The organism is Sodalis sp. RH16 (assembly GCF_047324245.1).
In the GTDB taxonomy this organism is placed as follows: domain Bacteria; phylum Pseudomonadota; class Gammaproteobacteria; order Enterobacterales; family Enterobacteriaceae; genus Acerihabitans; species Acerihabitans ligni.
The window spans coordinates 173,014-229,645 of the sequence record NZ_CP178737.1 but is presented as its reverse complement, the minus strand read 5'-3'; the positions used below and the strand labels follow the sequence as shown (position 1 = coordinate 229,645).

Here is a 56,632-nt window from a genome sequence, read left to right as displayed (position 1 = left end):
GGTATCGTACATCGGCTGGATAAAGATACCACCGGTCTGATGGTGGTGGCAAAAACCGTACCGGCGCAAACCCGGCTGGTGGAATCATTGCAGGCGCGGGAAATCACCCGTGAATACGAAGCGGTGGCCATGGGGACCATGACCGCCGGCGGCACGGTGGAGCAGCCCATTTCCCGCCATCCCACCAAGCGTACCCATATGGCGGTGCATCCCATGGGCAAACCGGCGGTGACCCATTACCGCATCATGGAGCATTTCCGCGCCCATACCCGGCTGCGGCTGCGGCTGGAAACCGGACGTACCCACCAGATACGCGTTCATATGGCGTTTATCAACCATCCGCTGGTGGGGGATCCGCTCTATGGCGGCCGCCCCCGTCCCCCTAAAGGCGCCTCGGAAGAGTTTGTGAATATGCTGCGCGGCTTTGATCGCCAGGCGCTGCATGCAACCAGGCTGCGGCTGTACCATCCCGTCACCGGCATTGAAATGGAATGGTTCGCCCCGCTGCCGCAGGATATGGTGGAATTAATCGCCGTCATGAAGGCGGATAGCGAAACCTTCGCGGATCAGATGGATTAACCATGGATTCCCTGCTGATTCCCCACTGGCCCGCTCCGGCCAACGTTCGGGCTTATTCCACCACGCGTCTGGGGGGTATCAGCCCGGCGCCCTATGCCTCGCTGAACCTCGGTCTGCATGTCGGGGACAGCCCGGCGGCGGTAGCGCAAAACCGCCGGCGCCTGGAGGTAATGGCACAGTTGCCCGCCTCGCCGAACTGGCTGGAGCAGGTACATGGCACCGATGTGGCGGTCATCAACGAAAGCTGCGGTAACGGCGATACGCCGCCGCGGGCCGACGCCGCCTACACGCGCGCCGCCGGTCAGGTTTGCGCCGTCATGACCGCCGATTGCCTGCCGGTACTGTTTTGCGATCGCGCAGGCACCGAGGTGGCGGCGGCCCATGCCGGCTGGCGCGGATTATGCGCCGGTATTCTCGAGCAAACGCTGGCCCGTTTTCAGTCGGATCCCGCCGATATCATGGCCTGGCTGGGACCGGCCATCGGTCCGCGGTCATTTGAAGTCGGTCCTGAAGTCCGCGAAGCGTTCGTTTCACAAGATCCCCGAGCCGGCGAGGCATTTGTTCCCCACGGCGAAAAATACCTTGCCGATATCTACCACCTGGCCCGTTTGCGGTTATCGGGCGTCGGTATCGGTCAAATTTCCGGCGGCGACCACTGCACTGTGTTCGAAGCATCAACATTTTTCTCCTATCGGCGCGATGGAATCACCGGACGTATGGCAAGTTTGGTCTGGCTGATATAATCTCTCTTACCAAGACGATCCATGGTGGATAACAAAGATTTTCCCAATGTTTGGCGAAATATCCTTGAATTTTAAATAAACGACCTTATTTAATCTCCAGTAGCAATTTTGACCAATATGGGAGGAGTTATGCGTCTGGATCGTCTTACCAATAAATTCCAGCTTGCCCTCGCCGATGCCCAGTCCCTTGCGCTTGGGCGCGACAATCAATTCATCGAACCTTTACACGTCATGCAGGCGCTGCTCAACCAGGAAGGCGGCACGGTACGTCCGCTGCTGCAATCCGCCGGCGTCAATCCCGTGCCGCTGCGCACCGCCATTGAGCAGGCGATTGAACGGTTGCCCCAGGTTGAGGGCACCGGCGGCGACGTCCAGCCCTCCGCCGATCTGGTCAGGGTGTTGAATCTGTGCGACAAGCTGGCGCAAAAACGCTCAGACACTTTCATCGCCTCCGAACTGTTCGTGCCGGCGGCCCTCGAGTCCCGCGGTACGCTGGCGGATTTGCTGAAATCAGCCGGCGCCACGCCGGAAAAAATCACCCAGGCTATCGAACAAATGCGCAGCGGAGACAACGTGAACGATCAGGGCGCCGAGGATCAGCGGCAGGCATTGAAGAAATACACCATCGATCTCACCGAGCGGGCGGAGCAGGGCAAACTCGACCCGGTCATCGGCCGTGATGAGGAAATCCGCCGCACCATCCAGGTACTGCAGCGGCGCACCAAAAACAATCCGGTATTGATAGGCGAACCCGGCGTAGGTAAAACCGCCATCGTCGAGGGCCTGGCGCAGCGTATCGTGAACGGCGAGGTCCCGGAAGGGATGAAGCACAGCCGGGTTTTGTCGCTGGATATGGGTTCGCTGGTGGCCGGCGCCAAATATCGCGGCGAATTCGAAGAGCGGCTGAAAGGCGTGCTTAACGATCTGTCCAAGCAGGAAGGGCATATCATCCTGTTTATCGACGAACTGCATACCATGGTGGGCGCCGGCAAAGCCGACGGCGCGATGGATGCCGGCAATATGCTCAAACCCGCCCTGGCGCGCGGTGAGCTGCATTGCGTCGGCGCCACCACCCTGAACGAATACCGTCAGTACATCGAAAAGGATGCCGCGCTGGAACGGCGGTTCCAGAAGGTATTTGTCGCCGAGCCCAGCGTGGAAGATACCATCGCCATTCTGCGCGGCCTGAAAGAGCGTTATGAACTGCATCACCATGTGCAAATAACCGACCCGGCCATCGTCGCCGCGGCGACGCTGTCGCACCGGTATATTTCGGATCGGCAGTTGCCAGATAAAGCCATCGACCTGATTGACGAGGCGGCTTCCAGCATCCGTATCCAGATAGATTCCAAGCCGGAGCCGCTGGACAGGCTGGAACGGCGCATCATCCAGTTAAAGCTGGAACAGCAGGCGCTGAAGAAAGAATCAGACGATGCCAGTATTAAACGGCTGGAAATGCTCAACGAGGAGCTGTCGCAAAAAGAGCGGGAGTATTCCGAACTTGAAGAAGAGTGGAAAGCGGAAAAAGCCTCGCTATCCGGCACGCAAAATCTGAAGGCCGAACTTGAACAGGCGAAGATATCCATTGAACAGGCCCGGCGGGTCGGGGATTTGGCGCGCATGTCCGAATTGCAGTACGGCAAAATTCCGGAACTGGAAAAGCAGCTGGCGGCGGCATCCCAGGCCGAGGGTAAAACCATGCGCCTGCTGCGTAACCGCGTCACCGACGCTGAAATAGCCGAAGTGCTGGCGCGCTGGACCGGCATACCGGTATCGCGCATGCTGGAAAGCGAGCGGGATAAACTGGTGCGGATGGAAGAAGAACTCCATCAGCGGGTCATCGGCCAGAACGAAGCGGTGGAAGCCGTTGCCAATGCCATCAGGCGCAGCCGCGCCGGCCTGGCGGATCCCAATCGGCCCATCGGGTCGTTCATGTTCCTCGGCCCCACCGGCGTCGGCAAGACGGAGTTATGCAAGGCGCTGGCGACGTTCCTGTTCAACAGCGATGACGCCATGGTGCGTATCGACATGTCCGAGTTTATGGAAAAACATTCGGTGTCCCGTTTAGTTGGCGCGCCTCCGGGATATGTCGGCTACGAAGAGGGCGGCTATCTGACGGAAGCCGTTCGTCGGCGTCCCTATTCGGTGATCCTGCTGGACGAAATTGAAAAGGCGCACCCGGATGTCTTCAATATCCTGCTGCAGGTATTGGATGACGGACGCCTTACCGACGGACAAGGCCGAACGGTGGATTTTCGTAATACCGTGGTCATCATGACCTCCAACCTGGGCTCGGATGTTATCCAGGAACGCTTCGGCCAAATGAATTACCAGGAAATGAAAGAAATGGTGCTGGGCGTGGTCAGTCATCATTTCCGGCCGGAGTTTATCAACCGGGTTGATGAGGTGGTGGTATTCCATCCGCTGGCGCGGGAACATATCACCCGCATTGCGCAGATTCAGCTGCAGCGGCTGTACAAACGCCTGGACGATCGCGGCTATAGCATGACGCTGACGCCCGCGGCCTTGGAATTGCTGGGCCAGACCGGGTTCGATCCGGTTTACGGCGCACGGCCGCTGAAGCGGGCTATCCAACAGGAAATTGAAAACCCGCTGGCGCAGCAGATGCTGTCCGGCAAGCTGATACCCGGCAAGCCTATCACCATGGATGTAAAAGACGGCCATATCGTCGCCGTGCAATAAAACGTCCGCCGGCTTTTATCATTGCGCCGGCTTGATGCCTTCAAAAGCCCCGTGGGTTTAACTCCGGGGCTTTTTTATCGGGATAAGGATAAACGCCAATAAACGCTGCCGTGAAAGCATCCCCGCTGCTTTAGAGCGTTACCGAGAAACTATCCGGTTTAATAATGAGCAACTAAACTTTATTTTGAAAATAGTGCTTGTCTCGCCTCGGGAAGTCCCTATAATGCGCCTCCACTGACCGGGATTAACCGCTGCGACGGACCGGGTCGGAAAGGGAAAAGCGCTTCGCTAAAGCAAATAAAAGCTTGACTCTTCAGCGGGAAAACGTAATATACGCAACCCGCGCCAGGTGAGATTTTAGACCTCCCCGGCCATGCTCTTTAACAATTTATCAGACAATCTGTGTGGGCACTCACAAGACCGTATCGAAACACAACAATACAAGTCTTAGAGTGTTTACCAGTTAATTCAGTAATGAATGAAACAGTAGATTCTTGAGCATCAAGCTTTTAATTGAAGAGTTTGATCATGGCTCAGATTGAACGCTGGCGGCAGGCCTAACACATGCAAGTCGAGCGGCAGCGGAAAGTAGCTTGCTACTTTGCCGGCGAGCGGCGGACGGGTGAGTAATGTCTGGGGATCTGCCCGATGGAGGGGGATAACTACTGGAAACGGTAGCTAATACCGCATAACGTCGCAAGACCAAAGTGGGGGACCTTAGGGCCTCACACCATCGGATGAACCCAGATGGGATTAGCTAGTAGGTGGGGTAACGGCTCACCTAGGCGACGATCCCTAGCTGGTCTGAGAGGATGACCAGCCACACTGGAACTGAGACACGGTCCAGACTCCTACGGGAGGCAGCAGTGGGGAATATTGCACAATGGGCGCAAGCCTGATGCAGCCATGCCGCGTGTGTGAAGAAGGCCTTCGGGTTGTAAAGCACTTTCAGCGGGGAGGAAGGGGTTGAGTTTAATAGATTCAATCATTGACGTTACCCGCAGAAGAAGCACCGGCTAACTCCGTGCCAGCAGCCGCGGTAATACGGAGGGTGCAAGCGTTAATCGGAATTACTGGGCGTAAAGCGTACGCAGGCGGTTTGTTAAGTCAGATGTGAAATCCCCGAGCTTAACTCGGGAACTGCATTTGAAACTGGCAGGCTAGAGTCTCGTAGAGGGGGGTAGAATTCCAGGTGTAGCGGTGAAATGCGTAGAGATCTGGAGGAATACCGGTGGCGAAGGCGGCCCCCTGGACGAAGACTGACGCTCAGGTACGAAAGCGTGGGGAGCAAACAGGATTAGATACCCTGGTAGTCCACGCTGTAAACGATGTCGATTTGAAGGTTGTGGCCTTGAGCCGTGGCTTTCGGAGCTAACGCGTTAAATCGACCGCCTGGGGAGTACGGCCGCAAGGTTAAAACTCAAATGAATTGACGGGGGCCCGCACAAGCGGTGGAGCATGTGGTTTAATTCGATGCAACGCGAAGAACCTTACCTACTCTTGACATCCAGAGAAGACTTCAGAGATGGAGTTGTGCCTTCGGGAGCTCTGAGACAGGTGCTGCATGGCTGTCGTCAGCTCGTGTTGTGAAATGTTGGGTTAAGTCCCGCAACGAGCGCAACCCTTATCCTTTGTTGCCAGCACGTCATGGTGGGAACTCAAAGGAGACTGCCGGTGACAAACCGGAGGAAGGTGGGGATGACGTCAAGTCATCATGGCCCTTACGAGTAGGGCTACACACGTGCTACAATGGCGCATACAAAGAGAAGCGAACTCGCGAGGGTAAGCGGACCTCACAAAGTGCGTCGTAGTCCGGATTGGAGTCTGCAACTCGACTCCATGAAGTCGGAATCGCTAGTAATCGTGGATCAGAATGCCACGGTGAATACGTTCCCGGGCCTTGTACACACCGCCCGTCACACCATGGGAGTGGGTTGCAAAAGAAGTAGGTAGCTTAACCTTCGGGAGGGCGCTTACCACTTTGTGATTCATGACTGGGGTGAAGTCGTAACAAGGTAACCGTAGGGGAACCTGCGGTTGGATCACCTCCTTACCGAAAGATACGCGTCAAGTGACGTGTCCACACAGATTGTCTGATAACAGTATTGAGCAAGAAAAACCTTCTATAGGCTTGTAGCTCAGGTGGTTAGAGCGCACCCCTGATAAGGGTGAGGTCGGTGGTTCGAGTCCACTCAGGCCTACCATTCCTTCCCATGCTGCGTTGCGGCGCCACTCGTTTATTATTATAAACTTCGTGACCCCACGCCTTGCCTGGAAACGAATGGGCTATCGTGTTGTTTCTCTCCCAAAAGAATATTGCTACTGGCGTTGATAACCAATGCAAGTTTGCGGTGCCGGGAAAAAGACGACAGGATGATAAAAGGTTAGAAACGACTTGGGGCTATAGCTCAGCTGGGAGAGCACCTGCTTTGCACGCAGGGGGTCAGCGGTTCGATCCCGCTTAGCTCCACCATTTCGCACCGCGAAATGAGAGATTGTCTGGTTTTTCTTTAATTATTTCAGAGCACACTGATATGGCGACGCCTGCGGGTGAATGCGTGTTAAGTATGCTGCGAAATACTGCTCTTTAACAATCCGGAACAAGCTGAAAATTTGAAAAAACATGCTGAGCAAAATCAGTATGCGAGTCTCTCAAAGCAAGCAAACCTGAGACATCTTAGGGTTGTGAGGTTAAGTGACTAAGCGTACACGGTGGATGCCTAGGCAGTCAGAGGCGATGAAGGACGTGCTAATCTGCGAAAAGCGTCGGTAAGCTGATATGAAGCGTTATTAGCCGGCGATGTCCGAATGGGGAAACCCAGTGCAATTCGTTGCACTATCATTGCGTGAATCCATAGCGCAATGAGGCGAACCGGGGGAACTGAAACATCTCAGTACCCCGAGGAAAAGAAATCAACCGAGATTCCCCCAGTAGCGGCGAGCGAACGGGGAACAGCCCAGAACCATCATCAGCTTTTGCATCAGGAGAACGGTCTGGAAAGTCCGGCGACAGAGGGTGATAGCCCCGTATCCGAAGGTGCAGGAGTTGTGGGTTCGATGAGTAGGGCGGGACACGTGATATCCTGTCTGAAGATGGGGGGACCATCCTCCAAGGCTAAATACTCCTGACTGACCGATAGTGAACCAGTACCGTGAGGGAAAGGCGAAAAGAACCCCGGCGAGGGGAGTGAAACAGAACCTGAAACCGTGTACGTACAAGCAGTGGGAGCCCCATCACTAAGCCAGTGGTGAAGCTGCATATGCATCCTTTGCTAAAGGTGCGGTAGGCGGAGCGAAAGTGACGCCCAACCGACAAAATAAGCAGAGGGGGCTTAGTGATGGGGTGACTGCGTACCTTTTGTATAATGGGTCAGCGACTTATATTCTGTAGCAAGGTTAACCGAATAGGGGAGCCGTAGGGAAACCGAGTCTTAACTGGGCGTGTAGTTGCAGGGTATAGACCCGAAACCCGGTGATCTAGCCATGGGCAGGTTGAAGGTTGGGTAACACTAACTGGAGGACCGAACCGACTAATGTTGAAAAATTAGCGGATGACTTGTGGCTGGGGGTGAAAGGCCAATCAAACCGGGAGATAGCTGGTTCTCCCCGAAAGCTATTTAGGTAGCGCCTCGTGAATTCATCTTCGGGGGTAGAGCACTGTTTCGGCTAGGGGTCCACCCCGGATTACCAACCCGATGCAAACTGCGAATACCGAAGAATGTTATCACGGGAGACACACGGCGGGTGCTAACGTCCGTCGTGAAGAGGGAAACAACCCAGACCGCCGGCTAAGGTCCCAAAGTCATGGTTAAGTGGGAAACGATGTGGGAAGGCATAGACAGCCAGGATGTTGGCTTAGAAGCAGCCATCATTTAAAGAAAGCGTAATAGCTCACTGGTCGAGTCGGCCTGCGCGGAAGATGTAACGGGGCTAAACCATGCACCGAAGCCGCGGCAGCGGGCGTATCACTTAAGACAATTGTGCGGTAAAGACGATTGACGGAGCGCAGCGACGTCAATGCGTTCATGACGTTGAGTTGACTTAAGGATACGCCCGTTGGGTAGGGGAGCGTTCTGTAAGCCTGAGAAGGTGGCCTGTGAGGGTTGCTGGAGGTATCAGAAGTGCGAATGCTGACATAAGTAACGATAAAGCGGGTGAAAAGCCCGCTCGCCGGAAGACCAAGGGTTCCTGTTCAACGTTAATCGGAGCAGGGTGAGTCGACCCCTAAGGCGAGGCCGAAAGGCGTAGTCGATGGGAAACAGGTTAATATTCCTGTACTGGGTGTGACTGCGAAGGGGGGACGGAGAAAGCTAGACCGGCCGGGCGACGGTTGTCCCGGTTCAAGCGTGCAGGTGGAGAGGACAGGAAAATCCGTTCTCTTATAACACTGAGGCGTGATGACGAGCCACTACGGTGGTGAAGGGGTTGATGCTACGCTTCCAGGAAAAGCCTCTAAGCACCAGGTCACATCGAATCGTACCCCAAACCGACACAGGTGGTCAGGTAGAGAATACCGAGGCGCTTGAGAGAACTCGGGTGAAGGAACTAGGCAAAATGGTGCCGTAACTTCGGGAGAAGGCACGCTGGCATTAGGTGGAGGAACTTGCTTCCCGAGCCGAAGCCAGTCGCAGATACCAGCTGGCTGCAACTGTTTATTAAAAACACAGCACTGTGCAAACACGAAAGTGGACGTATACGGTGTGACGCCTGCCCGGTGCCGGAAGGTTAATTGATGGGGTTATCCGCAAGGAGAAGCTCTTGATCGAAGCCCCGGTAAACGGCGGCCGTAACTATAACGGTCCTAAGGTAGCGAAATTCCTTGTCGGGTAAGTTCCGACCTGCACGAATGGCGTAATGATGGCCAGGCTGTCTCCACCCGAGACTCAGTGAAATTGAACTCGCTGTGAAGATGCAGTGTACCCGCGGCAAGACGGAAAGACCCCGTGAACCTTTACTATAGCTTGACACTGAACATTGAGCCTTGATGTGTAGGATAGGTGGGAGGCTTAGAAGTAGGGACGCCAGTCCTTATGGAGCCAACCTTGAAATACCACCCTTTAATGTTTGATGTTCTAACTCCGGCCCGTAATCCGGGTCGAGGACAGTGTCTGGTGGGTAGTTTGACTGGGGCGGTCTCCTCCTAAAGAGTAACGGAGGAGCACGAAGGTTAGCTAATCACGGTCGGACATCGTGAGGTTAGTGCAAAGGCATAAGCTAGCTTGACTGCGAGAGTGACGGCTCGAGCAGGTGCGAAAGCAGGTCTTAGTGATCCGGTGGTTCTGAATGGAAGGGCCATCGCTCAACGGATAAAAGGTACTCCGGGGATAACAGGCTGATACCGCCCAAGAGTTCATATCGACGGCGGTGTTTGGCACCTCGATGTCGGCTCATCACATCCTGGGGCTGAAGTAGGTCCCAAGGGTATGGCTGTTCGCCATTTAAAGTGGTACGCGAGCTGGGTTTAGAACGTCGTGAGACAGTTCGGTCCCTATCTGCCGTGGGCGTTGGAAGATTGAGAGGGGCTGCTCCTAGTACGAGAGGACCGGAGTGGACGCACCACTGGTGTTCGGGTTGTCATGCCAATGGCATTGCCCGGTAGCTACGTGCGGAAGAGATAACCGCTGAAAGCATCTAAGCGGGAAACTTGCCTCGAGATGAGTCTTCCCTGTGGCTTTAAGCCACCTGAAGGGACGTTAAAGACGATGACGTTGATAGGTCGGGTGTGTAAGCGCAGCGATGCGTTGAGCTAACCGATACTAATGACCCGTGAGACTTAACCTTACAACACCTAAGGTGTTTGGGCGATGAGAGCGTTGTCCGCAAGGGCGATGAGATAATTTTCAGCGACGTTCCGGATAAAGGCCAATGGTCATCAGTAAAAGATGACAGTTGGATAGCGAATTTGCCTGGCGGCACTAGCGCGGTGGTCCCACCTGATCCCATGCCGAACTCAGTAGTGAAACGCCGTAGCGCCGATGGTAGTGTGGGGTCTCCCCATGCGAGAGTAGGGAACTGCCAGGCATCCATTAAGGCCGATACCTCGAGTGTAACGAGAGGCGTCGTGAAGTAAACCCTGGCAGTTCGCTACTCGAGTAAGAGAGTAGGACAACCGGCTTTGCCGGTTGAACGAAGCCGAAGGCGCCGGCCCGCAGGGTGACCGCCGCAGGCGGGCATCAACTGCCAGGCATCCATTAAGGCCGATACCTCGAGTGTAACGAGAGGCGTTGGTGAAGCACCACAAACGGTTTTATGACATGCGTTGACCCCGCAAATGTTAAGTTTGGGTGTAGTACCGAATCGTGGTGCGGTAGTTCAGTCGGTTAGAATACCGGCCTGTCACGCCGGGGGTCGCGGGTTCGAGTCCCGTCCGCACCGCCACTGCAATAAGAAGCCCCGAACATCTGTTCGGGGTTTTTTTTTCGTATGCCAAGCATGGCGAGAGCGTCTTGATGGACACGGTCTCACTGTGGCGCACTCCCTGATGCTAAACGGTGCGTACATTGCTGTGAGAGGACAGCGATCGGAAGACCGCCTCCTGCAGGATAATCAAATTGCGCCTCAGGGGGGCAGGCTGATTCGATCAATTTCCGAAAATGCCTGTTCCACGGATAAATAGGGCTGCGAGCTGGAAAATGTTTTCATCACCTGCCAGCTGTACAGCGGCATACCGGGGTCGTTGTGCGTTTCGCTAAGCTGGTAGACACTGAATGAAACCGGTTGCGTATCCGACAGGTCGTCGCCGGTCTTATGGGCGCTCACCAGATAGTAGTGTGAACCGGCGCGATAAAGCCGCGTATCGGCAATGGCGATGGCCGATGCGGATAACCAGTAGTCAAACCAGATAAAATAATCATTATTTGCCACCGGGACGATACTAAACCCTCCGTCAGGCTTGCGGATAAAAAAACTCATGCCGCGATTGGGATATGCGGTATTGTTGTCGAATTGCCCCAGCATAATATAATCATCACAACCATCGTTATTGATGTCAATGATATTGGCGCCCGGGGTTAAGTCCACCGGGATCAAGGGAGCGGCGTAAATAGGGAAGGGGAAAAACAGTAATCCCGCCAGAAAGCTATTTTTCATCGGCATTCCTCTACTAAATAATTACCGATTAGAGACGCGGATAATAAATAATCAGCCCTGACTGCAATGAAAATTGTATAAATTAATAGTGCCTGTATATATCCTTTCAGCATTATCCATCCAGTTAAAAGTGAAGACGATTGGTTTGGGTGAGGCGTTTATCCTTTTACTATCAATGGCCTTCGCGGCAAACCTATAATTTTACCTGACCGGCATTCGGTTCAAGTTTATCAAGATAAAACTAACCCGACTCACAACAAAATATTAAAATATTCTGGCTGTGCGCTATAATAATTATTGATATGGTGTATTTTCAAATTATAGTGTGATAATCAGTGCTTAGATTTGTAGAAAGAAGATAGTGGTTTCATATAATATAAATAATTGTTTAACGCTTTGAGTAGAAGATAAAACCGCTGTTTTGTTGTGAATTTAGATAATGTGTAGGCGATATTATACAGAAGCTGAGACATTGTTTATCGGGATCTGCGGTTCAGTTTTATCATAAAAAAGTGTTGCTGTGGTATAGGGTAGATTTTCTTGATGGGCCTATCTCATCGGTAATCTGATGATATCGATACAAGACAGCAATAGTCTTGTTTGATAAAACGAGATCGCATTGCCATACATAGCAAAGGCTATAGATCGTTAGTTTAATTTTACGTTAAATTCAGGCTGGATTTCTGCGTGCCATGCTTATTGGCATGGGAAGCGAAAAATTTTTTTTGCAATAATTTTGATTCCTGCCCCGATCGCTCAAGCGTCTGGATAAAGGGTTTGTTCATGGCGCGCTTGGTATGGCTGAATACAGCTCTTGGGTATGCCGCTAGTAAATTTGCATGGCCGATAGCGGCACTCACCAGCAATTCACGCTCGGTGATTTGATTGATAAGGCGATAGTCCAGACAGCGTCGCGCATTCATTTCGCCACAGCGATAAATGATCTCTTGCATAGTGGTGTAGCCATGTGTGAAATGCAAAATAGCCGCGCCTAACGAACAGCAGATGCCTTGCTTAAGTTCCGGCATGACGAAACAGGCGTCTGCCGACATGATACGCCGGTCAAACATCATGGCGAACTGGAAGCCTATACCAATGGCATAGCCATCCACTGCGGCCACTGTGGGCTTGTTCACCTCCAATACTGTGCGGTAAAGCTCAACCAGCCTGTCAATCCAGCGTTCAGCGGCTTCTCCTCTCAGTTTTTTAATCTCGTTATAGTTGCCCCCGGCTGAAAAAGAGCGGTTTTCGCCACCGTATACCACCAATGATTTGACAGCCTCGTCATGCTCGGCGGCCATGAGCGCCTTGATAATGGCAATCTCGAGATCCTCATTAATAATATTATATTTAGAAAAATTATTTAAAGTAATCAAACGGACTGAACCTATATTTTCTTCTAGAATCATAGTCATTTTCCTTGGTCAGAAACAGCCGGTTTAATGGGCTGATGATACGTTTTCTTTTGTCATAAAGTCGCTATTCAACACGCTATGATAGATTATATGAAAGTTATAAATATTCATTTAATACAATTTGCGGATGAGAACGAAATAGGAAAATATATATTTACTTATCGTTTAAGTGACAATATAAGTAGGATTTTTTTAAAAATATACTGAACCAAAGTATAGCCAGTAAGCGGAAAACAGGAAGAGCCGTTAAACCTGAGACTTATTTTCTTAAGAAAATGTGTCTCATTCACTACCGGTCATCGCGGGAAAATAGCCGGCCCAATGGGATGGGACCCGCTCAATGACCGGTTAGGGACAAAATTGCTATAGGTGGGCATCACCTGGCTTATGGCGATGATACAACAACTATTTAACGCTTCGGGCCCGCCGCAACCCATTCTATGGTACACTCTATAAAGTTATTCTTAAGTTTTCAGGTTAACGTTGAAATTAGCCGGTAAACGCCTTATAAAGTTCAGTAGCTGGATAAAAGTCTGTGGGTAAAAAAACAGCTATGCAGATGACCCAATTATTCTTCACAGGCGCGAAAGAAACAGTTGATAGGCGGTAACCGTGCCAAAAAAAACATATTCAGTCAGGTATGTTGCGGGCCAGCCAGTTGAGCGTATTTTCCCTCCACTTGCCTTTAGTCGTCTTGGCCAAGCGCTTCCCCCGGGGGAACCGCTGCCGGGTTCCAAGCTGTTACGGGTGATGGTATGGAATATCTTCAAGCAGCAGCGTGCGGATTGGCTTTCAGTGCTCAAGGGTTTCGGCAAGGATGCCCAGCTGATGTTGCTGCAAGAAGCGCAAACCACCCCGGAACTCATCAGATTTGCCACGTCAAACTACATGGCTGCCGATCAGGTGCCGGCGCTGGTGTTTCCGCAGCATCCATCGGGCGTAATGACGCTGTCGGCAGCCCATCCGGTGTATTGTTGCCCATTGCGTGAGCGCGAACCGCTGCTGCGTTTGGCGAAATCCGCCCTGGTGACGGTCTACCCCTTGTTCGATGGGCAGTTGATGATGGTGGTGAACATCCATGCGGTGAATTTCAGTCTGGGGGTGGATGTTTACAGTAAACAGCTCGGACCCATCGGCGAGCAGATACTTAATCACCAGGGACCGGTGATTATGGCGGGCGATTTCAACGCGTGGAGCCGGCAGCGCATTCTGGCGCTGTATCGCTTTGCCGATCGCATGATGCTCCAGGAAGTGAGATTTCTGGACGACCAGCGGCGACGCGCGTTCGGTCGGCCGTTGGATTTTGTCTTCTATCGGGAGCTAAAAGTAACCGAAGCATCGGTGCTGGTGACGCAGGCTTCTGATCATAATCCGCTGCTGGTTGAATTTGAGCCCCATAAGCGAAAGGATTCCTCGGTACCCCAACAGCAGATTGTCGGAATAAAGCCGCGCTAACGGCGAGATGGCGGCAGGCTGCCTTTTCTGAAGACAAAAAAAACAAGCAACGAATTGCTTGTTTTTTTTATATCGGCGCTTTATATCTGAACCAGTTCGGCACCTGATATGGACACCCTTCAGGAATCCGTGGCTTTACCGTTTACGAACAGGGTCAATTTAAGACCGGGTTGTAACGTGCTGGCACTGTCCAGCGCATTGTTCCAACGCATCACATCTTTTATATCCACCCCATGCCGCCTGGCAATACTGGCCAATGAATCACCTTTACGCACCTGATAGGTGATACTGCCGCCATTGCCGACGATACCGGTATTGCTGGCCACCTGTAGTGTCTGGCCGATCTTGAGATTGCTGCTGCTGCGTAAATTATTCCATTTAAGCAAATCAGCGGTTTTAACGTCCAGACGCTTGGCTATGCTCGACAAGGTATCGCCGGAGCGGACCTTGTATTGCGCTTTCGCACCGCCTACGGCTTTGTTATCCGCAAGCTGGGTGGATTGCACCGCGGCAATATCCCCTACCGCCAACGAGTCCCTGAACTGCGAAGCGTGGGCTTTGGGCAGCATCAGGTAATGCGGACCGTTCGGCGCGGTAACGTTAAGTTTATAGCCGGTGTTATAGCTTTTTAACTTGGTTAAAGATAACCCGGACATTTCTGCCGCTTGCGTCAATTCTATTTGCTGGCCCACTTCAACCCGAGCCAGCGCACGATCGTCATCACCTTTCGGCAACACAACGCCATATTGTTTGCTATTCTTAATAATAGCGCTCAGGGCAAGCATTTTAGGAACGTAGATTGTTGTCTCGCGCGGCAAGGATAAAGACCAAAAGTCAGTGGGTTTGCCCCTGGCTTTATTGGATTTGATCGCTTGCATAATACGTCCTTCACCACTGTTATAAGCAGCAATGGTTAATAACCAATCGCCATCAAACATGCGGTTCAGGCGTTGCATCATATCCAACGCGGCGGTTGTAGACGCGACAACATCGCGACGTCCGTCATACCACTGGTTTTGCTTTAAACCATAATTCCTTCCTGTAGTAGGCACAATCTGCCAAAGGCCAGCCGCTTTAGAGGCGGATGTTGCCTTGGGGTCAAAAGCGCTCTCCACTATGGGTAGCAGTACTAGTTCCATCGGCATTTTGCGTTGCTTTATCTGCTCGACTATCCAGTACATGTACGGCTCTGCCCGTAATGTTACATCGTGGAGATAGCTCTTGTTATGTAAATAACGCTTTTTTTGTTCGCGGATCCGGGCGTTTTCCGGTACCTGCATCTTCAGCTCGTCGCTAATGAAGTTCCACAGATCGGGTTGCGCGAGACTTGAATTATCCAGCCATCGCGCCGAGGTCGCTCGCTCATCTGTGTACTTTCCTGCTTCACCTTGACCTGCCGAAGAAACACTCTGTGCATGCTGTTCGGGTGCGTTATCGTCCTGCCTGGACGTCTGGCAACCCACTAGCAAGACCGAGGCGATTAATATCGCATGAGTCTTCATCGTGTATGTCAATAGTTGCTTAAAAGACAAGCAATAATACTTTGAACACCCCGACAATACAACTAAAACCTTTAGAAATGATCCTTCTTCTCCCGTAATAACGCAAAAATACGCCATTCTTCATCCAGGGTGTGATGTGGGTCTAACTTCCTTTGTAAATCAATGTCATGACAACGTAAGAAAAGGTTAATTTTGTCCTCAATTTGCAGTGTGGAGGGCAGGCTTGCTTGGTTTTTTGACCGTAACTGCCTAATTTTACGTTCATAAGCGGCGATCGGCTCATCTTCGGGAAGAATCGAACGGGCAAAGGCAAGATTAGCCAGGGTATACTCATGGGCGGCGCAGATGAGCGTATCCGGCGGAAGTCGCTTAACTTTCTGAAATGACTCATACATTTGCCGGGGAGTGCCTTCAAAAAGACGGCCGCAACCGGCGGAAAAGACCGTGTCGCCGCAAAACAGGTACGGGGCGCTGTAAAATCCGATATGTCCTAGCGTGTGGCCCGGGAAAGCCAGTATCTGAAAGTCCAGGTCCAGCAGATTTACCTGGTCTCCCTCGCCGACGATATGGTCGGCACCTTTACTGGCTGTTTCCTGCGGGCCGTATACCGGGACGTGATAGCGGGCGACCAGATCGGCCACGCCGCCTACGTGATCCTGATGATGATGGGTTAATAATATCCCTTTAAGGGTAAGCCGGCGTTCGGTGAGGGCAGCCACCGCCGGTGCGGCTTCGCCGGGGTCGACGATGATGCTTTCCTGCTGGTTATTATACAAAAGCCAAATGTAATTATCCTGGAACGCGGGAATACTGATAAGATTCATCGTTAACCTCTGTTTATTTTTCTTAAGGTATCTAGAAGATAGTCAAACATGAAACCAGCGCAAATTACGCAGCCTATTGTCGCGCCAACCTCATGGGATGACCTCCCATATGGAGATAACTATCGCCGGGCTTTAGAGACCAGTCTGCAGCCCTGGTGGCCGAAATTGTTTGGGTTTCATTTATTGAAGATCGGTGCGTTAAGCGCCGAGCTGGACACTGAAAGCTGCGCGGTATCGCACCAGGTGAATGTGGGCGTTGAAGGGGGAACGCTGCACGTGGTGGCGGATCCCTATCAACTGCCCTTTGCGAATAAATCCACCGATGCCTGCCTGTTGGCGCATACGCTGTCTTATACCTCGGATCCGCATCGTCTGCTCAGGGAGGTGGATCGGGTATTAATCGATGACGGCTGGTTGATTATTACCACATTTAATCCGGTGAGTCTGCTGGGTCTGGGCAAAATCTGCCCGATTCTGCAAAGTCGCCAGCCGTACCGGAGCCGGATGTATACCCAGATGCGGCTGATGGACTGGCTGAGCGTGCTTAATTTTGAGGTTCTGCACCGTTCACGTTTTCAGGTGCTCCCCTGGCGCCGGCGCGGCGGACGTCTGCTGAGCGAACATCTGCCCGCCATCGGCTGCCTGAGCGTGATAGTCGCTCGAAAACGCACCTTTCCGTTAACGCTTAACCCGTTGAAAAGCAAATCGCTGGCGGCCTCCCTGCGCCGTACGGTAGGGGCCGCCAGCCGCAGCAGTTAGTTGCCGCCGGCTCTAGGCTTGCGCCCGGTAGCCGATATCCTCGAAGGCGGGATTCAGCGCGGCGCTGCGGGCCAGTTCATCGCAACGCTCGTTTTCGGGATGGCCGGCATGGCCCTTGACCCAATCCCAGCGCAGCACGTGAGTCTGTATGGCTAAATCCAGCCGCTGCCACAGGTCGACGTTTTTCACCGGTTTTTTCTCCGCCGTTTGCCAGCCGCGTTTTTTCCAGTTATGAATCCATTGGGTAATGCCTTGGCGCACGTACTGGCTGTCGGTGCTGATGACCACTTCGCAGGGGCCCTTCAGCGCTTCCAGCGCCACAATCGCCGCCATAAGCTCCATGCGGTTATTGGTGGTAAGCCGGTAGCCGGCGCTGAAGGTCTTTTCATAGTCTTTATAGCGTAAAATCGCCCCGTAGCCCCCCGGGCCGGGATTACCGAGGCAAGAACCATCGGTGAAAATTTCTACCTGCTTCTGCATATCTGGTAGACTACCTGTCTGTTAAAAAAACCAAGTCTGACATAAATGAGCGCTACGGGCACTGGAATTACGCGGCAGATTGTTCTTGATACCGAAACCACCGGTATGAACAAGCTGGGGGTACATTACGAAGGCCATCGCATTATTGAAATCGGCGCGGTTGAAGTGATTAACCGCCGCCTGACCGGCCGGCATTTTCACGTTTATCTGAAACCGGATCGGCTGGTTGACCCCGAGGCCTATAACATCCACGGTATCAGCGATGAGTTTCTGGCGGACAAACCCACGTTCGCCGACGTCGCCGATGAGTTTATGGAGTTCATCCGGGGCGGTGAGCTGGTTATCCATAATGCGCCGTTCGATATCGGCTTTATGGATTACGAGTTCGGCAAGCTCAATCGCGGTATCGGCAAGACTGAAACCTTTTGTACGGTCACCGACAGCCTGGTGCTGGCCCGAAAGCTTTTCCCCGGCAAACGGAACAGCCTCGATGCGCTGTGCGATCGCTATCTCATAGACAACTCCAAGCGCACGCTGCACGGCGCGCTGCTGGACTCCGAAATTTTGGCGGATGTCTATCTGGCCATGACCGGCGGCCAAACCGCGATGCGTTTTTCCATGGAAGGGGAGAGCGGGCGGACCAATGCGGACGGCGGCGAGCATATCCAGCGCGTGCAGCGCTCCCAGTCGGCGCTGCGGGTGATATATGCCAGCGAGGAGGAATTGGCCGCCCATGAGCATCGCCTGGATCTGGTGAAAAAGAAAGGCGGCAGCTGCCTGTGGCGCCCGGCGGAAGAGTCCCAAACCCATTAGATTTTTTTCATACGGCTGGAAAAACAGCGTTATGTTGAAATTATCGCCAAACGATGTCGGCCGGCGTAAAAAGCATTGACGGCATCCGGCGCTGACCGTACTATTCGCCTCGCTTTCCCGACAAAGCACAAGTGCGGTGCGGTAGTTCAGTCGGTTAGAATACCGGCCTGTCACGCCGGGGGTCGCGGGTTCGAGTCCCGTCCGCACCGCCAACAAGATTCAAGATGGGCCACGGTTATGCCGCGGCCCGTTTTTTTTTGTCTGTCCATACCTACGAGACCCGTTGAGCGCGGCGGCTGGAATGTGTTCAGCTCCCCGTTGAAACGTGCTGAAACCAATCTCACAACATACTGCTTTAAAAGCTATTTCCGAATATAAGCCGTTGTGCCATCATTCTGCCGGTAACGTTATATACACTAAATAATTCGAGTTGCAGGAAGGCGGCAATACAGCGACAAATCTGTCTGGAACAGATTTGAACGCGCCTTGTCGCGGTCCCGTCAGGGGCGAGGCCCAGGGATGGGTCGAGTATTGCCAACGAACCTGCAACTTGAAGTATGACGGGTATATCAGGAGATCAGATGTCCCTAACACCTCATCCCGGCAACGCGTCGGCGGGTATGTTGGCCTTTATCATCATACTGACCGGCGTCGGCGCCGGTGTAGCGGGCATGTTCCTTGCGCTGCTGCTGCATACCGTCCAGCATATGGCTTATGGCTATAGCCTGGACAGCATTATCAGTCCGGAGAGTTTTCTGACCGGCGTCAGCGCGTCTTCCCCACAGCGCCGGGTCGCTGTTCTATGCCTGTGCGGCCTGGTGGCCGGCATCGGCTGGTGGCTGGTGTATCGCTATGGCCGCAAGCTGGTGAGCATCAAGCGAGCCATCAGCGCCGAGGCGCCGCTGATGCCGCCGGCCGCCACGCTGTCGCATATTCTCCTGCAGATCGTTACCGTTGCATTGGGCTCGCCCCTGGGACGGGAGGTGGCGCCACGGGAGGCAGGAGCCTTGCTGGGCGGCTGGCTATCCCATTACGCCCGCCTGAGCCATGAACAGCGGCGCCTGGTGGTGGCCTGCGGCGCGGGGGCCGGTCTGGCGGCGGTGTACAACGTGCCGCTGGGGGGCGGGGTGTTTGTATTGGAAGTTTTATTGCAAACGTTCAACTGGCAGACCGCCATTGCTGCTCTGGTTTCTTCCGCTATCGCCGCGTCCGTTGCCTGGCTGGGACTGGGCGCCGAACCGTCGTATATAGTAGACCATTTCCCGCTGACCCTGCCCCTTATCGCCTGGGCGGTGGTCACCGGGCCGCTGTTCGGGCTGGCGGCCTACGGTTTTGTCCGCTTGACCGCGGCGGCCCGCAAACGCGTGGTCCGCAATAACCAGCTGCCGGTGCTGTCGTTTGTGAATTTTGCCATCATCGGCGTACTGGCCGTCTGGTTGCCGGCGCTGCTGGGAAACGGCAAAAGCGCGGCACAGCTCGGATTTGCCAGCGAGGTGACCATGAGCGCGGCGGCGGTGCTTTTGGTCATTAAGGTAGCTATTACCGCCAGCAGCATCCGGGCCGGTGCCGAGGGCGGATTGTTAACCCCCGGACTCTCCAATGGGGCGCTGCTGGCGGTGGTGCTGGGTGGCCTGTGGAGCTTGATATGGCCAGGCGTGCCGGTCGGCGCCTATGCCGTTATCGGCGCCGCCGCGTTCCTTGGCGCCTCCATGAGCATGCCGCTGACGGCCATTGTGCTTATCACCGAATTCACCCGCATCGACCATGATTTTCTGGTGCCGATTATTCTGGGCGTGGCGGGCTCGGTCTGCGCCTGCCGGCTATGCGGCAAATGGCTGGGCCGGTCCTGAACGCCTACTCCTTCGGCGCTGAAACCATGCCTGCGTAATGCACGGCGGTGTCGGCGACCCGTTCGCGGCGGGCCAGGTAGCGGTAGCAGCCGCCCCCCAGGAATACGCCGATAAACCAGCTGAAATTCGCCACCTGATGCAGGCTCGGCGTGAAGCTGATGGCCAGGCCGATAACCACCGCCGGCACCAATGCCATTATCGCTTTCGGATTAAATCCGTTCCGATACCAGTAGCGCCCGCCGGGCGTGGCGTTAAACAGGTCGTCCACCGAGATTTTACCTCGCTTGATAAGATAAAAATCCGCCACCAGGATACCGAACAGCGGACCGATAAAAGCCCCCAGCACATCCAGGGTGTAGTGAATCAATTCCGGGGACTGGAACAGGTTCCAGGGTGTCAACAGCACCGAACCTATGGCCGCTATCATGCCGCCGGTGCGAAAGCTGATTTTTTGCGGCGCGCAGTTGGAAAAGTCGAAGGCCGGCGAGACAAAATTGGCCACGATATTGATACCGATGGTGGCGATGATCATGGTGAGCAGGCCCAGGGCCACCGCCACGCTGCTGCCGACCCGGCTGACGGTTTCAATGGGGTCGGTGATCATTTGCCCGAACAGGCTCTGGGTTCCGGAAACAATGACCACGGTCACGATGGAAAACAGTAAAAAGTTGAACGGCAGCCCCCAGCGGTTGCCCCGGCGGATTTCGTCCATGCTTTTACCGTAGCGGGAGAAGTCGCCGAAATTCAGCAGCGGCCCTGAAAAATAGGAAACAACCAACGCAATGGCGGTCACCATTTGCCAGGCCTGCTGGCCGTTGGACAGCGACTTGCTGCTGAGAGTAAAGGAAATATTGCTCAGACCGGTTTGATAGAGGATCCAGCCGGCCAAGGCCAGCATGACCACATAGACCGCCGGACCGGCAAAATCGATAAAACGCTTGATGGCCGACATGCCGTGCCAGAACACCATCGCCTGTAAAAACCACATCAGGCCGAAGCACATCCAGCCCAGGGAGGAGAGGCCCAGCCAGCGGCTTTGCGTCAACGGCGTCAGGGTGGGGAAGAATTTCAACAGCACCAGCATCAGGGCGTTGGCCGCCAGGAAGGTTTGGATGCCGTACCAGGCAAAGGCGATGAGCCCGCGGATGACCGCCGGGATATTGGCGCCGAAGACGCCGAACGCCTGGCGGCAAATAACCGCATAGGGCACACCCGCCATCTGGCTCGGTTTCGCCACCAGATTGGCGCAGATCTGCACAATGCAAATCCCGCAGAGCAGACAGATTAACACTTGCCAGCTGGCCAGACCCAGAGTGAAGAAGCTGGCCGCCACCACGTAACCGCCCATGCTGTGCACATCGGACATCCAGAAAGAAAATATATTGTACCAGCTCCAGTTTTGTTGACGGGTAGGAGCGAGATCATCATTTGTGAGCTTGGGACTGTAATGGCTGTGATCGATGGATCCGGTTTTCGGGGTCATACTGTTACTGTTTGGCATGGAAACTGCTCCTCTGAATACTCACCCGTGAATGGAAGATGATAGCTATCGACAGGGGAAGGTTTTGCAGGATTCAGGCCAAGTGTTGAAAAGCTTGTATACAAAATAATTATTTTACGTATACGATAATCTATCGGTACGTATACAGGAGTGTGGCATGTCCAGTTGGTACGGGCTAAAAACCGTCATTTTTTCGCAAGATAAAGACGATGAAATCTACCATGCAATCGTTAAAGCCATTGTTGAGCACCAACTGCCGCCGGGCAGCAAATTGCCGGAAGAGTCGCTGGCTGCGGTGTTCGGCGTGAGCCGCACCGGCATCAGAAAAGTGCTGCAGCGCCTCGGGGCGGTGCAATTGATTACGCTTACGCCCAAACGCGGTGCGCAGGTGGCGACGCCCGGCGTGGATGAAGCCCGCAATGTGCTCGCCACCCGCTGCATGCTGGAGTGCGCGAATCTGCCGGCGGTGGTGGAACGATGCGAAGCGGCGCATATCACTGCCCTCAAGACCATCATGGATGAGGAGCAACAGGCTCATGAGGCCCGGGACGGCGCGACGGCAATCCGCCTGTCGGCCCTGTTCCACGTGCAGCTGCAGGCCATCTCCGGCAATGATGTCCTGACCCAGATGGTATCGCAGCTTACGCTGCGCTCGTCGCTGGTGATTGCCGCTTATGGCGCTCCCTGGCAGCAGGGTTGCCGTTGCCACGATCATCAGGAGCTGCTTGACCTGTTGAAAGACGGCCGCTCCGGGGCATTGGCGGAGCGGATGAAGCGCCATTTCGACGAAATTCTGGCAAATTTGCGGTTTGAACGCAGCGGTGAAACCGCGCCGGACTTCGCCCGCCTGTTCGGTATCGCCGCCAAGGGAGAATCGGTATGACGTCGTGCTGTATACAATTAATCAATCCCAACACCAGCCTTTCCATGACCGAACGGATACTTACGGCGGCCCGTGACGTGGCCGCGCCGGGCACGGACATCTTTGCGGTGTGTCCCGAGGCGGGGGCCCCCTCCATCGAGGGTCACTTTGACGAAGCCATCGCCGCCATTGGCGTGCTGCAGCGGATTAAGGAAGGGCGTGAGCAAGGGGTAGACGGCCATGTTATCGCCTGTTTCGGCGACCCGGGGCTGCTGGCGGCGCGTGAACTGGCATCGGCGCCGGTTATCGGCATCGCCGAAGCGGCGATGCATATGGCGACGCTGGTGGCCACCCGCTTTACGGTGGTGACTACCCTGCCGCGCACCCTGATCATCGCGCGCCATTTGCTGCAGCAATATGGATTTGAGCGGCACTGCGCCAGGCTGCGCGCCATCGATTTGCCGGTGCTGTCCCTGGAGGACGGTTCCGGCCTGGCCCGGCGTAAAGTGCGTGAACAATGCCTGAACGCCAAACGGGAAGACGGCGTGGGGGCCATCGTGCTGGGCTGCGCCGGCATGGCGGATTTAGCCCTGGAACTGTCCGCTGAACTTGAGATGCCGGTGATTGACGGCGTGAGCGCGGCGGTGAAATTGATAGAGTCGCTGCACGGTATGAAATTGTCCACCAGTAAACAGGGGGATCTTGATTTTCCCGTTCAAAAAGAACTTTCCGGGTATTTTAAGGGACTAAACTGAAATATCAGCGCTCAAAAAGGAACAGCCCATGACTGAAACCACCGAAAAGAAGAGCTTTTCCTTCAATAAGAACTATCCCCGCGATCTTATCGGTTATGCCGGGAAACCGCCTGATGCCGCCTGGCCCGGCAACGCCCGCATTGCCGTCCAGTTTGTCCTGAATTATGAAGAGGGTTCGGAAAACAGCGTACTGCACGGCGATACCGGCTCCGAGCAGTTTCTCTCCGACATCATCGGCGCAGCCAGCTATTCGGAGCGCCATATGTCTATGGAATCATTGTATGAGTATGGTTCCCGTGCCGGATTTTGGCGTATTCATCAGGAATTTCAGCGCCGCGGCCTGCCGCTGACCCTCTTTGGCGTGGCGATGGCCCTGGCGCGCAATCCGCCGGTGGTGGAGGCCGTCAAACAGGCGAAATACGATGTGGTGAGCCACGGCTGGCGCTGGCTGCACTATCAGGGCATGGACGCCAAAACCGAACGCCAGCATATGCATCAGGCGGTGGACGCGCTGACCGAACTATTTGGCAAGATCCCACTGGGATGGTACACCGGTCGCGATAGCCCCAATACCCGGCGGCTGGTGGTGGAGCACGGCGGGTTTCTCTATGACAGTGATTATTACGGCGACGACCTGCCTTTCTGGACTCAGGTAGCCTGCACGGACGGATCCGTTAAGCCGCATCTTATCATTCCCTACACCCTGGAAACGAATGATATGCGTTTTGCTACGCCCCAGGGGTTCAACAGCGGCGATCAGTTCTATTCCTATCTCAAGGACAGCTTTGACGTTTTGTACGACGAAGGGGAGACCTCGCCGAAAATGATGTCGGTGGGCATGCACTGCCGCATCCTCGGGCGGCCAGGACGCTTTCGGGCGCTGCAGCGGTTTCTGGATTACATCCAGCAGCATGAGCGGGTATGGATTTGCCGCCGGCAGGACATCGCCGAGCATTGGATTTCCCATCACCCTTTTAAGCCGCCGCGGCCGGAGCATGAATAAACCCGCGCGCCGGGTTATCCCATCAGGCTGATATGAGCGGCGACAATGCGCCAGCCGCAGGCCAGTTTTACCCAGGTCTGGGTTTGTCGGCCGATACGGTCGGTGCTTGGGCGGGTAAATTCGGTATTTGCCACCGCCATATCGTCGCCAAATGTAGTGATGACGGTATTTTGCAATACCCGGTCCAGCCCGTTGGCCGGCCGCGTTGCCCGAAAGGCCTGGATAGCCTCGATACCGTAAAGATTTTCGCCGGCGCCGTAGCGGATAGTGCGCGGGTCGTGCCAGAACAATTCATCCAGTACGGCGACATCGTTGGTGATAAGCGCCTGTTCGTAGCGGTAAAAGGCGGCGTTGACTTCCGCCAGTATCGCGGGGCGATCGATAAATTCACTTTTCATGCGGCGTGCACTCTTGCTGGGTCGTTTAAATACTATCCGTTTAAAATAATATCTGACCGCCTATGTAAAAAGGGCTGCGCCAGAATGCCCGTATTGGCGTTTTCCGGCAAGCACTGAACGTCAATTTCGATAGATTTCTGACTGTTTTGCATAGCGCGTTCAAAAACCGGCGGCGCTGCCGTTGCTGCGGGGATCAAACGCCCCTTCCAGCATGCCGTTGTTATGGCGGATAACCGCTCCCGCGTGGCCTACCGCTTCGCTGAATTCTGGCAGCATCTCCACCTGGTGGCCAAGGGCGCGCAAGGACGCCACCGTCGCGGCGGAGAAACGCCCCTCCAGTTTCAGCGTATCCGTGGCCTGTCCCCAGGTGCGCCCCAGCAGCCAGCGCGGCGCGCTGATGGCCCGCTGCAGCGGCATTCCTTGCATTACATGGCGGATAAACAACGCCGCCTGGGTTTGCGGCTGGCCGTCGCCGCCCATGGAACCGTAAATCATCGTTCGTCCGTCATGGAGCTTCGCCGCGGCGGGATTCAGGGTATGAAAAGGATATTTGCCAGGGGCCAGGGCCCGCAGATGCGCGGGGTCCAGGCTGAAGGACGCGCCGCGGTTTTGCCACAGTACGCCGCTTTTCGGCAGCAGCACGCCGCTGCCGAACTCATGGTAAAGGCTTTGGATAAAGGATACCGCCAGCCCGCTGCTGTCAATGATGCCCATCCAAACCGTATCCCCCGGCGACAGGACACTGCCCCAGGGGGCCGCCTGCCCGCTGTTTATCCGTTCCGACAGCCCGTCCAGCACCGGCGCCGCCAGCAGGCTTTGGGCATCCAGCGTCATATGGCCCGGATCGGTTATACAGTTGTCCCGCATGGCAAAAGCCAGTTTGGTGGCCTCGACAATGGCGTGAATGCAGTGGCTTTCCGACTCATTGGCCCAGGGGAGACGATCCGTCAGCCCCAGGATCATCAGGGATACTAAACCCTGGGTGGGGGGCGCCAGATTAAACAGTTCTCCCATGCTGTGCGACAAACGCAGCGGAATGCTTCGCCGGGCATGAAACGCCGCTAAATCGTCGGCGGTGACGGGCATGCCCAGCAGGGCCATCTCTTGGGCCATATCAGCCGCCAGCGGTCCGCGATAAAAGCTGTTCAGTCCTTCCACCGTCAGGCGGGTGAGGGTATCCGCCAATTGCGGCTGAATAAACCGGCTGCCGGCGTCGGGGGGCTTGCCTTGAGGCAGAAACTGCCGGGCAAAGCTTGCCTGCTTCGCCAGCTCATCGAATTTTTCCGCGGATGCCCGTGCCTGGGATAATGACACCGGCATACCGTCGGCGGCATAACGAATGGCATCCCCCAGCAGTTGCGAAAGCGGCAGCAACGGATTGCCCATTTCCCGGGACAGCGTCAGCGCCTCCGCCCATCCCGCCACCGTCCCGGCAACGGTCAGGGCCGATTTCGGGCCGCGATGGGGGATAGCCTTCAGCCCGTCATACAGCGATATGGCGGCAAGGGAACCCGCCGGTCCGCCGGCGTCGATAGCAACGGGATCCCCCTGCGGCGGCACGATCAGCCAAAAACCATCGCCGCCAAGCCCGGTCATATGCGGGTAGACCACCGAGATGGTGGCGGCCGCGGCAACCATGGCGTCGATGGCGTTACCGCCGGCGCGCAGAATAGAAAGGGCGCTTTCACTGGCCAGATGATGGGGCGTTACCGCCATTCCCATCGGCGCGATATTACTGTGGTTCATCGGGGGCATGGTCCTGTCGCCAAGGATGGATAAGGTGAGTTAAGCAAGAGGCGTTCCAACGTGCGGACCGCTATTGACATAGGTGACATAAGGCACGCGATACCCAATAGCTTTCGAGTTACAGCCAGCACAGCTGCAACTTGAAAGATGGAGGGTATATGCTAGGGTAGGTTGAAACGAAAGTAACAGGGAATCAGGGAACATGACGCCTTTTGATGAGCGGCTGCGTGACGCTTATGCCCGTTTGTCGCCGCAGGAACAGCGCATAGCCGGGTTCATTGCCGATCATTTTGACGATATGACCAGCTATAACAGCGCCGAACTGGCGAGGCTGAGCGGGGTGTCCAAGGCGACGGTAAGCAGACTGTTCCGGCGTTTGGGATATGAGAATTACCGCCAGGTCCGCGATGAGCTGCGCACGCTGCGCCAAAGCGGCATGCCCTTGGCGGATCGCCGCGACGCGGTGCTGGGCAATACGCTGCTGGAGCGGCATTACAAACAGGAAATGGCTAATCTGACCCACTGGGTCAACCAAATGGACGGCCCGCAGTTTTCCGCGGTGATCCAGGCCATGAGCCACGCACGGCGACTGTGCCTGGTGGGGTTGCGCAACAGTTATCCGGTGGCGATGCACCTGCGTCAGCAGCTGTTGCAAGTGCGCAGCCAGGTTAACCTGCTGCCCCAGCCGGGACAAACCCTGGCGGAAGAGGTCATTGATCTCACCGGCGATGATATGGTGGTGGTGGTGGCGTTTCGCCGGCGTACCCCGCAAATCCGCCCGTTCTTGGCAAAACTTCAACACAATAATGTGCCGGTGCTGCTGATAAGCGAGCCCCAGGCGCAGGCCCTGATCCCGCTGGCGCGTTGGCATTTGGCCACGCCGCTGGATAGCGTATCGGCGTTTGATTCCTATTCGTCGGCCATGAGCCTGGTGAATTTAATCAGCAATGCGCTGTTGCACGACACCCTGGCCCAGGGGCGGCAGCGCATCCATAACATTGCGGACTGGTACGGCTCCCTGGAAGAGCTTGAGCAGCGCCGCACGTAATAAAACGGCGCGCCGGAGTGGTGCGTTTGCCCACTGGCGGTGCATACGGCCTTCGCTGAAAAAGCACATCCTCAGCCCGCGAAAACCCCCGAATACCCCGACTGACCGCGTTTAATAATAGGTTACGCCGTGCCCGTGCGCGGGGAAAATGTCCGGCTTCATTTGGCACATTAGTTGCAGATTGACTGATTGTAGAATCATTAGTTTCATCATTTCACCTGGGAAACCGAGAATGACCATCAGAAAACAGCTTATTGCCCTGGCGGGCGCGGTCCTGTTGCTGACCCAAGCCGGCGCGGCCATGGCCGATCAGTGGCAGCAAATCCAGCAGCGCGGCGTGTTGCGCGTTGCCATCCCGCAGGATTTCCCGCCTTTTGGTTCCATCGGCACAGACATGCAGGCCGAGGGCTACGATATCGATATGGCGCATTATCTGGCCGACAAGATGAAGCTCAAACTGCAACTGGTGCCGGTGACCAGCGCCAATCGGGTGCCTTACCTGCAAACGGATAAGGTGGATCTGGTGATATCCAGTTTGGGCAAAAACGCCGAACGTGAAAAAACCATCGATTTCAGCCGGGCCTACGCCCCGTTTTTCCTCGGCGTATTTGGGCCGAAGGACGATGGGCTCAAAGCGCCGGCCGAGCTTAGCGGCAAGACCATAGCGGTGACCCGCGGCGCGGTGGAGGATATGGTGCTGACCGACCTGGCGCCGAAAGATGCGCAGATCAAACGTTACGAAGACAATAACACCACGCTGTCGGCTTATATGTCCGGCCAGGTGCAGTATGTGGCCACCGGCAATCTGGTGGTGAGCGCCATTGCCCGCCAGAACCCCGCCAAAGCGCCGGTGCCGAAATTCATGCTGAAGGATTCCCCCTGCTTTATCGGCCTGCGCAAGGATGAACCGGCGCTGAAGGAGAAGGTTAACGCGCTTATCACCGAAGCGTTAAAGGACAATACCCTGAACAGCCTGTCCGAAAAATGGATGAAAGCGCCGCTGCCGGCGGATTTGGGCGCCTGAGGATGCCACTCCCATGACCTATCAGCTCAACTTCCCGGCGCTTTGGCCCTACCTGCCGCAACTGCTGTCCGGTCTGTGGGTGACCATCATGCTGGCTGCCGTCGCCACCGTGGGCGGCATCGCCATCGGCATCTGCGGAGCGGCCGTACGCAGCAGCCGGTATGCTCTGCCGGGCCGGGTATGGGGCCTTTATGTGGAACTTATCCGCAATACGCCTTTTGTGGTGCAACTGTTTTTTATCGTCTTCGGCCTGCCGGCGCTGGGATTGAAGCTGACCGCCGGCGAAGCGGCGCTGCTGGCGATGCTGGTGAACCTTGGCGCCTACAGTACCGAAATCATCCGCGCCGGCATCCAGGTGACGCCGAAAGGCCAGTGGGAAGCGGGCCGGGTGCTGGGCCTGTCCCGCGGGCAGGTTTTTCTGCGGGTGGTTCTGCCGCCGTCGTTGGGACGCATCTATCCCTCCCTGGTGAGCCAGTGTGTGATTGTGATGCTTGGTTCTTCGGTTGTTTCCCAGGTTTCATATGAAGAGCTGACCTTTGCCGGCAGCCTTATCCAGTCGCGCACCTTCCTGAGTTTTGAGGTTTACCTGGTGGTGACGCTTATCTATCTGGCGCTGTCGCTGCTGATGCGGCAGGTTCTGCTGCGGGCCGGCCGCCTGATATTCGGCGGAGGGATGTCATGACCTCGTTCACCGACTGGGATATCGTGCGCAACCTGCTGCTGGCCGCGCGCTGGACCTTGTTATTGTCACTGGTGGCCTTTGTCGGCGGCGGCCTGGTAACGTTGCCGCTGATGCTGATGCGCCTGTCGCGCCGGCGCTGGCTGAAACAGGCTATCCGCGCCTACTCAAACCTGTTTCAGGGTACGCCGCTGCTGATGCAGCTGTTCCTGGCTTTTTTCGGCCTGGCGCTGTTCGGCATTGACGTCAGTCCCTGGCTGGCGGCGGCGCTGGCCCTGACGCTGTTCACCAGCGCGTTCCTGGTGGATATCTGGGGCGGCAGTATCGACGCCCTGCCCAAAGGACAATGGGAGGCGTCACGCTGTCTGGGCTTAAGCTTCGGCCAGACCCTGCTGCGCGTGATGGCGCCCCAGGCCGTGCGCATCGCCATCGCGCCGACGGTGGGTTTTTCGGTGCAGGTCATTAAAGGCACCGCCCTGGCCTCCATCATCGGTTTTGTCGAGCTCACCAAAGCGGGAACCATGCTGTCCAATGTCACCTTCCAGCCCTTTAAAGTCTTCGGGCTGGTGGCGCTGGGGTATTTCATTATGTGTTACCCCCTGTCCCGCTTCAGCCACTATCTGGAGAGAAAGCTTCATGCCGCTGATAACCATTAACCAGGTGCAGAAATATTACGGCCAAAACCACGTGCTAAAAGGCATCGATCTGGATATCGACCAGGGGGAGGTGGTCTCCATCATCGGCCGCAGCGGTTCCGGCAAAAGCACCCTGCTGCGCTGCATCAACGGCCTGGAAGGTTACCAGGAAGGCAGCATCAAGCTGGGGGGCATGACGGTTACCAACCGCGATTCACAAGCCCGGGAAATAAGCCGTTCGGTGGGCATGGTTTTCCAGAGTTTTAATCTGTTCCCGCACATGACCGCGCTGCAAAATGTCATGCTGGCGCCGCGCCGGGTGCTGGGGAAAAAAGCGGCGGAATGCCGCGAACTGGCCGAGCTGATGCTGAATAAGGTCGGGTTGGGAGACCGTTTGGATTATTATCCCTCGAGCCTGTCCGGCGGCCAGCAGCAGAGGGTAGCCATTGCCCGCGCGCTGGCGATGGACCCCAAGGTGCTGCTGTGCGATGAGATTACCTCGGCGCTGGATCCCGAGCTGGTGGGAGAAGTGCTGAAGGTGCTGGAGAAATTGGCCGCCGAAGGCATGACCCTGATACTTGTGACCCATGAAATGAATTTCGCCCGGGAGGTGGGGGATCGGGTGGTGTTTATGCACCAGGGCAAAGTGTGGGAGCAGGGGCAAAGCCGTCAATTGTTCGCCAGGCCGCAAACGGCGGAGCTGAAACAGTTTATCGCCTCGGTGCGCGGTTTAGGAGATGACTGATCATTGTCCCGATGCGCGGCACCGGGAATGCCTGACCATCTCCTCTATGTTGGTCCCCGGCGATGCGTGGCCCGACCTGCGGCAATCCGAAGATTATCGGTCATCTAACGAAAACGAATGGTGGTATCAAAGGATAACTCATGTTGGATAATGCAAAGTACGATCAAATCAATCCCCCGTCCCGTCTACTGATGGGGCCGGGTCCGATTAACGCCGATCCGCGGGTGCTGCGGGCGATGGCCAGCCAACTGGTGGGACAATACGATCCCGCCATGACCGGTTATATGAATGAAGTGATGGCGCTGTACCGTGGGGTGTTCAAGACCGAAAACCCCTGGACGCTGCTGGTGGACGGCACGTCACGCGCCGGTATCGAAGCGGTGCTGCTGTCGGTAATCCGCCCCGGTGACAAAGTCCTGGTGCCGGTATTCGGCCGGTTCGGCCATCTGCTGTGCGAAATTGCCCGGCGCTGCCGCGCCGAGGTCCATATCATCGAGGCTCCCTGGGGCGAGGTGTTCAGCCCCGACCAGATTGAAGACGCGGTGAAACGAGTGCGTCCGCGGGTGCTGCTTACCGTGCAGGGGGATACTTCAACCACCATGCTGCAACCCCTGGAACAGCTGGGGGAAATCTGCCGCCGTTACGATGCGCTGTTTTACACCGACGCCACCGCATCCCTCGGGGGGAATGCCCTGGAAAGCGATGCCTGGGGCCTGGATGCGGTTTCCGCCGGTTTGCAGAAATGCCTGGGCGGTCCCTCCGGCAGCGCCCCGGTCACCCTCAGCACCCGCTGCGAAGCAGTCATCCGCAGCCGTAAATGCGTAGAGGAGGGGATTCGCACCGCCGAGCATCGGGATGGCGACGATGAGATGATTTATTCCAACTATTTCGACCTCGGCATGATCATGGATTACTGGGGACCGGAACGCTTAAATCACCATACCGAAGCCACCAGCATGCTGTTCGCCGCCCGCGAATGCGCCCGGCTGTTGCTGGAGGAAGGCCTTGATGCGGCCATAGAACGCCACAAACTGCACGGCGGGGCGATGCTGGCGGGTATCGACGCCATGGGGCTCGAGGTCTTCGGCGACAGGCGCCATAGAATGAATAACGTGCTGGGGGTGGTTATCCCCACCGGCCTTGACGGCGAACAGGTGCGGCAGATGATGCTGAATGATTTCGCCATTGAAATCGGCACCTCGTTCGGGCCGCTGAAAGGGAAAATCTGGCGTATCGGCACCATGGGCTATAACGCGCGCAAGGATTGCGTGATGCAAACCCTTAGCGCACTGGAAGGGGTGCTGAATCGTCTGGGCTTTGCCGGTCCCCGGGGGGCCGGCCTGCAGGCGGCCTGGGATCATTACCAGAGGGAGCAGCCATCATGACCGATTATGGTATGCCCGAGCCCTTCGCCGCCGACGCCGCCCGGCGGGTCATGGCGCGCTGCGATATTTTGGCCGCCATCAGCGAAACGCCGGGCCAGCTGACCCGAACCTACCTGTCGCGGGAGCATCTGTTGGCAAACATGCAGGTAGGTGAATGGATGCGCTCGGCGGGCATGCGGGTCTGGCAGGACAGCGTGGGCAATATCTGCGGGCGCTACGAAGGGCAGCAAGAGGATTTGCCCGCCATCCTGCTGGGATCGCATCTGGACACGGTGCGTAATGCCGGGCGCTATGACGGTATGCTGGGGGTGCTGACCGCCATTGAGCTGGTGCACTTTCTTCATCAGCGGCAACTGCGCCTCCCCCGGGCCATCGAGGTGATCGGGTTTGCCGATGAAGAGGGCACGCGCTTCGGCATAGCCCTGCTGGGCAGCCGGGGGATCACGGGCACCTGGCCGCCGGACTGGCTGGGGCGTAAAGACGAGGAGGGTATCGACGTGGCGCAGGCGATGACCAGGGCCGGTCTGGATCCTGCCCTTATCCTCCGGGCCAAGCGGGATGCAAAGGACTTCGCCGCCTATCTGGAATTGCATATCGAGCAAGGCCCCTGCCTGGAGCAGGCGGGAACGGCGCTGGGAGTGGTGACCGCCATCAACGGCGCCCGGCGTCTTAATTGCCGGTTCGCCGGCGTGGCGGGCCATGCCGGCACGGTACCGATGCCGCTGCGTAAAGACGCGCTGAGCGCCGCCGCGCGCTGGATTGCGCAAATCGACGATCTCACCATTGCCCGCGGACCGCAAATGGTGGCCACCGTCGGCACCTTGCAATGCCTGCCGGGAGCGGTGAACGTGATTCCCGGCGAGGTGAAACTGACGCTGGATGTGCGCGGCCCGGACAGCGAGGAACTGCAGGGGCTGGTTACCGCGCTGCTCGGCCTGGCCGGCACCATCGCTTCCCGGCGCGGTATCGGCTTTAGCGCGGAAGAGTTTTATCATATCGGCGCCACTCCCTGTGATGCCATACTGCAGGCTAAACTGGCGGAGAGCCTGTGCCGCATACAGGGCAGCAGCCCGCGTTTGCCCAGCGGCGCCGGCCATGACGCCATTGCGTTGGCGGAGTGCTGGCCGGTGGGGATGCTATTTATCCGCTGCCGCCGGGGTATCAGCCATCATCCCGATGAGCTGGTGGCGGAAGCGGACGTGGCCGTCGCGCTGCGGGCCTATTTTGATGCCGTCAGCGCCCTGGCGAGCACCGTGGGGGATATCGGCGCGAGCCTGAAGGCGGGCTGATCTCTGAGGCGCTTCTCAGCCTGAAAGACGGCCACGGGCGATATCGGTTTACACTTGAAGGCGGCTAAATCCTGGGTGACGGTTTTTGATGACGCTTGATGAATTTAATGATGCGGACGCGGCGCTTTTGAAACCGATGCTGCTTGCATGCGCCGCCGTGCGCTCCTGGGGTGATGCCATCATCGCCGCCCGGCCTTTTAGGGGCCTGGATGAGCTGCTGGCCTTTGCCGATGAAACCGCCCGGCGGTGGGGGGCGGAACAGGTGGATGAGGCGTTGATGCAGCATCCGCGCATCGGGGAGTCACGGGAGCATAACGACGCCGCCGCCGAATATTCCCGCCGCGAGCAACCGGTGTTTACCGATGGCGATGAGCAACTGAAACGGGCGTTAAGGGAAGGCAATCGGTTCTACGAGGCTAAATTCGGCCGGATATTCCTGATTCGCGCCGCCGGGCGCAGCGGCGAGGAGATCCTGGCCTGTTTGCGGCAGCGGCTGCATAACAGCGTCGAACAAGAACAGCGGGAGACGGCGAATCAACTGCGGGAGATTGCGCTCTTACGCTTACGGCAGGGAGTTTTATGATGGGCATCATTACTTCGCATGTGCTGGATACCTCGCTGGGTAAACCGGCGACGGGGATGGAGATGGCGCTGGAGTTGCAGCGGGATGGCGATTGGGTCAGGCTGTCCGGCGGCACCACCGGCGCCGATGGGCGTTTGAACGGGTTGACGCCTGAGGGCGTGCCGCCGGGGCATTATCGCTTGAGCGCCGGGGTGGGGGCGTATTTTGCCGCCGGCGGCCGTTCTACGCTGTATGGCTGCGCCGTGATTGATTTTTATCTGGCCGAGGGTGATGAGCATCTGCATTTGCCGCTGCTGGTGAGCCCGTATGGGTGGTCGACGTATCGGGGGAGCTGACATCTGATTGGCGCGGTCTCCCTTTAACATGCTCGTGGCACGTTCGGTGATAGCGGGCCTACCGAGCCATGGGGCGCTCGGGCGGGCGGTAAAACCACGCCCGCGTCGACCCCATTGGCGCGGTTTCCCTTTAACACGCCTGGTTCAGCGTCGGTGAACGCGGACTTACCGTGCCGCATGAGGCCGGCTAGATATCCAATTGGAAATTATCGGCGTCCAGCCAGGCGGGGAACGCCTTGCGGTATTGTTGCAGGATATCCAGCGATAGTTCGGCTTCCAGGCACGCCGGCTGATGCGGTTTACCCTGCGCCAGTATGTTGCCGGACGGGTCGATAATCATGCTGTCGCCGCTGTAGTGATGGCCGTTGCCGTCGGTGCCGACCCGGTTGCAGCCGGCCACGTAGGCCTGGTTTTCAATGGCGCGGGCCGCCAGCAGGGTTTGCCAGTGGCCGGCGCGGGGGGCGGGCCAGTTGGCGACATAGAGCGCCAAGTCGTAGTCCTGCCGGTTGCGGGACCATACCGGGAAGCGCAGGTCATAGCATACCTGGGGCAGGATCCGCCAGCCGCGCCACTCTACCACCAGCCGTTTTTGCCCGGCCTGATAATATTGATGTTCTTCGGCCATGCGGAACAGATGCCGTTTGTCATAGACATGGACCTGGCCCGAGGGTTCCACCAGCAAAAAGCGGTTTACCGCGCCGTCCGGGGTGCTGATGGCGGCGCTGCCGGCCACCATTGCCTTGGCGGATGCCGCCCACTTATGCAGCCATTCCACTACCCTCCCCTGGGGCAGGGCGTTATTGGCCGCTTCCATGGCGAAGCCGGTGGTGAACATTTCCGGCAGGATTATCAGATCGCGTCCGGCGGTAGTGGCCAGCAGGCCGTCGAAATGGGCTAGATTGGCCTCGCCGTCCATCCAGGCCAATGGCTGTTGCAGTAGCGTGATTTTCAGAGTTGACATAAGCGCTCCGCGGCGGCGTCAAGAGTGGCATCCTGTTTGGCAAAGCACAGCCGGATGAGCTTGTGCGGGAAAGGATCGGCGCAAAAGACCGACAGGGGAATGGCGGCGACGCCCACTTCCACCGTCAGCCATTTGCTGAACGCCACGTCGTCCATGTCTGATATGGCGCTGTAGTCCGCCAGCAGGAAGTAAGTGCCCTGGCACGGCAGCACCTTGAACCGGCTCGGCGCCAATGCGTTGGTAAGATGATCGCGCCGTTCGCGATAGAAGTCGGGCAACTGCTGCCAGTGCTGCGGTTCGGCGTTCAGCATATCGGCGATGGCCAGCTGGGCCGGCGTGTTCACCGCAAAGGTGAGATATTGGTGGATTTTGCGCACTTCGGCGCTGAGCACCGGCGGCGCGATGCAGTAGCCGATTTTCCAGCCGGTCATATGATAGGTCTTGCCGAACGACGAGACGGCAATGGCCCGCTGGCGCAGCTGCGGATGGGCCAGCACGCCGGCATGGCCGCCGGGGGCGAAGCAGATATGTTCATAGACTTCATCGCTGAGCACGTAAATTTCACGCTCGGCGATGGCCTGCCACAGCTGTACGAAATCTTCCGGCTGCCAGACGGTGGCGGAAGGATTATGCGGGGTGTTCAGGATAACCAGGCGGGTTTTATCGGTTAATTGATTGCGAAAGACCTCCCAGTCGACGCGAAACGACGGCGGCTGCAGGGCGATGTGGCGTGTGACGCCGCCCGCCAGGGTTACCGCCGGGGCATAGCTGTCGTAGCTCGGGTCGAAACAGATGACCTCATCGCCGGCGCGAACCAGCGCGCTGACGGCGGCGAACAGCGCTTCGGTGGCGCCGGCGGTGACGGTAATCTCGGTGTCCGCATCGGGACGCCAGCCGTAAATCTGTTCGGTTTTATCGGCGATGGCGGCCCGCAGCGCCACGGCGCCGGTCATCGGCGCATATTGGTTGGCGCCTTGTTCGACGTGGTACGCCAGCCTTTTTTTCAAATAGCCGGGACCGGAGAAATCCGGGAAACCCTGTGACAGGTTAATGGCTTGATGCTGCTGGGCCAGGGCGCTCATTTGGGTAAAAATAGTGGTGCCCAACGACGGAAGTTTGCTTTCAGGTGTGAAGGATGTGCTGCTCATGGCTAATGACCACTCTTAGAAGCCGGTTTTGAGTCCAATATAACACGCTGGGTACAATTGACAATCGGGACGTTTAGATGGGTAAACGGCTAAACGCCAAACATCGAAACATAATCCCGGCGAAGAATTTTTTTATGGCGGCGAAAAGGAATGGCGGAGGGGAATAAAGGTTATTTCATCCAAAGAGAGGGGGCGTTAGAGTGAATGTAGCTCGTTCAGTCAGCCTGATTAGGCTAAGACTTAACCGAGTTTGTTTCCAATGCCAGTGGGATTAATTCTTAGGGGAATCATTCAATAAGTTAATCAAAACATTTGAAATACTCATACAAATATATGGTCTATTATTCCCTTTCCTTTAACGCCATCATAACACGCACGACATTCTGTTAACTTTTCCCCATGAGAATCCTATGATCCCGAAGATTAATGTAAAAAAAATCGCCGTCCCGGTGGTTATCGCCTTTGGCGCGCTGTCCGGTTTTGCCCGGGCTGAAACGCAGACCTATGTCATGGATCCCGCTCATACGTCGGTGGTGTTTTCCTGGAACCATTTCGGCTTTTCCAATCCCACCGCTGATTTTTCCAATGTTACCGGCAATATCGTGCTGGACGACAAGCACATCACTCAGACAAAAGTGGACGTGACTATTCCCATCGACAGCGTCGATACCCATGTGCAAAAGCTGACGGAAGAGTTTAAGGGCAAGGATTATTTCGATCAGGCCACCTATCCCCAGGCCACCTTCCACAGCACAAAAATCGTCAGCGAAGGCGCCCACAAATATAAAGTGTATGGCGACCTGAAAATCAAGGACATTACCAAACCGGTGATTTTGAATGCGGTGCTGAACAAGATAGGCCAGCATCCGATGGAGAAAAAACAGGCGGTGGGCTTTAACGCCACCACCACTATCAAACGCTCGGAATTCGGTTTGGATAAATATGTCCCCATGGTGAGCGATGCCGTGGTGGTGACCATCTCCACCGAAGCCCTGGTGAAATAACCCCCCGTTCCGCTGCCGGCGCGTGGTTGTTTCTTGATAACCGCTTATTCCGGCAGCGGATCATTCGCTTGATGGATCCTGTATCTGCAGCGTACCATTCGCTTGGTGTGCACTTTATCGGCAGCTGACATTTCAACTGATACCGTTGTATCGACAGCGCGCTATACACGGGTATGCGTTTTTTTGGCAGTGAAATGTCTCATGGCACGCCGTCACTGGTCCGCAATCCATCCCATGTTACCCGCATCGATCCCGCACTGATTGTTCCACGCTGTTTCCCCGTGATGATAATCTGGCTCACAAATAATGATTTTCCTGCTATTACTCCATTGTCCCGGACCATCTTCGCTTCTCGCGGTTTCGCCAATCCGGTAAACTGTTTACCGAAGATTTTCTGAATTTGCGAGCCTATACCGAGGGACTTATGTATCAGGATTTGATTCGTAGCGAACTGAACGAAGCCGCGCTGACGCTGGCTAACTTTCTGAAAGACGAAAAAAATATTCAGTCTATTGAGGATGCGGCCAGGCTTATCGCCGATTCCTTTAAAACCGGCGGCAAAGTGCTGTCCTGCGGCAACGGCGGTTCCCATTGCGACGCCATGCATTTCGCCGAGGAGCTTACCGGCCGCTATCGCGATAACCGCCCGGCTTATCCGGCCATCGCCATTTCGGACGTCAGCCATTTATCCTGCGTCAGCAACGATTACGGGTATGATTTTGTCTTTTCCCGTTATATTGAAGCGCTGGGCAATAAGGGCGATGTGCTGCTGGGCATCTCCACCTCCGGCAATTCGGCCAATATCATCCGCGCCGTCGACGCCGCCCGGGCCAAAGGCATGAAAGTGATTACCCTTACCGGCAAAGACGGCGGCAAAATGGCCGGCACCGCCGATGTGGAAATTCGCGTGCCCCATTTTGGCTACGCCGATCGTATCCAGGAGATCCATATCAAGTCGATTCATATTCTGATCCAGCTTATTGAAAAAGAGATGGCTGCGGCGGTGTAATGCAGCGCCGACATCGGCATGGAGGCGGCGGCGTAACCTCGCTCCGGCATCGGGATGAGGGCAGCAGCGTATTGCGGTAACGGAATCGGGATGGCGGGCGGGTAAGGTCGCGCCGCCATCGGGATGGCGCGGAACAGGAGAGGGTCATGTGTGAACTGCTCGGGATGAGTGCCAATGTGCCGACGGACATTTGCTTCAGCTTTACCGGGTTAATGCAGCGGGGCGGCCGCACCGGACCGCATAAGGACGGATGGGGAATCACGTTCTACGAGGGGCTGGGCTGCCGGACCTTCAAGGATCCGTTGCCGAGCATCAGCTCGCCCATCGCCCGGCTGGTGCAGGAGTATCCCATCAAATCCTGCGCGGTGGTTTCTCATATCCGCCAGGCCAATCGCGGCCGGGTGGCGCTGGAAAACACTCACCCTTTTACCCGTGAACTCTGGGGACGGAATTGGACTTTTGCCCACAACGGCCAACTGCGGGGATACCGTCAACTGGACACCAGCCCCTATCGGCCGGTAGGGCAGACCGACAGCGAGTATGCGTTTTGCTGGCTGCTGGCCCGGCTGGCGGAACGCTATCCCCGCACCCCCGGCCATTGGCCGTCGGTGTTCCGTTATATCGATAGCCTGGCGGGCGAGCTGCGGCAAAAAGGCATCTTCAATATGCTGCTGTCCGACGGCCGTTTCGTTATGGGATATTGTTCCAGCGAACTTTACTGGATCACCCGGCGGGCGCCGTTCGGCAAAGCCACCCTTATCGATCAGGATGTGGAGATTGATTTCCAGCAGCAGACCACGCCAGACGATGTGGTGACGGTCATCGCCACCCAACCGCTGACGGGGAATGAAACCTGGCACAAGGTTGCGCCAGGGGAGAGTGTATTATTTCGGCTGGGTGAGCGCGAGCTGTGACGCCACGGGCGCGCGGGTCATTTGCATCGGTGTGCCTATCACATACTGGCCGTTGACCACCGCCACCGCCGCCGGCTGATGATGTTCGGCAAAGAAAGCGTAGCCGGGCTGCAGCTGTTGCCAGAAAGAATAATAGGTGGAATAACGGTGGCGCTGCATATTTGCCGGCGTCATACGGAACGGATAAATATGAATCTTTATCGCATCCTGGCCGTTTCGTAATGCCGCATCCACATAGCGGTATATTTCAGCAATATAACTGTCGGTCATGGCGTAACAGCCGATGGAACGACAATCGCCATGAATCATCAGCATGGCGCCGGAATAGCCGCGGGATTGATCGTAGGCATTGGGGAAACCGATATTGATGGCCCGGTAATAATGGCTGTTGGGCTGCAGATTGCGGCTGTCGATAGTATAAAAACCTTCCGGACTTTTAAAATCGCCTTCCACCCGTTTCGGGCCCAGCCCGCCGGAGAAGTTGCAAATGCCGTAGCTGCCTATCAAGCGGTACTCCGGGCCTATCTTGGCGTAGAGCTCAAGGGTTCGCTCTTCTTTGAAGATTTGAATAAATACCGGTGAGCCGAGTAATTGGGCTTTCAATTCATTTGAAATAACTTGCGCCTGCTCACTGGCATAACTGACCGATGTAAATGCCGGTATACAAAACAACATCGCAAACAGCAGTGCGATTTTGCTCATTATCATTCCTGCGTAGTCAAAATAAATAACAAACCTGCAATAATCATTGCCGGCAAACCCTGTAAAACGATAATACATTTAAGATAATCAGCGACACGATATCACTGCCCGAACTTTTATCAAGATACGTTTTGTATATATTCGCGTACTTACTGTATACTCATACAGTTAAAAGGGGGGCAAATGCGCAAAATCATACATGTCGACATGGATTGCTTCTTCGCGGCAGTGGAAATGCGCGACGATCCGAGCCTGCGCGATATCCCCATTGCCATCGGCGGCAGGGCGGACAAGCGGGGGGTCATCAGCACCGCCAACTATCCGGCCCGGGTATTCGGCGTGCACAGCGCGATGTCCACCGCCATGGCCATGAAGCTTTGCCCCCATCTTAAACTGCTGCCGGGGCGCATCAATGCCTATAAAGAAGCATCGGCGCATATCCGTGAAATCTTTAGCCGTTATACGCCGTTAATCGAACCGTTGTCGCTGGACGAAGCCTATCTGGATGTGACCGACAGCGCCTATCACAGCGGTTCGGCCACCCTGATGGCCCAGGCCATCCGCGCCGACATCGCCCGCGAGTTGCGGCTCACCGCCTCCGCCGGCGTAGCGCCGGTTAAGTTTCTGGCCAAAATCGCCTCCGATTTGAACAAGCCCGACGGGCTGTACGTTATCAGGCCTGAACAGGTCGCCTCTTTTTTGCAGTCGTTGCCCTTGGGGAAAATACCCGGCGTGGGCAAAGTCACGGCGAAAAAACTGGCTGACATGGGTCTTAATACCTGCGGCGATATACAGCGGTATGATCTGGCGGCGCTGCTCAGGCAGTTTGGCAAATTCGGCCGGGTGATCTGGGAGCGTTCTTTGGGTATCGATGAGCGGGAGGTGACCTCCGATCGGATGCGTAAATCGGTGGGGGTGGAGCGCACCCTTGAGGTTGATATCGACGATTGGGCGGCGTGCGCACAGATTATCGAGGCGCTGTACCCGGAGCTTGAGCGCCGGCTGGAGCGGGTGCGACCGGATCTGCACATCGCCCGGCAGGGCATCAAGCTCAAATTCGCCGATTTCCAGCAAACCACCCAGGAGCACGTGTGGCCGGTACTGAACAAAGCGGATTTGATGGAGATTGCCCGCCAGGCGTGGGATCAGCGGCGCGGCGAACGGGGGGTGCGGCTGGTGGGGCTGCATGTGACGCTGCTGGACCCGCAGATTGAGCGGCAGCTGATATTTAACTGGGAAGATGATTTGTTTTTGTGAGGGGGGAGCTGCGCTCCCCCAACCCCTGCAAGGGCGGCTCGCTGCACGATTGGTGTAAGCGGGCTTACCGTGCCATGGGCCCCGATGTTTAGGCTTTTTCCGGGATGGCCCTAAGCAGTGCGGTCAATAAGGTCCAGTACTGGCCGACGCTTTTGATATGCACCTGTTCGTCCGGGGAGTGAGGGCCGGTGATGGTCGGCCCGATGGAGACCATGTCCATGTTCGGGTAGGGCTTTTTGAACAGCCCGCATTCCAGACCGGCGTGGATCACCTGGATGTTCGGCGTTTTGTTGAACAGCTTCTGGTAGGTTTCGCGTACCAGATGCATCACCGGTGAGGCGGCGTCCGGCTTCCAGCCCGGGTAGCTGCCTTTGGCAATGCATTCCGCGCCCGCCAGCTGGCCCAATGCGGTCAGGGATTCCACTACGTTCTCTTTGCCGCTGTCGATGAGGGAGCGAATAAGGCAGCGGATGGTGGCGGTCTTTTCGTCCAGGGACACCACGCCGACGTTCAGGGAGGTTTCTACCACGCCCTTTACGTCGTCGCTCATGCGAATCACGCCGTTGGGGGTGGCGTTCAGCAGGGCGATAAACTTGTCGCCGCAGGCTTTGGTCAATGCCTGCAGTTCGGATTGCACCGGTTCCACTGAAATCGCCAGTTTCTTTTCCTTGGCCGCCAGCTCCGTTTGGATAACCGCCAGGTACTGTTGCGCCAGCGAATTGAGGCTTTCGGTATTCTCCTGCGGCAGGGCCAGGGTGGCGAAGGCTTCACGGGGTATGGCGTTGCGCAGGGTGCCGCCGGTAACATCAAGTACGCGGAGATCCAGTTTTTTGGCGTGCTGGAACAGAAAGCGGGCCAGCAGTTTGTTGGCATTGCCCTGTCCCAGATGAATATCGACGCCGGAGTGGCCGCCCTTCAGCCCTTTGAGGGTGAGCTTGACCACCTGGTAGCCGGCGGGCACCGCTTCACGTTCCAGCGGCAGCACGGTTTTGAAATCCACCCCGCCGGCGCAGCCCATGTAGACTTCGCCCTCTTCCTCGGAATCGGTGTTAATGAGGATTTCAGCCTGCAGCCAGTTCGGCTGCAGACCGAAGGCGCCCTCCATGCCGGTTTCTTCGGTCATGGTGAGCAGCACTTCCAGCGGGCCGTGCTGCACGCTGTCATCCGCCAGGACCGCCAATGCCGAGGCCATGCCGATGCCGTTGTCCGCGCCAAGGGTGGTGCCGCGGGCTTTTACCCAATCGCCGTCGATATAAGGCTGGATCGGGTCGCGGGTGAAGTCGTGCACGGTATCGCTGTTTTTTTGCGGTACCATGTCCAGATGCGCCTGCAACACCACCGGACGGCGCTTTTCATAACCGGGGGTCGCCGGCTTGCGCAGCAGCACATTGCCGGCCTGATCCCGCTCCGCAAACAATCCTTTTTCCTGGGCCCAGCGGATTATATGGCCTGCCAGGGCATCTTCATGATATGAGGGATGCGGAATGGAACAGATTTTGTCAAAAATTTGCCATAGGGGCTGTGGCGAAAGTTGAGTCAGTTCAGACACGATAAAAACTCCTGTAACGACAAAAGACCCGGGCCGGGGAGTCAGTGTGGCGCGCAGCCGGCCGCAGGGTCACCAAAGATGGCTCAAGAATACCACTTTACCGTAACGGGCGGTGAAACTGCGGTTAAAAAGGGTAGTAGCACTGGTATTTCGTCGGTTGCGTCTCTATAATCTCGCGCAACCTTTTTTCCCCTGGTACTTTTAAGCCGAACCGATCCGGCTGGGACAGCATTTATGAGCGAAAAATACGTCGTAACCTGGGACATGTTGCAACTTCAGGCTCGGAAACTGGCCCAGCGCCTGCTTCCGTCAACGCAGTGGAAAGGCATTATCGCGGTAAGCCGCGGCGGTCTGGTTCCCGCTTCCATCCTGGCGCGTGAATTAAATATCCGCCACGTGGATACGGTGTGCATCTCCAGCTATGACCACCAGCACCAGCGCGCGATGACCGTGCTCAAACGCGCCGAGGGCGATGGCGAAGGCTTTATCGTCATCGACGATCTGGTGGATACCGGCGGCACCGCCAAAGCCATCCGCGACATGTATCCCAAAGCCCATTTCGTCACCATCTTCGCCAAACCCGCCGGCCGGCCGCTGGTGGATGACTATGTGGTGGATATTCCCCAGGATACCTGGATCGAACAGCCCTGGGACATGGCGGTGGCCTTTGTTCCGCCGCTGAGCGAAAAATAAGGGTTCTTTACGTATTTCGCGCCGCCCGATGCTTATTGCGGCTTAATGCGTCCCATGGCGATTTATCGCTTTTCCTTTCTTCGGGCCGCTGCCGGCTTGTCCGCCACCCCCCGGAGCGGCAAACCGCCAATATGCCGTATCCTCACGCCCGTTCATGACGGGCGTTTGTTTTTTGGCCGCTAAATGAGTAATCTGGCAGGCATCCTCCCGTCAGCGCGGGACAGAATTCAATAACCTGGCGTATCGGCATGGCTTAGCTGCATGATGGGCATGGCTTAGCGTCAGGGCTTATTGTTATGGCTTAACGGCTTGGCGTAATGGAGAATACAGCTCAATGAGCAGTAGGAATCTGAGCGAGATACTGTTTAAACCTTCCTTTAAACTTCCCGAAACCTCCACGCTGGTGACGCGCGCCCGCCACCCCTCCGGCCAAAAGCCGATGCTCGCCCCCCTGGACGGCGCCAATCCCGGCAACTGGTATCGCATGATCAACCGCCTGTTGTGGATTTGGCGCGGCCTGGATGCCTGGGAAATCGAAGAGACGCTGGCCCGTATCGCCGCCAGCAAAGCCGAACGCACCGATGACCGCCTGCTGGATACCGTCATCGGCTATCGCCCCGGCAACTGGATTTATGAGTGGTCCCACCAAGGCATGACATGGCAGCAGAAGGCCATGGATGAACCGCAGCCGGAGGTGTCCGGCGAGCAATGGCTCAAGGCGGCCAATTTCTACAGCATCGCCGCCTATCCCCACCTGCCGGGGGATCAACTGGCGGAGCAGGCGGAAACCCTCGCCAACCGCGCCTGGGAAGAAGCGGCGAGCCGGCTCAGCTATCAGCTCAAGGCCTTGACCTTCCCCATCAGCGGCGGCGGCACCCTGACCGGCTTCTTACACCTGCCGTCCGAAGGCAAAGGCCCTTTTCCCACGGTACTGGTGTGCGGCGGGCTGGATATGCTGCAAAACGACACCTATCGCCTGTTCCACGACTACTTCGCCCCGGCGGGCATGGCGATGCTCACCATCGACATGCCCTCCATCGGTTTTTCCTCCAAGTGGAAACTGAGCCAGGATTCCAGCTTTCTCCATCAGCAGGTGCTGAAATCCATGGCGAACATCCCCTGGATAGACTCGCGGCGCGTCACCGCCTTCGGCTTCCGGTTCGGCGCCAATATTGCCGTGCGCCTGGCCTACCTGGAATCCCAGCGCCTGAGCGGAGTGGCCTGTCTTGGCCCGGTGGTGCACGCGCTGCTCACCGACCCCGCCCGGCAAGACCGCGTGCCGGGCATGTATATGGATGTCCTGGCCAGCCGCATCGGCATGGCCAACGTCTCGGACTCGGCGCTGAAAGTCGAGCTCAGCCGCTATTCCCTGAAAACCCAGGGATTGCTGGGCCGCAGATGCCCGACTCCCATGCTGGCGGGCTATTGGGAAAACGATCCCTTCAGCCCGAAGGAAGAGGCGACATTAATTGTTTCCTCCTCGTCATCCGGCACGCTTTTAACGGTGAAATCGGCGCCGGTCTATCAAAATTTCCATCATGCTTTGCTGAATATTCGCGATTGGCTGAAAAAAAACTGAAAATTCTAAGTTGATTAATTCTATTAGTTTGCTAAATAGAGAAGACGGTTATTTTTTTCGCGGTATTAGAGGTTAAAAAGCATGGCTTTAGTCAGTGGACATCCCAAAAGCAGATTAATGAAAGGATTCACCGCGCTCGGTCCCTACATTCGGGAAGGGCAATGCAGCGACGATCATTTTTTCTTTGATTGCCTGGCGGTATGCATCAACATGCAGCCGTCGCCTGAAAAGCGGGAATTCTATGGCTGGTGGATAGATCTGAACGCCGAAGAAAAACGCTACACCTACACCTACCATTTGGGCCTGTTCGACAAAGAGGGCCACTGGAGCGAGAAAAAAATCAAAGAGCAGGAAGTGCTGGATAAATTGGAAAGCTCGCTGCGGCAGTTTCACACCCGCCTGCGCGCCTACATCGTCTCATTGGACATGACGCTGGAACCGGCGGATTCCTTTAAAGACCATCCCTTCAGCCTGTCTTCCTGACAGCACGCCGGGCCTGCTTTTTATCGCAAATCGCGTTATGCTGACCGGCATAGCGCTTTTTCTTTTTTAAAAAAAGACAGGCAAGGCATTTCAAAATTTATAACGGTATAAAAATTATGGATGGCAGCCAGACCTTGGTTGTGAAACTGGGCACCAGCGTACTCACCGGCGGATCGCGCCGGCTCAACCGCGCCCATATCGTCGAGCTGGTGCGCCAGTGCGCCCAGCTGCATGGCGCCGGGCACCGCATCGTGATTGTCACCTCGGGGGCCATCGCCGCCGGTCGTGAACATCTGGGCTACCCGGAACTGCCGGCCACCATCGCCTCCAAGCAATTATTGGCCGCCGTCGGCCAAAGCAGCCTGATTCAGCTATGGGAACAATTATTTTCCATTTACGGCATCCATATCGGACAGATGCTGCTCACCCGCGCCGATATGGAAGACCGCGAACGTTTCCTCAACGCCCGCGACACCCTGCGCGCGCTGCTGGACAACCGCATCGTCCCGGTTATCAATGAAAACGACGCGGTGGCCACCGCTGAAATCAAGGTGGGGGACAACGACAACCTTTCGGCCCTGGTGGCGATATTGGCGGATGCCAACAAGCTGCTGCTGCTCACCGACATCGCAGGCCTGTATACCGCCGATCCCCGCAACCATCCCGACGCGGAGCTGATTGCCGAAGTCAAAGTCATCAACGACGCCCTGCGCGGCGTGGCCGGCGACAGCGTATCCGGCCTTGGCACCGGCGGCATGGCCACCAAGATCCAGGCGGCCGAAGTGGCCAGCCGGGCCGGAGTGGACGTGGTGATCGCCGCCGGCAACCGGCCCGGCGTTATCGGCGACATGATGGCGGACCTGCCGGTGGGCACCCGCTTCCATGCCCAGGAGATGCCGCTGGAGTCCCGCAAACGCTGGCTGTTCGGGCCGCCGCCGGCTGGGGACATTACCGTCGACGACGGCGCGCTCACCGCCATACTGGAGCGGGGCAGCTCACTGCTGCCCAAAGGCATCAAAGCGGTGGCGGGGGATTTCTCCCGCGGCGTGGTGGTGCGCATCCGCGGGCTGAACGGCAAAGACATCGCCCATGGCGTTAGCCGCTACAACAGCGACGCCCTGCGCATGATTGCCGGCCATCACTCCCAGCAGATAAGCGACATCCTCGGCTACGAATACGGCCCGGTGGTGATCCATCGCGACGATATGATTATTTATTAAGGAGTTTTCATGCTCGAGCAAATGGGTAGGGCCGCCAAACAGGCCTCCTGGCAAATTTCAGTGCTCAGCAGCGCTGAAAAGAACCGGGCATTGCTGGCCATCGCCGACCGGCTGGACGCGCAAAGCGAGACCATCCTCCGTGCCAATGCCCTGGACATGGCCGATGCCCGGCAAAACGGCCTGAGCGAAGCGCTGCTGGATCGTTTGCTGCTCACCCCCGCCCGGCTCGCGGCCATTGCCCAAGACGTGCACCAGGTCGCCCTGCTTACCGATCCGGTGGGGCAGGTGATTGACGGGCGTTTGCTGGATAACGGCCTCAAGCTCGAACGCCGCCGGGTGCCGCTGGGGGTGGTGGGGGTTATCTACGAAGCGCGCCCCAACGTCACGGTGGACGTGGCCTCCCTGTGCCTGAAAACGGGCAACGCCGTTATCCTGCGCGGCGGCAAAGAGACCCACCGCACCAATACCGCCACCGTCGGCGTCATCCAGGATGCCCTGGCCGCCTGCAACCTGCCGAAAGAAGCGGTACAGGCCATCGACAACCCCGATCGCGCCCTGGTGGCCGAACTGCTGCGCCTGGACCAGTATGTGGACATGCTGATCCCCCGCGGCGGCGCGGCGCTGCATAAGCTCTGCCGCGAACAGTCCACCATCCCGGTGATAACCGGCGGCATCGGCGTCTGCCATATCTATGCCGACGAGACCATCGACTTCGCCCAGGCGCTAAAGGTGATTGAGAACGCCAAAATACAGCGCCCCAGCGCCTGTAATTCCCTTGAAACCCTCTTGGTACACCAAGGCATTGCTCCGGAGTTCCTGGCCGCCCTGAGCCGCCATATGCATTCTGTGGGCGTACGGTTGCACGCCGATGAACGGGCCATGCCCTATCTGGCGGACGGCCCCGCCACCTGCGTGCCGGTGGAAGAAGCGAATTACCACGACGAATGGCTTTCCCTTGACCTGAACGTCCGGGTGGTCACCGGCTTCGACCAGGCGGTGGAACATATCCGCATTTACGGCACCCAGCACTCCGACGCCATCCTCACCCAATCCCTCAGCGCGGCGGAACATTTTGTGCGGGAAGTGGACTCCTCGGCGGTGTATGTCAACGCCAGCACCCGCTTCACCGACGGCGGCCAGTTCGGCCTCGGCGCGGAAGTGGCGGTAAGCACCCAGAAACTCCATGCCCGCGGCCCGATGGGTTTGGAAGCGCTCACTACTTATAAGTGGATTGGGTACGGGGATAATCTGGTGCGGGGGTGATGATCCGGGCTTTTGTGGCTTCTGTAAGCCCTTGTTTTTGACGTAACCCTTGCTCTGCATAATCTTAATTGATTCCATGGCCGCCGAATTTCGGCGGCCATGCTTATTTTTCCCTAGCAGTATTCAAGTCTGAAACGTGATTTGCCAGATCAATCCAGCCCGTCATCATAGTCAGCAAAAAGTCCCCTGTGCCGTTCCACAAATTCCAGGGTATTGCCCTCAGGGTCCTCCAGGAAAATCGTGCCGATACCCTGGTCCAGCGGACCTTCGCTATCCATCAGCCAGAACACCTCCATGGAAAGGGACATTTGATAAGGTCGCAGGCCTTTCTCCAGCAGATGCCGGCAGCAGTCGTTGAGGTTCTCCACCTGAAAGGCGATATGACGGGAGGAATCTTTGGGTGCCAGCGGCTTGTCGGTGGGCATCAGGTGCAGGGAAAAGCCGTGGCCGGTGCCCAGCCAGTTGTGTTTGGTGGGGTGACCCTGCATACCGAGGGTATCACGGTAAAACGCCGTCATCTTTGCCATATCAGCCACCGCCAATGCCGCATGGTGCACGCCTTGTAAGTTCATTAACCACCTCATGACTGTGAAAAGAAGAACAAAAAGTTGTCAGGTTAATGATAGCGGGTATTGATTGGTTGATTTTTATTAGCAATCTGCTCTTTTTATCAGCATACGGACGCGCGCCTATTGACTCTTCAACCGCTTTTGCATAACGTGTCCCCCCGTGATTTGCCCCCGCATGACAGCCTTATCATGCCGATATAGCTCAGTTGGTAGAGCAGCGCATTCGTAATGCGAAGGTCGTAGGTTCGACTCCTATTATCGGCACCATCCATTTATCCGCAACCCTCCGTAATTGTTCGTTTTCTACTGATTTTACTGCATTTTATCAAAACTGTTAGCCGTGATTGTTCGCAATACTCCGTTGCAAACCGCGCCTAAAACGGGTACAAATTCGGGTATCCAGATTGGGTTACGGGTACATCATGAAGCTGAACGCGCGACAAGTCGAAACGGCCAGGCCAGAAGCTAAAGATTACAAGATGCCTGACGGCGCTGGCCTTTTCCTGCTGGTTAAAAGCACCGGTGCAAAATACTGGCGGTACCGCTATACGTTCACCGGCAAAGAAAAAATGTTGGCGATCGGTGTTTACCCCGCGGTTTCCCTGGCCGCAGCCCGCCAGCGCCGTGACGAGGCTCGGCAGAATGTTGCCGCAGGCGTTGACCCGGTAAAAGCCAAAAACTATGGCGCGGCGGCTACGGCGGCGAAAACCATCACGTTCCGCGAGATAGCGGCCGAGTGGCATAGCTTCAAAAAGCCACGTTGGTCGGAAGGCTATGCGAAGGATATTATTGAAGCGTTCAGCAAAGATATCTTTCCGGCGGTGGGTGCTATGCCGATAATAGATATTGAGCCGGTGGATATGCTGGCCGCGCTACGCGTTATCGAGGCCCGCGGGGCCACCGAGAAAGCGGGCAAAACCCGGCGGTGGTGCGGTGAGGTATTCCGCTACGCCGTGGCGACCGGCCGGGCGAAATATAACCCGGTGGGTGAGCTGAAAAGCGCCATGCAAAGTCATGAGGGAGAGCGTTACCCGTTTCTGGTAGCCGAAGAACTGCCGGATTTTCTACGGGCGGTGGAAGATTATAGCGGGAGCGTTTTAGCAAAACTGGGCATTAAGATTTTGATGCTGGTCGGGCTGCGCCCGGGTGAGCTGCGGCGGGGAAAATGGTCAGAAGTGGATTTTGACGAACGGCTGTGGGCAATACCCAAAGAGCGAATGAAAAAACGCCGTGATCATCTTGTTCCCTTGTCGGAGCAAACAATTTTATTACTTAGAGAGCTGCAAAAAATAACTGGCCGATTTGAAAATATGTTTCCGGGGAGAAATGACCCGTCAAATGTTATGAGCGAAAATACTATTAACCAAATGATTGTGGCTATTGAATATAAAGATAGGATTGTCGGGCATGGTTTCCGCCATACGATGAGCACGATCTTAAATGACCAGGGCTTTAATTCTGATTGGATAGAAGAACAAATCGCCCATGCAGATAAAAACGTTATTCGCGGAACGTATAACCATGCCCGATATTTGGAAGGAAGGCGGGAGATGATGCAGTGGTATGCGGATTATATTGATACTTTGCAGTTAATTTAGGTCTCCAAATACTGGGCTTTCCACGCCTCAACCTCGCCCCTAACCCAACGGACCGTGCGGGTGCCGAGTTGCTTTTGTTTTGGAAATTCCCCTTTTTTAATTTTGTCATAGATAAACGTTCTTTTCATTCCGGTAGACCGTTGAACTTCATTGATATCAATAAGGTCGGTGGATAAGGCGGGAGCGATCATCTTAAACCTCTCTTCTTCATGGCTTCAAGCAGAATGTCCTGCACTTTCCGTTTTGAGTTGCGCCGCTCCATTACCATTTCATCAGCGGTGCCAGCGGCAATGATGTAGTGGATAAATACCGGGCGTTTGTGCCCGGCCTGTATCTGGCGTGTTGGCCCTATGCGCTCGATAATTTGCTGGTATTGTTCTAAGTCCCACCAGTGCGAGAAAAACACCAAAATATTCCCGCCGTCCTGAAGGTTCAGGCCGTGGCCGGCGCTGGCCGGGTGAGCGAACAGAACAGGTATCCGGCCGGCATTCCAGTCGCGCAGCGTTTGCGGGTCAGCGTCTAGGTGTCGACCCTTGGGGAAAGCTTTTAGCAGACGGGTTAGATCGTGCTTCCAGTGATAAGCCACCAGTACCGGCATGCCGCCGGATTCGGCAATGATGCTGTCCAGCGCCTGGATCTTGGCGTCATGCACTTCCGCCCAGTTCCCCACGTCGTCGGTATAGATTGCACCGCTGGCGATTTGCAGGCATTTAACCGTTTTGGCCGCTGCGTTCGGCGCTTCAATTCCAGCCCCGTCCAGATAGAGGAACATTTCTTTTTCCATCGCCTGATACTGGCCGCGCGCTTTCGGTGGTAGGTTTATGCGGATCACGTTGGGTAAAGGGTCGTTGATGTCGAACCAGTCGGCAGCATCCAGGGAGATTGTCACGTCGCTTAGTGCAGCTTGCATCTGTTCTTGGGCACCGGGACGTACTTCAAGCTTTGACCACTGCTGGCCGGGGAATTGGATGCTGTTGAACCAGCGCGACGTAAACGCGCTATATGTACGGCCCAGCCGGTCACCACGGTCGATAAACCACGCCTGGCCCCACAAATCGATAAGGCCATTGGGCGCCGGCGTGCCGGTAAGGTTCATCCAGCGCCGCACATGCTTGTGCACCACTTTTGCCAGTGCTGTCGCGCGCTTGCCGCCCTGACGTAGCCGGAACGACTTTAGCCGGGTGCTTTCATCTGCTATGACGGTACCGAACGGCCACCTGTCGCCCAGCGCTTCGACCAGCCAGACAAGGTTGTCATAGTTGGTCGTGTACACGCTAGCGTTAGTGTTCGCCAACGCAGCCAATCGTTCTTTGACTGTGCCGACAATCGGTTGCATTTCAATATTGCGCAGGTGGCCCCATTTCTCGGCCTCATCCGGCCAGGTCGACCGGGCAACGCGCAGGGGCGCCAGGACAAGCGCCGGCCGCGTTTCGCTGCCTGCCATAAACAGATCTTCCAATGCGGTTAGCGCCGCCACCGTTTTACCCATGCCCATGCCGGCCCAGACGTTGGAGCGCGGTACGCCGAGAGTGTGGTCGATAATGAGATCTTGGTACGGTCGTGGTGAAAATAGTTTCTTTGGCATATCGTCTCCGGTTATTATTAATTTTGTTTTAGGTAACAGGGGCCTCAAATGGGTGCTTTAGAAGAAATAGTTAAAAATAAGGTACCGTTTGTTACGGTTTCGACGGTAGCGGTATATTTTATTGCTCTCGCTTTCCAGTATGGATACGCGTTTTTTTATGGATATCCCTCAGAGTTCATTGAGATTGGTGTAGATACCTTATTAAAAACGGTAAGCTGGGTTTTTATTATAATTTTCCCCGCCGTAAGTGTTCTTTATTTTTATTATATCACGTATAAACTTGAGAGGTTTTGGGCGGTTTTTTTGGCAATAGGAGGCGTATTTTTTTTATTATATATCAGCGTGGTTGGGGCCGTATGGCCTCAGACTTTTTTAGCAAATGGCGGATTTTATATTGTTACATGGATGATATTTTTATCCCTTTATCCTGTAATATTCCTTTCAGAAGGCTTAATGAGGGGAATGTTACCTTTTAACAAAATAAGTATAGGGGAAACACTGTTCTTACTACCTTTCATAATCGTCTTCGCTTTTTCAATCGGTTCATTAAATGCCTACAAAATGATAAATTTATTTGAAGTTAAAAATAAACAGGGTGTTTATTTAATTACAAGCTATGGAGAAAAGTTAGTTCTTGGTTCATGTAATAAAGATGAAAAAATATTTAGTAGAACAGAAGGCGAAGACGGTATCCAATTTATTAAGGTTATAGACCCAGATGAAATAGATAAAGTTAGGGCATGTTTCCTAAAAATAAAAAAGAGTGCAAGGTAATAACGTATAAGTAAGTAATAAATGTCATACTTAATTTTCTATCGAATGACAATTATCGCTAGGCCAATCACGCAGAACCAAAAGCTGATGCAAAAAAAAACGACGGTCCACCAGATGGCGCGCCGCGACCAGTTATGTGGCTTCATAAAATGCCCTCCAGATTCTTACTATCCAGCACCACCACGTCGAAACCCAGCGCATACAGCCTAGCGTGCTGCCTGAGCTGTTCAGGCCGGGGCTTTTCGCCCGGCGCTTTACACTCGACAAAAATGATCCGGCCGCCCGGCAGGAGCACAACGCGGTCGGGAACGCCACGCAGACCAGGGGAAATAAATTTGTAGGCAACGCCGCCGGCCTTTTTGACCTCAACCCGAAGATGTTTCTCGATTGCGCTTTCACGGATATACGCCATGGCTCACTCTCTCGCGCTCGATGTTGGGAAAATATGACCCTGTACGCATACGCTGTTACCATCCGGCCGACGCTCGGTCGACACCAACGTAGAGCCACATTTTGGGCAGATGCGAACGACAGGAGCAATCCGCGGGGGGGTGAACGGGGCAGGGCCAACGCAGGGACCCATCGCCGGATGGGCAGGTACAACGGGGTGTCAATTCGTCGATATGTTCGATGAGCCGCAACACAGTAACGCAATCAAATTTACCCTTGCCTACTAAAGCTATACGCCGAATTTTTTCGATCTCTTCAACTGCTAAAATTTCACTCATGTTATTTAATCCTTTCGATAGTGATAAGCTTCGAACCCGCCAGCGCTCAGCGGCAGGTCGGCGGCCCATTTTGGATTTGTTGCGAGAAGAGCGCTAAGAGCTTCGTGAGAATAGATACCGGAGTCGGGTGCTTCGGTGATCACTTCATCGTGCACGGTCAGCACAATGTCGTAACCCGCTGCCTCAACACCTGGCATGTTGCCGGCCAGCACATCGCGCGCGGCAGCTTGCGTGACGTTTTCCACCAGTTTCCCGCCGTATGTTTTGAGGCGCTGCCATTTGCGGCTGTACGGGTTGGTACCCATATAACTAATATTGCCCGCCTCGATACCGATCCCGGGGTAACAAACCGCCCGGCCTGACGGCAGGGCGATACGCAGCCAGCTACCATCCCGGCGTACCTTAAGCCGCTGGCATTGCAGCGTCACTCCCGTCGAGGCGACTGCCCGGCGTACTGTGTTCTCCAGGTCATACCAAAACGGTACGGTGGCCGAATGGGCATTGCGCCACAAACGTTTCAGTGAATCGCAGGTAATAAAAACGTGTTCGCTCAGGCCATAGGTTTTTTTGGTTTCGACCGATTTACGCCACCAACTTTGGGCCTCGCGCTGTATTGCAGCGGGGATGTTGGGCAGCGCTGCGTCGGCCAGTTCGTCGAGATCAAGGCCGTAGGTAAGGGCGAAGGTCACAAAAGCCGCGACGCCGCCGCCGTACCCGAGGCCCAGCTCCATGACTTTGCCGATTTGACGCTGATGTTTGTCCACTTCATCCGGTGATATGTTGAAGGCGCGGGCATAAGCCAGCTTATACAGGTCCGGCCCGGTACCGGCGTCATAATCCCGGAACGCTTCTAGCTTCCACTCTTCGCCAGCCAGCCAGGCCAGCACCCGGCCCTCGATATTAGACAGATCACTGACGACCAGCTTTTTCCCCGGTGGCGCCATGATGCAGCTGCGTAGCGCCGAGCTGGTCAGCTCCATCACGTTATCGAATAGCAGGTCGGCACAGCCAGCTTTCAGCGCTTCAATGCCACGGTCAATAACCGGTTGTTCCAGCGTTGGGCGCGGAAGATTTTGCGGCTGGAACAGTCGCCCGGCCCAGCGCCCGGTCCGGCTGGCGCCACAAAACTGTAGCGTGCCGCGCAGTCGGCCGTCTTTGCTTACACCATTCAGAAGTGTTTTGTATTTACTGGTACTGGTCGTACTTGACTGCAGGCGGATAGCCAACAGCTCGCGCAACGCGTCAGGCAGGTCCGGATCAGCTATGCGGCGCTCCAGGGTACTCTTTTGCATGTCCGGCAGGTCAACACCGAACGCCTGGGCGATATGGCGCAGCATGGCATCGCGCTGCGTGGCGGCCTGTACTTCGTTGTCCGTTATCACCTGCGTACGTTTGCCGAGGCGCGCCTGTTCATCCTCTACCGCGTTCAACGCGGCCGTGGCAAGCTCGATATCCATGCACACGCCGCGATCGTTAATGCGCTGGTCGAAGTGCCATAAAGCCAGCTCCTCGCCTTGATAATTCCAGACCGGCAGCTTTTTATCGATGGCGCGCATCGCTTCAATATCAAGGCTCGCATAGGCAACAAAGCGTTTCCATTCTTCCGGGTGTGTCTTCGAAGTGGCCCGGCGTAGCGCATTATTTTTCGGGCGTGGCTTGCAGAACAATTGGATCAGCGCTTTGCCTTCTTTGTCCTTTGCCTGGTCCGCCGGCACATTTAGTACTTCGCAGAGCGCACCCAGCGCGCCGGGGAGACCGTGGGCCAGCGCTTTGACCATCGTATCCCGCCAGCGCTCAACGCCGCCGACGACAAGCCCTGACATTTGGCGTCGTCGCAAATCGTGGCGTAGCATGGTGCGGTCAAAATGGCTATTGTGGGCATAAATCACTGTATTTTCGTTGCGAAGTGAGGAGAACAGCGGTACTGGGAGGGTCGTGCTTTCTGTAAAATCATGCACGCTGACGGGACCGTCATCGATGGCCCAGGCAATAAGCATGATCTCGACACCCTCGGCGTAGGAATGGGTGCCGTTTTTTATTGGTGTTTCGCAATATGTTTCAAGATCAAGCCATAGTTTTTTAAGCATGATAAGACTATGCTCCTATTACTTTTTAAGTATTTTATAAAGGGTTATATACATATATGGAATTAACAATCACTTGGGGCATAATCGCGAAGGCGTGTATAGGCTTTTTAGGTATTTATATATTAATGCCTTTGGCGTTAATAATTCGGGATTTCTTGGTCACTAAATTCATTGAGAAATTTATTTTTAATTACAGCTTTTTTAACGATCTTGAGAGGTTGCAGCGAAGTAAGGCAATGTGCGACTTCAGATACAATAAAAACGTCAGATATAACTATGATGATGGCGCGCATAAATATTTTATTGCTGATATACAGGTTAGCGAGGTGCTTTTTCATAAATATGAAAATGAAAGCGCATTGCATATGAAGACTGTTGAATCGCTTTCGCCTACGGTTACTCTAAAAATAAATTGGATGCGTTGGTCGGATAAATACTTTAAAATGAAAACTAATGGAGCTGAAATTGCCTCTAAAAGCGCTGCTCGTATATATAAAGATGCTGTAAACGAAATTAAATCTAATTATGAAGATATAATCTATAGCGATATTAGCGATGACCATACGATTTAACGCACCCAAAAATACCCGGCACGGGGCCGGGTAGGAGTGTTAGATCAGCGCGTCTGCGTCGGCGCCATCAGAAACTTCGTCAAAATCATCAGGCGTTGCTACACCGCCACCGGCGAATGCATCACCGTCCTTATAGAACTGGACACCGCCCAGCGAAGCGCTGATACCCTTGCCCTTATTGTCATAGGCATAAATGGTTATAGTGGCGTTGACGTAGCAGCCGGAATAAGGTCGGCCATCGGCAGCGGTAATGTAGTCCCCCCGGTTTTTAGTACCACTGCCAATGAGGATCTCCGACCAGTTTTTGCCTTGCGTAGATAACTGGCGGCATATCGCCGAGTGAGCTGTGTGGACGCTCCTCGTTATATTCTGTACGCCAGCTCTCTATTAAAAACCGCACTTCAGATAGCGTCCGGAACAGATACATATCAAGTATTTCTGTTCGCAGGGTTTTGTTGAACCGCTCGATAAATCCGTTTTGCATTGGCCTACCAGGCTGAATAAAGTCCAGCATGACACCGTTATCCTCTGCCCATTCCGCCAAGGCAACAGCGGTAAGTTCGGGTCCGTTGTCACTTCGAATATAAGCCGGATAACCTCTCTCGCTGCTGAGTCGGTCCAGGATACGGACGACACGATGAGCCGGTATATTTAAATCAACTTCGATTGCCAGTGCTTCCCGATTAAAATCATCGACCACATTGAACAGGCGGAACCTTCGCCCATCTATCAAGGCA

The 56,632-nt window shown here is 55.7% G+C and carries 48 protein-coding genes, 5 tRNA genes, 3 rRNA genes and 2 pseudogenes (2 of these 58 running past the window's edge); 39 read left to right on the top strand and 19 right to left on the bottom strand.

Annotated features, from left to right (window positions below; genetic code table 11):
- The 9 genes from rluD to ACL2XJ_RS01045 form a co-directional block, all read left to right on the top strand.
- Positions 1-579 carry the 3' portion of a 23S rRNA pseudouridine(1911/1915/1917) synthase RluD gene (gene rluD, locus ACL2XJ_RS01085; protein WP_132926240.1) on the top strand. Its footprint begins 396 nt before the window's first position, so the window shows 579 of its 975 coding nt (coding positions 397-975); its start codon lies off the left edge, out of view; the stop codon is at positions 577-579.
- Positions 580-581: 2 nt separating this feature from the next.
- Entirely contained in the window at positions 582-1,322 is a 741-nt protein-coding gene (yfiH, locus tag ACL2XJ_RS01080) for a purine nucleoside phosphorylase YfiH (protein ID WP_413725403.1), read from the top strand.
- Positions 1,323-1,451: 129 nt separating this feature from the next.
- A complete protein-coding gene (gene clpB, locus ACL2XJ_RS01075; RefSeq protein ID WP_132926244.1) occupies positions 1,452-4,025 on the top strand; it encodes an ATP-dependent chaperone ClpB in 2,574 nt (857 codons plus the stop codon).
- A gap of 510 nt (positions 4,026-4,535) precedes the next feature.
- Positions 4,536-6,078, top strand: a 16S ribosomal RNA gene (locus tag ACL2XJ_RS01070).
- Between the two features lie 74 nt (positions 6,079-6,152).
- A tRNA-Ile gene (locus tag ACL2XJ_RS01065) sits at positions 6,153-6,229 on the top strand.
- 193 nt (positions 6,230-6,422) lie between these two features.
- A tRNA-Ala gene (locus ACL2XJ_RS01060) sits at positions 6,423-6,498 on the top strand.
- Between the two features lie 216 nt (positions 6,499-6,714).
- Positions 6,715-9,806 (top strand): 23S ribosomal RNA (locus ACL2XJ_RS01055).
- A 124-nt stretch (positions 9,807-9,930) separates the two neighbouring features.
- Positions 9,931-10,046 (top strand): 5S ribosomal RNA (rrf, locus tag ACL2XJ_RS01050).
- Together the 16S, 23S and 5S rRNA genes with 3 tRNA genes alongside form the textbook arrangement of a ribosomal RNA operon.
- 280 nt (positions 10,047-10,326) lie before the next feature.
- Positions 10,327-10,403: transfer RNA gene (locus tag ACL2XJ_RS01045), tRNA-Asp, on the top strand.
- A gap of 180 nt (positions 10,404-10,583) precedes the next feature.
- Here the strand turns inward: ACL2XJ_RS01045 and ACL2XJ_RS01040 are convergent.
- Both ACL2XJ_RS01040 and ACL2XJ_RS01035 read right to left on the bottom strand, forming a co-directional pair.
- Positions 10,584-11,114, bottom strand: coding sequence for a carbapenem self-resistance protein CarG family protein (locus tag ACL2XJ_RS01040; protein ID WP_413725402.1), 531 nt, complete (start codon positions 11,112-11,114; stop codon positions 10,584-10,586).
- 659 nt (positions 11,115-11,773) lie between these two features.
- Positions 11,774-12,523, bottom strand: coding sequence for an enoyl-CoA hydratase/isomerase family protein (locus ACL2XJ_RS01035; protein WP_413725401.1), 750 nt, complete (start codon positions 12,521-12,523; stop codon positions 11,774-11,776).
- 618 nt (positions 12,524-13,141) lie between these two features.
- Between ACL2XJ_RS01035 and ACL2XJ_RS01030 the strand changes: the two genes are divergently transcribed.
- Positions 13,142-13,984: an endonuclease/exonuclease/phosphatase family protein gene (locus tag ACL2XJ_RS01030; RefSeq protein WP_203524804.1), complete on the top strand. Its 843-nt coding sequence runs from the start codon at positions 13,142-13,144 to the stop codon at positions 13,982-13,984.
- A gap of 119 nt (positions 13,985-14,103) precedes the next feature.
- On the opposite strand, the gene mltD is transcribed toward ACL2XJ_RS01030, so the two are convergent.
- Together mltD and gloB are read right to left on the bottom strand one after the other, a co-directional pair.
- Entirely contained in the window at positions 14,104-15,486 is a 1,383-nt protein-coding gene (mltD, locus tag ACL2XJ_RS01025) for a murein transglycosylase D (RefSeq protein ID WP_413725400.1), read from the bottom strand.
- 71 nt (positions 15,487-15,557) lie between these two features.
- Positions 15,558-16,310, bottom strand: coding sequence for a hydroxyacylglutathione hydrolase (gloB, locus tag ACL2XJ_RS01020; RefSeq protein WP_413725399.1), 753 nt, complete (start codon positions 16,308-16,310; stop codon positions 15,558-15,560).
- Between the two features lie 48 nt (positions 16,311-16,358).
- On the opposite strand from gloB, the gene ACL2XJ_RS01015 reads away from it, so the two are divergent.
- Complete coding sequence (locus tag ACL2XJ_RS01015; RefSeq protein WP_413725398.1) at positions 16,359-17,069, top strand: class I SAM-dependent methyltransferase; 711 nt, start codon at positions 16,359-16,361, stop codon at positions 17,067-17,069.
- A gap of 12 nt (positions 17,070-17,081) precedes the next feature.
- Here the strand turns inward: ACL2XJ_RS01015 and rnhA are convergent.
- Positions 17,082-17,650: pseudogene (gene rnhA / locus ACL2XJ_RS01010) on the bottom strand (ribonuclease HI).
- Between rnhA and dnaQ the strand changes: the two are divergent.
- The 3 genes from dnaQ (at position 17,595) to ACL2XJ_RS00995 (ending at position 20,212) form a co-directional block, all read left to right on the top strand.
- Positions 17,595-18,362 carry a DNA polymerase III subunit epsilon gene (dnaQ, locus tag ACL2XJ_RS01005; protein WP_132926258.1) on the top strand — a complete coding sequence of 256 codons (768 nt, stop codon included), beginning with the start codon at positions 17,595-17,597 and terminating at the stop codon, positions 18,360-18,362. The pseudogene rnhA and the gene dnaQ overlap by 56 nt on opposite strands.
- Positions 18,363-18,497: 135 nt before the next feature.
- A tRNA-Asp gene (locus tag ACL2XJ_RS01000) sits at positions 18,498-18,574 on the top strand.
- 369 nt (positions 18,575-18,943) lie between these two features.
- Positions 18,944-20,212 (top strand): chloride channel protein, encoded by a 1,269-nt coding sequence (locus ACL2XJ_RS00995; RefSeq protein WP_413725397.1) that lies wholly within the window; start codon positions 18,944-18,946, stop codon positions 20,210-20,212.
- Positions 20,213-20,216: 4 nt separating this feature from the next.
- On the opposite strand, the gene ACL2XJ_RS00990 is transcribed toward ACL2XJ_RS00995, so the two are convergent.
- Positions 20,217-21,713, bottom strand: a complete 1,497-nt coding sequence (locus ACL2XJ_RS00990; RefSeq protein ID WP_413725396.1) for an NCS1 family nucleobase:cation symporter-1 — start codon at positions 21,711-21,713, stop codon at positions 20,217-20,219.
- Between the two features lie 157 nt (positions 21,714-21,870).
- Here ACL2XJ_RS00990 and ACL2XJ_RS00985 point away from each other — a divergent pair, with 157 nt between their 5' ends.
- Genes ACL2XJ_RS00985 through puuE form a run of 3 tightly spaced genes read left to right on the top strand, consistent with a single transcriptional unit; the run spans position 21,871 to position 24,333 of the window.
- A complete protein-coding gene (locus ACL2XJ_RS00985; protein ID WP_413725395.1) occupies positions 21,871-22,596 on the top strand; it encodes a GntR family transcriptional regulator in 726 nt (241 codons plus the stop codon).
- Positions 22,593-23,330 (top strand): aspartate/glutamate racemase family protein, encoded by a 738-nt coding sequence (locus ACL2XJ_RS00980; protein WP_413725394.1) that lies wholly within the window; start codon positions 22,593-22,595, stop codon positions 23,328-23,330. Before ACL2XJ_RS00985 ends, ACL2XJ_RS00980 begins: the two co-directional genes overlap by 4 nt.
- Positions 23,331-23,358: 28 nt before the next feature.
- A complete protein-coding gene (puuE, locus tag ACL2XJ_RS00975) occupies positions 23,359-24,333 on the top strand; it encodes an allantoinase PuuE (RefSeq protein ID WP_132926268.1) in 975 nt (324 codons plus the stop codon).
- Between the two features lie 14 nt (positions 24,334-24,347).
- Here puuE and hpxZ read toward each other — a convergent pair whose 3' ends face one another.
- On the bottom strand, positions 24,348-24,731 hold the full coding sequence (hpxZ, locus tag ACL2XJ_RS00970) for an oxalurate catabolism protein HpxZ (protein ID WP_132926270.1): 384 nt from the start codon (positions 24,729-24,731) through the stop codon (positions 24,348-24,350).
- A gap of 159 nt (positions 24,732-24,890) precedes the next feature.
- Positions 24,891-26,477 (bottom strand): gamma-glutamyltransferase family protein, encoded by a 1,587-nt coding sequence (locus ACL2XJ_RS00965; protein WP_413725393.1) that lies wholly within the window; start codon positions 26,475-26,477, stop codon positions 24,891-24,893.
- 202 nt (positions 26,478-26,679) lie between these two features.
- Between ACL2XJ_RS00965 and ACL2XJ_RS00960 the strand changes: the two genes are divergently transcribed.
- The 9 genes from ACL2XJ_RS00960 (at position 26,680) to uraH (ending at position 34,200) form a co-directional block, all read left to right on the top strand.
- A complete protein-coding gene (locus tag ACL2XJ_RS00960; RefSeq protein WP_413725392.1) occupies positions 26,680-27,525 on the top strand; it encodes a MurR/RpiR family transcriptional regulator in 846 nt (281 codons plus the stop codon).
- Between the two features lie 232 nt (positions 27,526-27,757).
- A complete protein-coding gene (locus tag ACL2XJ_RS00955; RefSeq protein WP_203524794.1) occupies positions 27,758-28,549 on the top strand; it encodes a transporter substrate-binding domain-containing protein in 792 nt (263 codons plus the stop codon).
- Between the two features lie 13 nt (positions 28,550-28,562).
- Positions 28,563-29,231 (top strand): amino acid ABC transporter permease, encoded by a 669-nt coding sequence (locus ACL2XJ_RS00950; RefSeq protein ID WP_203524793.1) that lies wholly within the window; start codon positions 28,563-28,565, stop codon positions 29,229-29,231.
- Positions 29,228-29,884, top strand: a complete 657-nt coding sequence (locus ACL2XJ_RS00945) for an amino acid ABC transporter permease (protein WP_132926278.1) — start codon at positions 29,228-29,230, stop codon at positions 29,882-29,884. Before ACL2XJ_RS00950 ends, ACL2XJ_RS00945 begins: the two co-directional genes overlap by 4 nt.
- Complete coding sequence (locus ACL2XJ_RS00940; RefSeq protein WP_413725391.1) at positions 29,865-30,608, top strand: amino acid ABC transporter ATP-binding protein; 744 nt, start codon at positions 29,865-29,867, stop codon at positions 30,606-30,608. The genes ACL2XJ_RS00945 and ACL2XJ_RS00940 overlap by 20 nt, the downstream gene beginning before the upstream one ends.
- A 140-nt stretch (positions 30,609-30,748) precedes the next feature.
- A complete protein-coding gene (locus ACL2XJ_RS00935) occupies positions 30,749-31,993 on the top strand; it encodes a pyridoxal-phosphate-dependent aminotransferase family protein (protein ID WP_413725390.1) in 1,245 nt (414 codons plus the stop codon).
- Positions 31,990-33,282, top strand: coding sequence for an allantoate amidohydrolase (gene hpxK / locus ACL2XJ_RS00930; RefSeq protein ID WP_413725389.1), 1,293 nt, complete (start codon positions 31,990-31,992; stop codon positions 33,280-33,282). The genes ACL2XJ_RS00935 and hpxK overlap by 4 nt, the downstream gene beginning before the upstream one ends.
- An 88-nt stretch (positions 33,283-33,370) precedes the next feature.
- Positions 33,371-33,865: a 2-oxo-4-hydroxy-4-carboxy-5-ureidoimidazoline decarboxylase gene (gene uraD, locus ACL2XJ_RS00925; RefSeq protein WP_413725388.1), complete on the top strand. Its 495-nt coding sequence runs from the start codon at positions 33,371-33,373 to the stop codon at positions 33,863-33,865.
- The gene (gene uraH / locus ACL2XJ_RS00920) at positions 33,865-34,200 is read left to right on the top strand and encodes a hydroxyisourate hydrolase (RefSeq protein ID WP_203524840.1); all 336 of its coding nucleotides are present in this window, start codon (positions 33,865-33,867) and stop codon (positions 34,198-34,200) included. The genes uraD and uraH overlap by 1 nt, the downstream gene beginning before the upstream one ends.
- A 187-nt stretch (positions 34,201-34,387) precedes the next feature.
- Here uraH and ACL2XJ_RS00915 read toward each other — a convergent pair whose 3' ends face one another.
- On the bottom strand, positions 34,388-35,161 hold the full coding sequence (locus ACL2XJ_RS00915) for an amidohydrolase (protein ID WP_132926284.1): 774 nt from the start codon (positions 35,159-35,161) through the stop codon (positions 34,388-34,390).
- Entirely contained in the window at positions 35,149-36,309 is a 1,161-nt protein-coding gene (locus ACL2XJ_RS00910) for a pyridoxal phosphate-dependent aminotransferase (protein ID WP_132926286.1), read from the bottom strand. The genes ACL2XJ_RS00915 and ACL2XJ_RS00910 overlap by 13 nt, the downstream gene beginning before the upstream one ends.
- 410 nt (positions 36,310-36,719) lie before the next feature.
- Between ACL2XJ_RS00910 and ACL2XJ_RS00905 the strand changes: the two genes are divergently transcribed.
- The 3 genes from ACL2XJ_RS00905 to ACL2XJ_RS00895 all read left to right on the top strand — a co-directional run bounded on the left by ACL2XJ_RS00905 (position 36,720) and on the right by ACL2XJ_RS00895 (position 39,236).
- Positions 36,720-37,313, top strand: a complete 594-nt coding sequence (locus ACL2XJ_RS00905) for a YceI family protein (protein WP_413725387.1) — start codon at positions 36,720-36,722, stop codon at positions 37,311-37,313.
- Between the two features lie 424 nt (positions 37,314-37,737).
- Complete coding sequence (gene lpcA / locus ACL2XJ_RS00900; protein ID WP_413725386.1) at positions 37,738-38,322, top strand: D-sedoheptulose 7-phosphate isomerase; 585 nt, start codon at positions 37,738-37,740, stop codon at positions 38,320-38,322.
- A gap of 146 nt (positions 38,323-38,468) precedes the next feature.
- The gene (locus ACL2XJ_RS00895; RefSeq protein ID WP_132926292.1) at positions 38,469-39,236 is read left to right on the top strand and encodes a class II glutamine amidotransferase; all 768 of its coding nucleotides are present in this window, start codon (positions 38,469-38,471) and stop codon (positions 39,234-39,236) included.
- Here ACL2XJ_RS00895 and dpaA read toward each other — a convergent pair.
- Complete coding sequence (gene dpaA, locus ACL2XJ_RS00890; RefSeq protein WP_203524787.1) at positions 39,207-39,938, bottom strand: peptidoglycan meso-diaminopimelic acid protein amidase; 732 nt, start codon at positions 39,936-39,938, stop codon at positions 39,207-39,209. The genes ACL2XJ_RS00895 and dpaA overlap by 30 nt on opposite strands.
- Before the next feature lie 183 nt (positions 39,939-40,121).
- Between dpaA and dinB the strand changes: the two genes are divergently transcribed.
- The gene (gene dinB, locus ACL2XJ_RS00885) at positions 40,122-41,195 is read left to right on the top strand and encodes a DNA polymerase IV (RefSeq protein ID WP_413725385.1); all 1,074 of its coding nucleotides are present in this window, start codon (positions 40,122-40,124) and stop codon (positions 41,193-41,195) included.
- Between the two features lie 88 nt (positions 41,196-41,283).
- Here dinB and pepD read toward each other — a convergent pair whose 3' ends face one another.
- Positions 41,284-42,744, bottom strand: a complete 1,461-nt coding sequence (gene pepD / locus ACL2XJ_RS00880; RefSeq protein ID WP_413725384.1) for a beta-Ala-His dipeptidase — start codon at positions 42,742-42,744, stop codon at positions 41,284-41,286.
- A gap of 234 nt (positions 42,745-42,978) precedes the next feature.
- Between pepD and gpt the strand changes: the two genes are divergently transcribed.
- The 5 genes from gpt (at position 42,979) to proA (ending at position 47,982) form a co-directional block, all read left to right on the top strand.
- Positions 42,979-43,437, top strand: coding sequence for a xanthine phosphoribosyltransferase (gpt, locus tag ACL2XJ_RS00875; protein WP_413725383.1), 459 nt, complete (start codon positions 42,979-42,981; stop codon positions 43,435-43,437).
- 334 nt (positions 43,438-43,771) lie between these two features.
- Positions 43,772-45,016 carry an esterase FrsA gene (frsA, locus tag ACL2XJ_RS00870; RefSeq protein WP_132926300.1) on the top strand — a complete coding sequence of 415 codons (1,245 nt, stop codon included), beginning with the start codon at positions 43,772-43,774 and terminating at the stop codon, positions 45,014-45,016.
- A gap of 81 nt (positions 45,017-45,097) precedes the next feature.
- Positions 45,098-45,499 (top strand): sigma factor-binding protein Crl, encoded by a 402-nt coding sequence (gene crl / locus ACL2XJ_RS00865; protein WP_132926302.1) that lies wholly within the window; start codon positions 45,098-45,100, stop codon positions 45,497-45,499.
- 116 nt (positions 45,500-45,615) lie between these two features.
- Entirely contained in the window at positions 45,616-46,719 is a 1,104-nt protein-coding gene (gene proB, locus ACL2XJ_RS00860; protein WP_203524782.1) for a glutamate 5-kinase, read from the top strand.
- A gap of 9 nt (positions 46,720-46,728) precedes the next feature.
- Entirely contained in the window at positions 46,729-47,982 is a 1,254-nt protein-coding gene (gene proA, locus ACL2XJ_RS00855) for a glutamate-5-semialdehyde dehydrogenase (RefSeq protein ID WP_413725382.1), read from the top strand.
- 149 nt (positions 47,983-48,131) lie between these two features.
- Here proA and ACL2XJ_RS00850 read toward each other — a convergent pair whose 3' ends face one another.
- Positions 48,132-48,554: a VOC family protein gene (locus ACL2XJ_RS00850; protein ID WP_413725381.1), complete on the bottom strand. Its 423-nt coding sequence runs from the start codon at positions 48,552-48,554 to the stop codon at positions 48,132-48,134.
- A gap of 188 nt (positions 48,555-48,742) precedes the next feature.
- On the opposite strand from ACL2XJ_RS00850, the gene ACL2XJ_RS00845 reads away from it, so the two are divergent.
- Positions 48,743-48,818, top strand: a tRNA-Thr gene (locus ACL2XJ_RS00845).
- 155 nt (positions 48,819-48,973) lie between these two features.
- Positions 48,974-50,149 carry a tyrosine-type recombinase/integrase gene (locus ACL2XJ_RS00840; RefSeq protein WP_413725380.1) on the top strand — a complete coding sequence of 392 codons (1,176 nt, stop codon included), beginning with the start codon at positions 48,974-48,976 and terminating at the stop codon, positions 50,147-50,149.
- Here the strand turns inward: ACL2XJ_RS00840 and ACL2XJ_RS00835 are convergent.
- Both ACL2XJ_RS00835 and ACL2XJ_RS00830 read right to left on the bottom strand, forming a co-directional pair.
- Complete coding sequence (locus tag ACL2XJ_RS00835; RefSeq protein ID WP_413725379.1) at positions 50,146-50,340, bottom strand: helix-turn-helix transcriptional regulator; 195 nt, start codon at positions 50,338-50,340, stop codon at positions 50,146-50,148. The genes ACL2XJ_RS00840 and ACL2XJ_RS00835 overlap by 4 nt on opposite strands.
- On the bottom strand, positions 50,337-51,734 hold the full coding sequence (locus ACL2XJ_RS00830) for an SNF2-related protein (protein ID WP_413725378.1): 1,398 nt from the start codon (positions 51,732-51,734) through the stop codon (positions 50,337-50,339). Before ACL2XJ_RS00830 ends, ACL2XJ_RS00835 begins: the two co-directional genes overlap by 4 nt.
- A 48-nt stretch (positions 51,735-51,782) precedes the next feature.
- Between ACL2XJ_RS00830 and ACL2XJ_RS00825 the strand changes: the two genes are divergently transcribed.
- A complete protein-coding gene (locus ACL2XJ_RS00825; protein WP_413725377.1) occupies positions 51,783-52,508 on the top strand; it encodes a hypothetical protein in 726 nt (241 codons plus the stop codon).
- A gap of 142 nt (positions 52,509-52,650) precedes the next feature.
- Here the strand turns inward: ACL2XJ_RS00825 and ACL2XJ_RS00820 are convergent, their stop codons facing one another.
- Complete coding sequence (locus ACL2XJ_RS00820) at positions 52,651-52,920, bottom strand: VRR-NUC domain-containing protein (protein WP_413725376.1); 270 nt, start codon at positions 52,918-52,920, stop codon at positions 52,651-52,653.
- 321 nt (positions 52,921-53,241) lie between these two features.
- Positions 53,242-55,323 (bottom strand): DNA polymerase, encoded by a 2,082-nt coding sequence (locus ACL2XJ_RS00815; protein ID WP_413725375.1) that lies wholly within the window; start codon positions 55,321-55,323, stop codon positions 53,242-53,244.
- A 56-nt stretch (positions 55,324-55,379) separates the two neighbouring features.
- On the opposite strand from ACL2XJ_RS00815, the gene ACL2XJ_RS00810 reads away from it, so the two are divergent.
- Complete coding sequence (locus tag ACL2XJ_RS00810; RefSeq protein ID WP_413725374.1) at positions 55,380-55,895, top strand: hypothetical protein; 516 nt, start codon at positions 55,380-55,382, stop codon at positions 55,893-55,895.
- A 39-nt stretch (positions 55,896-55,934) separates the two neighbouring features.
- On the opposite strand, the pseudogene ACL2XJ_RS00805 reads toward ACL2XJ_RS00810, so the two are convergent.
- Positions 55,935-56,147 (bottom strand): annotated as a pseudogene (locus tag ACL2XJ_RS00805) (ssDNA-binding protein); the annotation flags it as partial.
- A gap of 16 nt (positions 56,148-56,163) precedes the next feature.
- Positions 56,164-56,632, bottom strand: a protein-coding gene (locus ACL2XJ_RS00800; RefSeq protein WP_413725373.1) for an IS3 family transposase; it runs 640 nt beyond the window's last position. Within the gene, positions 56,164-56,632 belong to an annotated coding region that runs on past the window's edge; the region does not span the whole gene.

Bases quoted from the DNA above. Each gene is read 5' to 3' on its own strand.
- ACL2XJ_RS00915 (WP_132926284.1), bottom strand. From the start codon at position 35,161: ATGTCAACTCTGAAAATCACGCTACTGCAACAGCCATTGGCCTGGATG.
- puuE (WP_132926268.1), top strand. From the start codon at position 23,359: ATGACTGAAACCACCGAAAAGAAGAGCTTTTCCTTCAATAAGAACTAT.
- ACL2XJ_RS00840 (WP_413725380.1), top strand. From the start codon at position 48,974: ATGAAGCTGAACGCGCGACAAGTCGAAACGGCCAGGCCAGAAGCTAAA.
- ACL2XJ_RS00905 (WP_413725387.1), top strand. From the start codon at position 36,720: ATGATCCCGAAGATTAATGTAAAAAAAATCGCCGTCCCGGTGGTTATC.
- ACL2XJ_RS00810 (WP_413725374.1), top strand. From the start codon at position 55,380: ATGGAATTAACAATCACTTGGGGCATAATCGCGAAGGCGTGTATAGGC.
- ACL2XJ_RS00940 (WP_413725391.1), top strand. From the start codon at position 29,865: ATGCCGCTGATAACCATTAACCAGGTGCAGAAATATTACGGCCAAAAC.
- crl (WP_132926302.1), top strand. From the start codon at position 45,098: ATGGCTTTAGTCAGTGGACATCCCAAAAGCAGATTAATGAAAGGATTC.
- ACL2XJ_RS00955 (WP_203524794.1), top strand. From the start codon at position 27,758: ATGACCATCAGAAAACAGCTTATTGCCCTGGCGGGCGCGGTCCTGTTG.
- ACL2XJ_RS00945 (WP_132926278.1), top strand. From the start codon at position 29,228: ATGACCTCGTTCACCGACTGGGATATCGTGCGCAACCTGCTGCTGGCC.
- ACL2XJ_RS00910 (WP_132926286.1), bottom strand. From the start codon at position 36,309: ATGAGCAGCACATCCTTCACACCTGAAAGCAAACTTCCGTCGTTGGGC.
- frsA (WP_132926300.1), top strand. From the start codon at position 43,772: ATGAGCAGTAGGAATCTGAGCGAGATACTGTTTAAACCTTCCTTTAAA.
- ACL2XJ_RS01040 (WP_413725402.1), bottom strand. From the start codon at position 11,114: ATGAAAAATAGCTTTCTGGCGGGATTACTGTTTTTCCCCTTCCCTATT.
- ACL2XJ_RS00850 (WP_413725381.1), bottom strand. From the start codon at position 48,554: ATGAACTTACAAGGCGTGCACCATGCGGCATTGGCGGTGGCTGATATG.
- ACL2XJ_RS00820 (WP_413725376.1), bottom strand. From the start codon at position 52,920: ATGGCGTATATCCGTGAAAGCGCAATCGAGAAACATCTTCGGGTTGAG.
- uraH (WP_203524840.1), top strand. From the start codon at position 33,865: ATGGGCATCATTACTTCGCATGTGCTGGATACCTCGCTGGGTAAACCG.
- lpcA (WP_413725386.1), top strand. From the start codon at position 37,738: ATGTATCAGGATTTGATTCGTAGCGAACTGAACGAAGCCGCGCTGACG.
- ACL2XJ_RS00985 (WP_413725395.1), top strand. From the start codon at position 21,871: ATGTCCAGTTGGTACGGGCTAAAAACCGTCATTTTTTCGCAAGATAAA.
- ACL2XJ_RS00965 (WP_413725393.1), bottom strand. From the start codon at position 26,477: ATGAACCACAGTAATATCGCGCCGATGGGAATGGCGGTAACGCCCCAT.
- dpaA (WP_203524787.1), bottom strand. From the start codon at position 39,938: ATGAGCAAAATCGCACTGCTGTTTGCGATGTTGTTTTGTATACCGGCA.
- ACL2XJ_RS00960 (WP_413725392.1), top strand. From the start codon at position 26,680: ATGACGCCTTTTGATGAGCGGCTGCGTGACGCTTATGCCCGTTTGTCG.
- gloB (WP_413725399.1), bottom strand. From the start codon at position 16,310: ATGAATCTTATCAGTATTCCCGCGTTCCAGGATAATTACATTTGGCTT.
- ACL2XJ_RS01015 (WP_413725398.1), top strand. From the start codon at position 16,359: ATGAAACCAGCGCAAATTACGCAGCCTATTGTCGCGCCAACCTCATGG.
- ACL2XJ_RS00815 (WP_413725375.1), bottom strand. From the start codon at position 55,323: ATGCTTAAAAAACTATGGCTTGATCTTGAAACATATTGCGAAACACCA.
- uraD (WP_413725388.1), top strand. From the start codon at position 33,371: ATGACGCTTGATGAATTTAATGATGCGGACGCGGCGCTTTTGAAACCG.
- hpxZ (WP_132926270.1), bottom strand. From the start codon at position 24,731: ATGAAAAGTGAATTTATCGATCGCCCCGCGATACTGGCGGAAGTCAAC.
- ACL2XJ_RS00825 (WP_413725377.1), top strand. From the start codon at position 51,783: ATGGGTGCTTTAGAAGAAATAGTTAAAAATAAGGTACCGTTTGTTACG.
- dinB (WP_413725385.1), top strand. From the start codon at position 40,122: ATGCGCAAAATCATACATGTCGACATGGATTGCTTCTTCGCGGCAGTG.
- yfiH (WP_413725403.1), top strand. From the start codon at position 582: ATGGATTCCCTGCTGATTCCCCACTGGCCCGCTCCGGCCAACGTTCGG.
- ACL2XJ_RS01035 (WP_413725401.1), bottom strand. From the start codon at position 12,523: ATGATTCTAGAAGAAAATATAGGTTCAGTCCGTTTGATTACTTTAAAT.
- proA (WP_413725382.1), top strand. From the start codon at position 46,729: ATGCTCGAGCAAATGGGTAGGGCCGCCAAACAGGCCTCCTGGCAAATT.
- ACL2XJ_RS00835 (WP_413725379.1), bottom strand. From the start codon at position 50,340: ATGATCGCTCCCGCCTTATCCACCGACCTTATTGATATCAATGAAGTT.
- ACL2XJ_RS00935 (WP_413725390.1), top strand. From the start codon at position 30,749: ATGTTGGATAATGCAAAGTACGATCAAATCAATCCCCCGTCCCGTCTA.
- dnaQ (WP_132926258.1), top strand. From the start codon at position 17,595: ATGAGCGCTACGGGCACTGGAATTACGCGGCAGATTGTTCTTGATACC.
- ACL2XJ_RS00895 (WP_132926292.1), top strand. From the start codon at position 38,469: ATGTGTGAACTGCTCGGGATGAGTGCCAATGTGCCGACGGACATTTGC.
- ACL2XJ_RS00990 (WP_413725396.1), bottom strand. From the start codon at position 21,713: ATGCCAAACAGTAACAGTATGACCCCGAAAACCGGATCCATCGATCAC.
- hpxK (WP_413725389.1), top strand. From the start codon at position 31,990: ATGACCGATTATGGTATGCCCGAGCCCTTCGCCGCCGACGCCGCCCGG.
- clpB (WP_132926244.1), top strand. From the start codon at position 1,452: ATGCGTCTGGATCGTCTTACCAATAAATTCCAGCTTGCCCTCGCCGAT.
- ACL2XJ_RS00950 (WP_203524793.1), top strand. From the start codon at position 28,563: ATGACCTATCAGCTCAACTTCCCGGCGCTTTGGCCCTACCTGCCGCAA.
- proB (WP_203524782.1), top strand. From the start codon at position 45,616: ATGGATGGCAGCCAGACCTTGGTTGTGAAACTGGGCACCAGCGTACTC.
- ACL2XJ_RS00830 (WP_413725378.1), bottom strand. From the start codon at position 51,734: ATGCCAAAGAAACTATTTTCACCACGACCGTACCAAGATCTCATTATC.
- ACL2XJ_RS00995 (WP_413725397.1), top strand. From the start codon at position 18,944: ATGTCCCTAACACCTCATCCCGGCAACGCGTCGGCGGGTATGTTGGCC.
- gpt (WP_413725383.1), top strand. From the start codon at position 42,979: ATGAGCGAAAAATACGTCGTAACCTGGGACATGTTGCAACTTCAGGCT.
- ACL2XJ_RS00980 (WP_413725394.1), top strand. From the start codon at position 22,593: ATGACGTCGTGCTGTATACAATTAATCAATCCCAACACCAGCCTTTCC.
- mltD (WP_413725400.1), bottom strand. From the start codon at position 15,486: ATGAAGACTCATGCGATATTAATCGCCTCGGTCTTGCTAGTGGGTTGC.